Raw genomic sequence first — 57,671 nt, 5'->3', positions numbered from 1 at the left:
TCTGAAAGGTTCAAATTCTCCTTCCTTTCTTAGCTTCAGTAGATATTTATAAAATTCAAATAGTTTCTTTTTCCTTTCGTCATCTTTAAAATTCCAGTTTAATTTGGAGTTATTAAAGGTCTCTTTTGACTGCGGGTCTGGGAAATCGCCTTCATGGGTAAGAAAATATTCGAACTCTCTTTTCCTTCCTTGCTGAACGGCTTTTACCAGCTCTGGATCACCGTGACTTACAAAATATTGGAAAGGATTCTCCTCTCCAAATTCCTCTCCCATAAACAACATTGGCACAAAGGCAGAAGTAAGCATTATGCCTGCGGCAAGCTTTTGTCCTTCGAAGGAAAGAAGATGAGTTAACCGGTCGCCAAGCATCCGGTTTCCCACCTGGTCATGATTTTGAATTGAAACAACAAAATGGTGCGGGGCTAAGCCCTTTGGACTGTTTCCCACTGTTCTTTTCCTGTGAGAAGAATAAACGCCATCATAAATAAACCCTTGTTTAAATGCTTTGGCAAGCTGAGAAAGTTTACCATAATCGCTGTAATATCCTTCTTTTTCCCCGGTAAGCAGTGTATGTACAGCGTGATGAAAATCATCTACCCACTGCCCTTCCAGTCCAAATCCCCCTTTTTCATAGGAATTAACCACCTTTGTATCATTGAGGTCGCTCTCTGCAATAAGGACAAAACGACGACTTGTTTTTTCTTCCATTTCATCTACCTTTTGACTCATTTCTTTTAATAAATGCCTCGCTCCACGATCAATTATTTCGTGAATAGCATCAAGCCTTAATCCATCAAAATGAAAATCCTCCAGCCACATTATGGCATTCTGCAAGAAAAAATTTCGAACCTCGTCACTGTGCTCATCATCAAAATTAAGTGCTGCTCCCCAGGGTGTCTGGTATTTTTCAGTAAAGTAAGGGCCGTACTGGGACAGGTAATTTCCCTCGGGGCCCATATGGTTGTAAACAGCATCAAGAATAACTGCAATCCCCTTCTTATGGCAGGCATCAATCATTTTTTTTAATCCATTTACTCCGCCATAGCTATATTGAGCAGCATAAGGATACACTCCATCATATCCCCAATTCCTTTCTCCGGGAAATTGGGAAATGGGCATTATTTCTATAGTATTGGCTCCCAATTCCAACAGGTGGTCCAGTTTATCAATAATCGCCTCATAAGTTCCCTGCGGGGTAAAAGTCCCAACGTGAAGCTCATAAATTACCATTTGTGATAAGGGAATTCCTTTCCAGTCATTATCCTGCCAGGAAAATTCATTTTGATCTATAACCTGCGACCAGGAATGAACACCCTCCGGCTGGGAGCGAGAAGCAGGATCTGGAAATTGATCCTTATTATTAAGTATATATTTATATAAGTCCCCGGGTTTTGTTCCTTCAACTATACCCTCCCAATAACCATTCTTATCCCTGGTAAGGGATATTGGCTTTTTTTCCTTAAGCTTTACTGCAACCTTTTCCTTAAAAGGTGCCCAAACGCAAAATCGGGTTTTATTATTCTGAAGATATTCTGCTCCTGTCTTTCTATTCATTATTTTAATTATATGCTTGGAATTATCAAATCTAAGAAGGATAATCCCTAAGAATTAAGGTTTAGTAATATTTTAACGGAGAAGTTTACCCCACTTATCTAACTTTAAGTACTTTAAAAATAGCCGGCACCTTAGGTATCCAATAATCAGGCTTTTGATAAAGATTTCAAATATGAGCAAAATCTCAATACAAGATAAATATTAAAAAATTAAAAGAGTTGCTCCCTTTATTAAAATGGGACTATTATAAACAATAATCTACAAATGAAATTAATGAATATAGAAGGACATTTAAGAGTAAGTATAGATAATGTGAAACCGCAAATAGATTGCGGTAAGTATCCCATAAAGAGAACTGTAAATGAAAGGGTAGATGTAACTGCCGATATATCCTAAAATCCGTAAGTCTTATAATAAAAAAGCTGCAAAACCTTATTTAATGGGGCTTTGCAGCTACGTAATATTCACTTAAATTAGTGTTGCACAATACTACAGCCGTGAAGATAATAAAATCCAATCCGATCTCCGCTTTCGGAGGAGCAAATTTTGTTTTTGACTATTTGAACAAGATGAACATCGATCAAATTTGTAATGACAGGCTTCCTCCAATGGTCAATCAAAGTAAATATTCCTGGAAAGACATTTTCTATTCTTTGAAATCAGTCTACCTCTGTGGAGGAGATTATATCGAAGATTTACAAGCACATTTGAAACCCCATTTCACTAATAATCCTTTTGTAAAACTAGCAAGTCCTGACACTGTTTTAAGAAGACTATCTCAACTTTCCGAGCAAACTCAATCTTGTAAAACCAAGCGAGGTGTTGTAACTCATCAATATTGTACAAACTCAAAATTAGAAAGTCTGAATATAGATATTCTTAAAAAGCTTGGAGTTTTTAAGTCTGACAAGCTTACTATTGATTACGACAACACGATTATTTTCAATGAAAAGGAAGATAGTAAGATGACGTATAAAAGGAATTATGGATATCAGCCCGGAGTATGTACCATAAATGAAGAGAACATCCTATATATTGAAAACCGGAACGGAAACTCGGATGCAAAATCTTTTCAGCTAGACACCCTTAAAAGAGTATTTGATTTATTGGATTCCCAAAAGATCAAAAAAGTCCATAATTTCAGAGCCGATGCGGCATCATACCAATATGATGTCATTTCCTTCTTACAAAGTAAGGTTGATAATTTTTACATAGGATGCAGGAACAGCTATGTTGAAAAATATTTTTCCCAAGTTGGCCAGTGGGAAGAAATGAAGTGTGAAGATGGGACCATGGAAGTAGGATCTATTGAGATAACCCCCTTTAAACGACAGTCCCCATCAAATAAGGCACAAACATATAGACTCGTTGTAAAAAGAAAACCAAAAAAAGATAGGCAGATAGACTTGATTACTCAAGATATTTATGATTATAGAGCCATAATAACAAATGATTTTGATCTGGATACCAAAGGTGTTGCAGCGTTTTACAACCAAAGAGGAAATATGGAGCGCCAGTTTGATATACTTAAAAATGATTTTGGTTGGAACAATATGCCTTTCTCATCCTTGAACAAAAATCTTGTCTTCTTATACTTTACGGCAATATGCCGGAATCTCTACAATAAGATAATCCAGCATTTTTCTAAAACGAACAGGTATCTAAAACCCACTTACAGGATGAAAAAATTCATTTTCAGATTTATCATATTACCTGCTAAATGGATCAAACAAAGCCGCCAACTCAAATTAAGGATTTATTCATACAACCATTATCAAACATAGTAACAACAACAGAAAGAGTAGAAAGGAAATCTAATATCTGCAAAAATAATCCTACACCAGGGATGAGCTATTATTGTCTTAATTCAAAAAAATTAGCTTTTCAAACCTCAAATAGTAAACATCTCAATAATAAAAAATAAAATGTGCCTGGATAATTCCTCGGAAACAAAATAATGGAAAACATTTTTATTATGAACCTATAAAAAAGATCAATTTTAAAGAGAGATGCGGATTTTAGGATATACGGGGATGGTCACGATAAAGTGGATGCCGTACTTCTTTTTCGTGAAAAGAAAAAAGGAAAGGGTAAAGAGAGGAAGTGGCAGGAAAAACCAATGGAATTCCTGGGAAATGATAAATGGACAATGCATTTCCAGGCACCCGAAACCGGGTTTTTTGAATACACAATTGAGGCCTGGATAGATCATTTTAAAACCTGGCAGGACGGTCTCCAAAAAAAATATGAGGCCAATCAACCTATACAAACCGAACTTCTTATTGGGGCTCAAATGATGGAGGAGGCAATTGCACGCGCTACTTCGCCAGATAAAAAGAAACTTCAAAAATGGATAGAGGTCTTAAGGGACGATAATAACGACGAAGCCTCGGTAAATCTGGCCTTAAGTGAAGAGGTATCCTCTATCATGTATCATTCAAGAGATAGAAATCATTCGAGCCGGTACGATAAAACACTCGAAGTACTGGTAGAAAGGGAAAGGGCCTTATTTAGCTCCTGGTATGAATTTTTCCCAAGGTCCACTTCTCCCAATGAAGGGGAGCATGGGACATTTCAAACCAGCGAAAGGATCCTTGAAGGAATAAGTAAAATGGGATTTGATGTAATCTACTTGCCTCCTATTCATCCTATAGGACGCAGCCACCGCAAAGGTGTGAACAATGCCACCACTGCCAATGCCGGTGATCCCGGCTCCCCATGGGCCATAGGTGCAAAGGAAGGCGGCCACAAGGCTATTCATCCTGAACTTGGTACTATCGATGATTTTGTGAATTTCGTTGGTAAAGCTAATGACCTGGGGATAGAGGTGGCTTTGGATTTTGCAATTCAATGTTCTCCAGACCATCCCTATGTAAAAGAGCATCCCCAATGGTTCAAATGGCGCCCGGATGGCACTGTACAATATGCTGAAAATCCGCCAAAAAAATACCAGGACGTCTTGCCAGTGAATTTTGAAACAGCCGACTGGGAAAATCTCTGGAAGGAACTTAAAAGCATTGTGGAATATTGGATAGATAAAGGGGTTAAGATCTTTAGGGTTGATAATCCACATACCAAATCCTTTATTTTCTGGGAATGGCTCATTAACGATATAAATCAAAAGTATGATGGCATTATTTTTCTTGCTGAAGCTTTTACCAGGCCAAGGGTCATGGAAAAACTGGGGAAGATAGGTTTCACCCAGTCCTATACCTATTTCACCTGGAGAAACAGTAAGGCGGAATTTATAGAATACATTACAGAACTTACCAAAACAGAAATGAGGGAATATTTCCGGCCCAACTTCTGGCCAAATACTCCCGATATACTTCCAATTTCATTGGAGCATAAAGAAGAACCTTCATTTCTAATAAGGCTCATCCTTGCAGGGACGCTTTCCTCCAACTACGGGATGTATGGCCCCCTTTTCGAATATAATCTAAATGAACCTTATCCAGGGAAGGAGGAATATATAAGATCTGAGAAATATGAGGTCAAGCATTGGGACTGGAATAAACAAACCAAAACAAAAGAGACTATCACCCTCCTTAACAGAATAAGAAAAGAAAACAAGGCACTCCAAAGCACCTGGAATATTGAATTTTGCGATACAGATAATGACCAGATTTTATGTTATTCCAAAATAAGCCAGGACGGCGAGAATAAGTTATTGATCGTGGTGAGCCTGGATCCCCACCACAGCCAGACTGGCTGGGTTAAAGTGCCGCTACACCTTTTTGGGTTCGAACAAAATGAATCCTTTGCTGTACATGACCTGCTTACAGATTCCAAATATTTCTGGGAAAACGAGTGGAATTATGTCGCTCTGCATCCCAACAGCATGCCGGCACATATTTTCAAAGTTCAGAAAAGATAAAGAAAAAGACTAATTATGACAGACCAATCACATAAAGACGAGCAATTATACTGGTACAAAGATGCCATTATTTATGAACTGCATATCAAAGCCTTCTATGACAGCAACGGTGATGGAATAGGCGATTTTGCAGGCCTTATGGAAAAACTTGATTATCTGGAGGACCTGGGAGTAACCGCTATTTGGCTGCTGCCCTTCTACCCTTCCCCTTTGAGAGATGATGGCTACGATATTGCCGATTATTATACCATTAATCCCTCTTATGGTGACATAAAAATATTTAAAAAACTTATTAAAGAAGCACATAAGAGAGGCCTTAAGATCATAACCGAGCTGGTCATCAATCATACATCAGACCAGCACCCGTGGTTCCAGCGGGCTAGAAAAGCACCAATAGGTTCCAACCATAGAGATTATTATGTATGGAGCGATGATCCAAATAAATATAAGGATGCAAGGATAATCTTTACAGATACTGAACCCTCTAACTGGACCTGGGACCCTGAAGCTAAAGCCTATTTTTGGCACAGGTTCTTCTCACACCAGCCCGATCTTAATTTTGACAATCCCAACGTGCAGGAGGAGATCTTTAAGATCATGGACTTTTGGTGCAAAATGGGGGTAGACGGCTTTAGGCTGGATGCGGTTCCATATCTCTTTGAAAGAGAAAACACCAATTGTGAAAACCTGCCGCCTACGCACGAATTCCTTAAGAAATTAAGAGCCCACGTAGATAAACACTGGGACAATAAACTATTACTGGCAGAGGCCAACATGTGGCCCGAGGATAGTGCGGCCTATTTTGGTGACGGCGATGAATGTCATATGAACTACCACTTCCCTATCATGCCACGTATGTTCATGGCGGTGAAAATGGAAGACCGCTACCCTATAATTGATATCATTGATCAAACCCCAGAAATACCTGAATCCTGTCAATGGGGAATATTCCTTAGGAATCATGATGAACTTACCCTTGAAATGGTTACCGATGAGGAAAGGGATTATATGTATAAAGTATATACCAAAGATCCCCAGGCTAAGATCAACGTGGGTATTCGTCACAGGCTGGCACCGCTTCTGGAGAATAATCGTAGTAAGATTGAACTAATGAACGTCCTGTTATTCTCTTTACCGGGAACACCAATCATCTATTACGGGGATGAAATAGGAATGGGTGACAACTTTTACCTGGGGGACCGCGATGGAGTGAGGACTCCAATGCAATGGAGTGCAGACAGGAATGCAGGCTTTTCAGCAGCAAACCCCCATAAGCTCTATTTACCGGTGGTTATTGACCCCGAGTATAAATATGAAAGTGTAAATGTAGAAGCGCAACAAATGAATTCCTCATCGCTCCTATGGTGGATGAAAAGAGTCATAAGCATGCGCAAAAAGTTCAAAGCTTTTGGAAGAGGAGATATCAACTTCCTCTCCCCTGCCAATGCAAAGATCATAGCTTATACCAGGACATTTGAGGATGAGGATATTTTGGTACTGGCAAACCTTTCCAGGTTTTCACAGGCAGCAGAACTGGATCTTGAAGCTTATGAAGGTTATACCCCTGTGGAGGTATTTAGCCACAATAAATTCCCTAAGATCACAGAAGAACCATATCTCTTTACAATGGCCCCACACGGATATTACTGGTTCCTTCTTGAAAAAGAAAAGGACCATTTACCAGATAATGCAGTTACACCTGAACTTGCAGTACAGGAATGGGGTGATCTTTTCAAGAATAAGGCCAAGACCAAACTGGAGAATAAGGTGCTGCCGGGATATCTTAATTCCTGCAGGTGGTTTGGCGGTAAATCCAGGGTGATTCAAAATATTTTGATAGTAAGTAATATCAAAATACCCGTGAAGGACCTGCCGGCGACACTTATTACCATAGAAGTAAACTATAATGATGGTTTACCTGAAATTTATCAACTTCCCCTGGCCTTCACTACAGATAAAAAAGAGGATATCCTTAGAGAGATCCCGAAAAAAGGACTTATTGCAAATCTTAAGTTGGGTGAAGATGAGGGAATCCTGTTCGATGCGGTTTATAATGAAGATTTCAGGAACGTACTGTTCAGCAATATTAGGAAGGGGCGTAAACTACAGAATGGTTCAGGTAATATTGTATTCTACCATAGCGAAGGTAATACCTCTATGGGGAAAGGAGAGGTACACTCCAAAGTATTGAATGCGGAGCAAAGCAATACTTCTCTTATTTTTAATAATAAGTATTTCCTCAAGCTTTACAGGAAACTGGACAATACAATTAATCCAGATCTGGAGATCACCAAATATCTCACAGAAAAAACAGATTATCAAAACTCCCCAAAATTTGTGGGAGCCATAGAATATAATCCAGATGCTAAGAATATTACAGTACTCGGGATGATGCAGGACCTTATACCAAACCAGGGAGATGCCTGGGATTATACCAAGGATTCCCTGGAGAGGTTCTTTGAAAATGTCCTAACTTCTGAAAGGGAAAAAAAGATCAAGCTACCGGAGGCAGAACTTACCAAACCTCTTACTTATGAAGAACTTCCAGACGACCTTAAGGAATATTTGGGTGTGATCTTCCCGGAGCGGGTGACATTACTGGGTCAAAGAACAGCAGAGATGCACAACGCCCTTGCTGCCAACCCTGAAGAAAAGGATTTTGAACCTGAACCATTTTCATTGCATTACCAGCGTTCCCTTTTCTCATCCCTGCAATCCTTAACAAGGAATTCTTTCCAGAATCTTCAAAAGAACCTGAAGAATTTGCCGGAAGAGATTAAAAAGGAAGCAAAGGAAGTGCTTGACATGAAAGCAGATGTTCTCAAGTGCTTTAAAAGAGTCTACAAACACAAAATACCTATTATGAAAATAAGGACCCATGGTGATTATCACCTTGGCCAGGTCTTATGGACAGGAAAGGATTTTGTGATCATAGATTTTGAAGGAGAACCTGCAAGAGCATTTAGTGAAAGAAGGCTTAAGAGGTCTCCCCTAAGGGATGTGGCAGGTATGGTGAGGTCTTTCCATTATGCAGCTTACAGCAGTATTATGGAAGAGGAATTCCACCAACAAAGAAAAGAAGGAAACCTTGAAGAGTGGGCAGAGTCCTGGTATTATTATGTCACCAGGCTATACCTGCAGGGCTATTTTGAAAAAGTAGGTGAAAGCAATTTCATCCCGCAGGACCCAGAGGATTTCAAGGTTCTTATGGAAACATTCTTACTGGAAAAAGCAGTATACGAACTTAATTATGAACTTAATAATCGTCCCGATTGGGTATTAATACCATTGCGGGGCATAAAAACTATCATTGGGAGGTATAGAAATGGCTAAAAGAGAAAAGAAAACAACCAACGAGAATAAGGAAAAAGTAACCGGAAAAGGAACAAAAAAGAAGATAGAAGAGAAGGATCTAAAGATCCCAACAGCTACAGGGGATAAAAAAGGACCTGCAGCAAAAAGCAGGGTAAAGGGTTCTTCAAAATCTGCGAAACCTAAGGATACGTCAAAGGACGCCCAAAGAGAGGAAGCAGCATTTTCACAACAAAACGAGTCTTCTTTTTCAGGCAAAAAGACCGGGGAGGAATTTAATGGTCCTACAGATGATACTGCAGGAGCAGCCAAAAAACCTACCGGAAAAAATACGAGGGGTGGTGATAAAAATACCTCCACGGGTGCCGGGGATCCTAATAAGGTTAGTGCTTCAGATAAAAAGGCCACAGGGAGCAGCCGAAAAACTGGAAATTTAAAGGAAAAGGAACCTTCAAAAGGCACTGCAGCTAGAAAAGGTGGCACAGCAAAAGAAAAGAAGCCGACTAAAGGCACCGCTGGAGCAACAGGCTCAAAATCTAAAGCCGGTAGTGTAAAAACAGAAGGTAAGCTTCAGGAAAAGGATCCAAAATTACCTAAACCAAAAAAAGCTTTGCCAAAGAAAACCACAGCAGAGACATCAGGTAATAAAACCGTGGGAAATTCAGAGAAAGCCAGGACATCCACGGCTAAAAGTACAGGTGCGGCAAAAGTTTCAAAAGATGCATCTTCTTCAGCAAAAACATCTTCAGCAAAAAAGAAACAAGAACGAACTACCAAGACCTCTCCCGGGCCTGAAGTGAAGGGAGACGAGGGAAGGACTTCAAAAAAGACCACCGGTAAACAACAGGCGAAGGAAACAGACACCTCCCCTCTTGATGACCTTAAAAATCTGGCTTCAAAAACTGCAAAGGACCTGGCTGATAAAATTTTGCCAGATGAGGAGACCCGCCGGGAAATTTCCAAAACTGCAAAGGATATCCTTCCAGACCAGGAAGAGGTGATGAAGAAAGCCCAGGAACTAAAAAAACAACTTTCACCTGAAATTGAACTGGCTAAGAAAGCTGTAGACAAAGTTGTTCCCGGTGACGAGATCAAAGAGAAGGCAGAAAAGGTGAGGAAAACTGCAAAATCTGTAAAGAACCGCAATGAGCAGAAAGCTGCTGAAAACAAATTCAATGAGATCTCCCTGCTTACAGAATTTGACATTCACCTTTTTAAAGAAGGAAAACATTTTCATCTATACAAAAAACTGGGCTCTCATTTAATGGAGTTCAATGGTAAGAAGGGTGTTTACTTTGCACTTTGGGCTCCTAATGCCAGCCAGGTTTCAGTCATTGGAGACTTTAATGACTGGTACAGGCAGGCTCACCCAATGAAAGCCCGGCCAGACAGTTCGGGGATTTGGGAAGTATTTATTCCTGAAGCTAAAAAAGGCAGCCTTTATAAATATTTTATAAAATCCAATAATGGTTATGAGGTGGAAAAAGGAGATCCCTATGCTTTTTATTGGGAAACCCCTCCAAATACAGCTTCTGTGGTTTGGGACCTTGAGAACACCTGGAATGATAAAAAATGGCTTACCAAACGAAAAAAAGAAGCAGGAAAGGCAAAACCGGTATCGGTTTATGAGCTGCATATAGGTTCCTGGAAAAGGGTGCCTGAAGATGGAATGCGGTCATTAAGCTACAGGGAACTGGCAGAGCAATTACCGGGTTATCTCAAAGAAACAGGCTTTACTCATGTTGAATTCATGCCGGTTATGGAACATCCTTTCTTTGGTTCGTGGGGCTACCAGGTAACTGGATATTTTGCTCCTTCCAGCAGGTTTGGAACCCCGCAGGATTTTATGCACCTGGTAGATGCCCTTCACCAGGCAGAGATAGGGGTCATCCTTGATTGGGTTCCCTCCCACTTCCCAAATGACTTGCATGGCTTACATTATTTTGATGGTACCTTCCTGTATGAACACGAAGATCCCAATAAAGGCTTTCACCCAGACTGGCAAAGCTATATCTTTAATTATGGCCGTAATGAGGTAAGGTCTTTCCTTATCTCCAATGCGCTCTACTGGCTGGATGTCTTCCATGCAGATGGGTTGCGTGTAGACGCCGTGGCATCAATGCTATACCTGGATTATTCCAGAAAAGAGGGAGAATGGGAGCCTAATGAATTTGGGGGGAATGAAGACCTGGAAGCCATTAGCTTCTTAAAGGAATTCAATGAAGTTGTATATGCCCAGTTCCCAGACACTATGACTATTGCTGAGGAGTCTACTGCCTGGCCAATGGTTTCCAAACCAACCTATATTGGAGGGCTTGGCTTTGGTATGAAATGGATGATGGGCTGGATGCACGATACCCTTGAATATTTTCAAAAGGATCCTGTTCACAGGAAACATCATCAAAATACCATCACCTTTAGTACCACCTATGCCTTTACAGAGAATTTTATGCTACCACTATCTCACGATGAGGTAGTATATGGCAAACAGGCAATCCTTAATAAGATGCCTGGAGATGCCTGGAATAAATTCGCTAACCTAAGAGCATTGTATTCCTATATGTTTGCACACCCGGGAACAAAACTATTATTTATGGGAGCCGAATTTGGACAACCATCTGAATGGAACCATGACTCCAGCCTGGAATGGCACCTTATGGAAGAGGCACCTCATCATAACATTAAAAACACTATTGCCCAACTAAATAAATTATACAGAAGCGAACCCGCTCTTTATGAAAAGAGTTTTGAGGCTGAAGGTTTTGAATGGGTAGATTTCCAGGATGCGGAATCAAGTGTTATCAGTTTCCTTAGAAAAGGGATCGAGCCTAAGGATAATATCCTCGTGGTTTGTAACCTTACCCCGGTACCACGTGAGAATTATCGCATAGGTGTTCCACAACAGGGAACCTGGAAAGAGATCTTTAACAGTGACAGTAATACCTTAGGTGGGAGTGGCGTTAAGAATGCCGAGGAAGTTAGATCGGAAGCTGTTCCTACTCATCAAAAGGAACATTCTGTTTCCCTCACCCTGCCGCCAATGGGAGTGATATATCTAAAAAGGGGATAATTATTCAAAAATCCTTATAAAAAAAAATCCTGCTTCAAGAGCAGGATTTTTTCTTTCAGAACTTTTCTTATCCCAAATCAAATTCCTCAATAAAAATTCTTCCTCCTACCCTTACCTTTATAGTGTAGGTTCCTGAAGGCACCTGTGAAAAATCAAGCCTTTTTTGTATCACAGCTTCCCGTCTCGTTAGTGTACTCACCTTTATCCCTTGAGCATCATAAACATCAAAATAAATTGTCTTCTTTCCTGGATTGGTAAGAAAAACGGTAACCTGCTTTTCCTTCACTTCAAAACAGGGTTTGAACAGGATCCCTGCAGGAGCATTTGTCAATTCTAGCCCGGCGTGGGTTTTAACAACCTGCTTGCTCATCACGCTTCTTTCCCCTTCAAGACTTATTGAATAAACTCCATTAGGGATCACTTCCAGGTCCAGGGTCTTCTTATAATGCCCGTTGAGCTCGAGGCTATCTCGAAAAAGAATGTTTCCATCCTTATCCTGAAACAGCAGTACAGAGGAGGATGATAAATTATTCAGTTCAATTGTGATGGCTTTTTTTTGACTTACCTTCACATCCAATTCATCTGCAGCTTTCACACTTCCACTTACCAACATTAAAGCAAGTAAGGAGATTTTAATCACATTTTTCATAATCTTCAGCTTTTAGGTTAATACTATAATAATTACAATACAAACTTAAACCTGAAAGCCGGCAATTTTAAACTCTAAATAACCCTATAAATGCTCAATTTTAACCTTATATACAATAGAATTATATGTATATGATAAAATAGTATATTTTTAGGATAAGAAGTGAAACAAGGAACACCCATGACTTCATTACATTTTCCTAAGCTAAACAAAATGAACATGAAGAATTCTATAAAACCAACATTTGAAAAGGTGGAACCCGCTTTTGGAAGTTCCTTTTCTTATCGCACATATACCAGAACACATCAAAATAAAAATCACACTTTCTGGCATTATCATCCCGAGATCGAACTCGTGTATGTGAATGGCGGCTCGGGGAAAAGACAAATTGGAAGCCATGTGTCTTATTTTCGTAAGGGAGATCTTATTCTTATAGGATCAAATTTACCTCACTGTGGTTTTACTGATGGTTTAAGCCGGAATGAATGTGAAACTGTTATTCAAATGAAACCAGATTTCCTTGGCTCTTCCTTCTTTGAAATTCCAGAGATGCGCAATGTGCAATCTTTACTGGAAAGTGCAAAAATGGGAATAGTTTATCACGGCAGTGAAAAGCGGATTATTGGTGGTGCTATAGAGGAATTAAAAGATAAGGACCACTATGACCGCCTTCTTGGGTTACTTAATATCCTAAAAATGCTGGAAGAAGCTGAGAATTATACTATACTCAATGCCCGCGGCTATATCCTCGAAGCCGAACTGCAGGATAATAACCGCATCAATATCATTTTTAATTTTGTCAAGGAGGAATTTCACCGGCAAATATCCCTGGAGGAAGTAGCAAACATGGTAAGTATGACCGAGCAATCATTTTGCAGGTATTTCAAAAAAATAACCGGAAAGACCTTTATACAATTTGTCAACGAGTACCGGCTGGCACACGCAGCTAAATTACTTCATGAAAAACAAATTAGTATTCTTGATGTTTGCTTTGACAGCGGCTTTAATAACTTTAGTCATTTTAACAGGCAGTTTAAAAAGTATACCGGTAAGACTCCTTCTACTTACAGGAATGAGTTAAAATACCTTATCAGCTAAAAAATAAAATCCCGCCGGTATGGCGGGATTCCTTATTTGATGTAGGTTATGTTATTCCAATGAAATTAATCATTGTGCATAAACCGTTGCTTTGCGAGTAACTCTTCCTCTGTTTCTACATTATCCTCATCTGGCACACAGCAGTCCACAGGGCACACAGCTGCACATTGAGGCTCTTCATGAAATCCTTTACATTCGGTACACTTGTCTGGTACTATATAATAGATCTCATCGCTAATAGGCTCCTGTGCCTCATTGGCATTTGCCTTACGTCCATTGGGAAGTACAACATTTCCCTCAAGGTCTGTCCCATCTGCATACCGCCAGTCATCTGCTCCTTCATAGATCGCAGTGTTGGGGCACTCGGGTTCACAGGCCCCGCAGTTTATACATTCATCTGTTATAATAATTGCCATAGCTCTTTTATTAGTAAATTTAACCTGAAATTCAAAGGCTTCCCAATTCTGTAAGGGATTTATTTTGAATTATAGTCGAAAGTTTGATCAATAACTTTTAATTTCGCCCACAAATTTAAAGCCAAATCAATTCATAACCAAATTAGCCCGATGACAATACAGCAGCGAAAATCACATTTCACCGAACTTGGAAAGTTTTTGGGCCGGTTTACAAATCAAGGTTTGAAGCTTGACAATCAAAACCCTGCTTATACTGCTTTAGAGCAGGATTTTGAGGAGCAAATAAATATGGCTGTTCATTACAACGGCTGGTTCACCCGGGAAAATGTACTTTTTTCGCTTGAGCAATGGAGCAGTGCTCTTACTAAGGAAAATCTTGACACCTGGATTTCCTCCTATAATTTTGAAAATGAAAGCGATAAGACTGTTGCAATAATAATGGCAGGGAATATTCCCATGGTAGGTTTTCACGATTTTCTTTCGGTTTTGATATCCGGTCATAAATTGATCGTAAAGCAATCTTCCAATGATAAAAAATTCCTGCCGTTAATAGCGAGATTTCTGAGTTTAGTGGAACCTGCATATAAAGACAAGATAAATTTTACAGAGGATCGTTTACCCCATTTTGATGCTGTGATCGCAACGGGCAGCAATAATACTGCGAGATATTTTGAATATTATTTCAAAGGAAAACCTTCAATAATAAGGAAGAACCGCAATTCTGTCGCTGTTCTTACCGGCAACGAGAGCAGGGAAGAACTGGAGGCGCTTGGAGAGGATATTTTCAGATACTTTGGTTTGGGGTGCAGGAATGTTTCAAAATTATATGTTCCGCAGGGATATGACTTTGATTCTTTCTATAAAGCTTTATCAACCTGGGAGCGGTTACTGGACCACGCCAAATATGCCAATAATTATGATTATAACAAGGCTGTTTATCTCATGAGCAAATTTAAGTTTCTTGATAATGGCTTTTTGATCCTGAAAGAAGATCCGGGTTTTGGGTCGCCAATTGGCAGTGTATTCTATGAGACCTATTCCGGCAGGGAGCAATTGGAGAAAAACCTGGGCCTCAATAAGGAAAATTTACAATGCGTGGTTACCGGAGGTTATGAACCCAAAAATGTGAATTTTGGGCAAACTCAACTACCTGCTTTATGGGATTATGCAGACAATGTAGATACCCTGGCATTTTTAAGAAGCCTATAAGTACTTACTTACGTTTGTTTGTGGCAACCGCCTACACATCCATAAATCTATTTTTATTTGACTTCCCACTTTTGTAACTTGTGGGGGACTATTTAATCATTTACTAACATAAAATTCTGGCTAGTTTTAGCATCTTTGTTCAAATACAAGCTTTATGAAAAAACACAATTATAGCGCAGGGCCGTGTATCCTGCCGCAGGAAGTCTTTAAAGAGGCCTCACAAGCCATCTTAGATTACAATAACTCTGGTTTATCAATTCTGGAAATATCTCATCGAAGTAAAGATTTCGTTGATGTTATGGAAGAAGCAAGAAGTCTCTCCCTGGAGTTACTGGGATTGGAGAACAAAGGCTACAAAGCCTTATTCCTGCAGGGAGGTGCCAGTATGCAATTTCTTATGGTGGCTTACAACCTTTTGGAAAAGAAAGCAGCTTATCTCAATTCCGGGACGTGGGCTTCAAAAGCTATAAAAGAGGCCAAATTATTTGGCGAGGTACAGGTAGTAGGCTCATCTGAAGATAAGAACTTTAGCTATATCCCAAAGAAATATGATGTGCCAGGTGATGTTGATTATTTTCACTGTACCAGTAACAATACCATCTTTGGAACTCAAATGAAGAAATTTCCCAAAACAGCAGTTCCTGTTGTTTGTGATATGAGCAGTGATATATTTTCACGCCAACTGGACTTTAGCAAATTTGACCTTATTTATGCAGGAGCACAAAAGAATATGGGGCCTGCAGGAACCACACTTGTTATTATCAAGGAGGATATTTTGGGGGAAGTAAGCAGGAAGATCCCTTCTATGATGGATTACAAAGTGCATATAGGTAAAGATAGTATGTTCAATACTCCTGCAGTTTATGCGGTATATGTATCATTACTTACAATGAGATGGTTAAAAGAGCAGGGAGGTATTAAGGCTATAGAAGAACAAAATGAGAAAAAAGCGCAGCTGCTTTATTCTGAAATAGATATAAACCCTTTATTTAAAGGTTTTACAGCAAAGGAAGACAGGTCTATAATGAATGCCACATTTAATTTGACAAAAGACTCTTTAAAAGACGAATTTGATAAAATGTGGAAAGATGCGGGAATAAATGGTTTGAATGGCCATCGCAGCGTTGGAGGTTACAGGGCTTCTATGTATAATGCACTGCCTTTGGAAAGTGTACAGATCCTGGTAGATGTTATGAGTGACCTGGAACGTAAAGCTTAAAACGAATCCTGAAAGATATGAAAATGAAAATATTGGCTAATGATGGCATTTCCCAAAGCGGAGAGGAAACTCTTAAGAATGCCGGTTTTGAAGTAATAAACACAAAAGTAGCCCAGGAACAGCTGGCATCATTCATTAAAGAGGAAAAAATTGATGTGCTCCTGGTACGTAGTGCCACCACGGTAAGAAAAGATCTAATTGACTCCTGCCCTACTCTAAAGATCATAGGGCGTGCAGGAGTAGGAATGGACAATATAGACCTAAAATATGCCAGGGAAAAAGGCCTTCAAGTTATAAATACTCCTGCTGCAAGTTCAGCTTCTGTTGCAGAACTTGTTTTTGCACATCTTTTTGGAGGGGTAAGATATCTTTATGATGCAAACCGTAATATGCCTTTGAGTGGGGATTCACAATTCAAGGCCCTTAAAAAAAATTATTCGGGAGGTACAGAGCTTAGGAACAAGACCCTTGGTATAATAGGCATGGGCCGCATTGGGAAAGAAGTGGCAAAGCTGGCCTTAGGAATTGGAATGAAAGTAATTGCAAGTGATAGTGAAGAGGGAGAAAGGGAGATTACCCTCTCCTTTTACAATGATCAAGTTGTGAAAATACCGGTGAAGACAGAGCCTGTAGAGGAGCTCATTAAACATTCAGACTTTATATCCCTTCACGTTCCCGCTCAAAAAAAACCTATTATAGGCAAAGAAGAAATTTCTCAAATGAAAGATGGGGTGGGTATCATCAATACTTCCCGGGGTGGGGTAATTGATGAGCCGGCACTTTTGGAAGCACTGGCTACCGGTAAAGTTTCCTTTGCTGGTTTAGATGTTTTCGAGAATGAACCAACTCCTGCTTTAAAAGTTTTAATGGACCAGAGGATCTCCCTCTCCCCGCATATTGGGGCAGCAACCCTTGAGGCACAGGATCGCATTGGGATGGAACTGGCAGATCAAATTATAGCTATCCTTAAGAAGGAAAAAGTTTAAAACTTCAATTTTAATTCATAATGCTCCGGATCCCCCGGGGCATTTTTTTTATCATTAATTTTAGAATACCCCTTTTCTTAATGTCGTAACTTGAAAACAAAAAGTTATGGCATCTATACTTGACCTGTTAAATACACAAAAGGGGAAAGAACTCATCACCAAAGCAAGCGAAAGAACGGGAGAAAGCAAAGAGAAAGTGACAGGGGTCATTGGGATTGCCTTACCCTTGCTGCTGGGGGCTATGAAGCGCAATATAAGTTCTGCTGAAGGAAAAAATAGTCTTAACAGGGCTCTCAATGAAGAAAAACATGGGGAAGAGTATCTTGAAAATTTGGAAAACATAGATCCGCAGGAAATGACCAGTGAGGGCGGTAAGATCTTAAACCATATCCTTGGAGAGAACCAAAATAATATAATCTCCACCGTTGCCACAACAATGGGAATGAAAAATTCCAATGCGGCAGAAATTACCAAAATGCTGGCTCCTTTACTTCTTAGTGTTTTGGCCAGCCAGAAGAGAAAAGAAAAAGTTGAGGAACCTGGTCTTGAAAATCTAATATCCTCTGTCCTTGGCTCTTCCGGTAAATTTGATGATTCGCTTATTGAAACCCTTCTTGATAATAAAGGTGATATTAATATCATAAATGATGTAAAAGGTATGATCCTTGGAGGTGGCAAAACAGGAAAAAAGGATGGTGGGATCCTTGGCGGAATGCTGGGAGGTAAATAATCTTATATTTCCTTATTTTTGATAATATTACTAGAACCTATGAAAAAGTTCCTCTATCTACTATTCCTGGGAGTTATGATCTATAGTTGCGGTACCAGCCGTGACCGCGATTTTAATAAAAAAGAAATAGCTGCGACCGCCAATGACACCGTGAGGATCGCTAATGACAGCCTTGAATATGAGATCATTATAATTGAACCCGGTTTTAATTTGTTCATAAACAGTATAGCACGGCCAAGGGGATACTATTCTCAAACTTATTTTGAAAATAAGAACAGGTTCCTTGTGCAGGATTACAACATGAGGGTTCGTAACCCGCAGCAGTTCAATCCCAATCTCTATGTACAGGAGATCAATTATGAACCCGATATCGATTACGGGTATGAAGTGAATTACCTGCTATACAATTATTTCGTATTTTTTTCGAGAGAATACAATCAGCGGTTTTCTGTACCAACAAGAATTTAGAAGATATTTTTTTGTTGCAGGCATATATTAATATATTTGCAGTATGAATAGATTGAAACAGCGTTGGGGTATTGATTCGAATTTTCAAATAATCCTTATCCTTATTGTTTTCGCCATAACCGGTTCAACCTCTGCCAAGCTTGCAGGCCCGCTATGTGACTTTTTAGGTATTTACCAGGAGAGTTCACACTGGGCTCTTTACTGGTTTGCGCGTTTAGTACTCATATTTCCTATCTACCAGGTCCTTTTAGTATCTTTTGGATGGTTGTTTGGGCAATTCAACTTCTTCTGGCAATTTGAAAAGAAAATGCTGAGCCGCATGGGTTTTGCCCGTTTTCTGAATTAAATTCCTGGAAACTTTTTCTTTAGATTTAATGCCCTCGAAGATATTCCTGCTGAAAAAATATGCCATACAGCTTTCCCATTCCTAAGAATATTCTGAGGATTAGGTCTTACCGCATTGTTGGAGAATGCTAAATTTGCACTTGGGATCCACCTTATTTTCAAAACTTTTCAGAAAAAAAGGAGGTGACAAAAATTGCCCCTCCCTTTCATTTCAAATTGTATATTTTTCTAAATAACCTCAGCCTCCACAATGATTTCCTTTGCGGGCTCCTTCTTCCATACGAACGTATAAAGCCACATTAAAGTAAAGGTTGGTATAATATCTGTCCCTGGAAGGATCTCTTCAATAAATACAATTACAGAAGCCAGTTTTCCTTTTTTACCGGGATACATTTCAGTCATTACCCTGGCAGCATAGGGCGCCCATAAAAGATCGAGAAAAGGACCAACAACAGGAACAGCGTAAGTCGCCATACCTATAGCATCATAAACCAACCCTTTGATCAACAATTTATTTTTCAGGTTTTTCATATTTTTCGATTTACGGTATAGGTATAGCAAAAAAAATGCCAGTATATGGTGGGAAAGTTCTTATAATCAATCTTATAAAGTTGATTTAAGCCTGTTGGCGAACTTCTCCTTTAACTTTTTGATCTTGGGGTCGATTATTGCCTGGCAATAACGCTGCTCTCTGTTGCGATTATAATAATCCAGGTGCTCCTGCTCTGCTTTGTAAAATGGACCGGCCTGGGTTACTTCTGTAACAATACGGTCATCAAATATCTTCTCCTGCTCGATCTTTTCAATTACCCTGGTGGCTACCTCCTTTTGCTCATCATTTTGGTAAAAAATTGCGCTTCTGTATTGAGTACCCACATCATACTGCTGCCGGTTAAGGGTAGTGGGATCATGAGTGCTGAAGAAGATATAAAGTAACTCTTCGAAAGTAATGACCGTGGGATCAAAACGTATCTCAATAGCTTCAGCGTGGCCGGTTCTTCCTGTAATTATCTCGCGGTAGGCGGGGTTCTTTATTTGCCCCCCGGTGAACCCCGGCACTACTTCTTCTACTCCTTCTACTCTTTGAAAAACTGCTTCAGTACACCAAAAACAACCACCTGCGAGGATAGCAATTTCTAAATTTTCTTTCTCCATATCTTTTTGTTTAGCAATTTACAAAAACGAATAAACAAACACTACGTCTTTTAAAATAAATCTCATCACAAAATTCAATTTAAGACATTTCTTTTGTAACCTTGCAAACCTAAGTTTTATTTACAATTTCATTAGCTTTTCATGAGTTCAAAGAGCTTACTTGCCCTACTTTTATTATTAGTAAGTTTTAATATACAATCCCAGGAGGAAAATTTAAGCAGGACCACTTCCCCTAAAAAATACGAGGCTACCCGCATTAAAGGTGCGCCCCAAATAGATGGCCGGCTTGATGACCAAATTTGGCAGGATATACCGGTCACCGGGAATTTTGTTCAAATTGAACCGGGAGATGGCAATCCGGAAAGGGAAACCCACAAAACTTTCGTAAAGATTGCTTATGATGATGAAGCTATTTACATAGCAGCTTCAATGAGGGATGTTGCTCCACAAACTATCTTTCGCCAGTTTACACAAAGGGACAATTTGGGGCAGTCAGACTTTTTTTTGATAGATATAAATACTTATAACGACGGCGAAAATCAAACGCGTTTCATTGTAACCTCTGCCGGGGCAATTGCAGATGCCCGAATGACAGGAGAAAACGAGGATTACAATTATAACGTGGTTTGGGATGCCGCGGCTACTATAGATGAGGATGGATGGAATGCCGAAATAAAAATACCATATGCTGCACTTAGGTTTCCAAAAAAAGAGGAGCAATTATGGGGGATTCAAATGGGTAGGCAAATCTCCTACCTCAATGAAAACTACGTATGGAACTATGTTAATAAAGCGGTGGGAAAGGCCAGCCAGTATACAGGTCACCTTACCGGTATAAAGAACATTACACCTCCTGTACGCTTAAGTTTTTATCCATATACCTCTGCAGAAGTTGACCATTTTAACGCTAATACCCTTACCAATTTCAATGCAGGAATGGATTTTAAATATGGTATAAGTGACGCATTTACTCTTGATGCTACCCTTATCCCCGATTTTGGTCAAACTGCTTTTGATAATGTTGAATTAAACCTCACCCCTTTCGAACAGGAGTTTGGAGAAAACAGGGCTTTTTTTACTGAAGGAACTGAATTATTTACCAAAGGTAACCTGTTCTACTCCAGGAGGATTGGAGATTCTCCAATTGGTTTTAATGCTGCACAAAGAGAGCGGCTCAATAATGAAGTTATCCTTGAAAATCCTGAAGAAGCAGCACTTATAAATGCGCTCAAGATTTCAGGTCGAACAAATAATGACCTTGGAATCGGGTTTTTTAATGCGATTACCAGGGAGGAAAAAGCCGTATATCTCGATACTGTTACTAGAGAAACCAGGCAAAGGGTCACAGAGCCCTTCGCCAATTATAATATTGTTGTGCTGGACCAGCAGTTCAACCAAAATTCTTCTCTTACCCTTATTAATACAAATGTTACAAGGGAAGGGCATTTTAGGGATGGGAATGTGTCTGCGTTCTTATTTGATGTTTTTAACCGCAGTAACTCTTTTAATTTTACCGGGGAAGCCAAAATGAGTAACGTGAACCACCCCCATCAAAATATAACCGGCTTTGCTTCCAGCCTGGGAGTGAACAGGACCAAAGGAAAAATACGTTATGGGGTAAGTCATGATTTTGCAAATGAAACCTATGATATAAATGACCTGGGCTTAAATTTTACAAACAATTACAATGACTTCTACTGGAATACCTCTTATCAAATCTTTGAACCTTCCGGCATCTTTAACCGCTATAGTATAAGGCTGTATGGTAATCATTTACGACGTTATAAACCAGATATTACAACAGGCACCGGGGTTGGAGGCAGCTTTTTTGCCATAACAAGGAACAGGTTTGCCTTCGGTGGGTTCACAGAGGTCAATTCTGAATTTAAAGATTTCTTTGAACCCAGAAGGGAAGGCACCTTTGTGAGATATCAACCAAATATTAGCGGGGATGTCTGGATATCATCAGACTATCGCAAGAGATTTGCGCTCGATATGAGAGTTGGATTCCAGGATTTTATAGATTCTCCCCGGGACCAATTTAATTTAAGGATTAGCCCCAGGTTTAGAATTAGTGACAGATTCAACATGGTTTACGGTTTTAGATATAATAATTCCATTAACCGTCCCAGCTTCGTGAGTCTCTTACCGCGACAAATAATCTTTGGAAACAGGAATATGGAGAGCATTGAAAATTCCATAGAAGCCAGTTATAACTTTAATACAAAACAGGGAATAAATTTAAGGTTTAGGAATTTTTGGTCGGCAGCTGTTTTTGAGGAAGATACATATACATTGTTGCAGGAAGACGGGAATTTATCCCCTACGTCTATACTTCCACGGCAGGATCCCAATGCCAACTTCAACATCTGGAATTTTGATCTTAGCTACCGTTGGCAGTTTGCCCCCGGTAGCGAGGCCATTCTTCTTTATCGAAACTCCTTGTTTAACCTGGATGATCAAAGCCGACTTGGGTTTACTGAGAGCCTTGAAAATTTGCTTGGAGAACCCTTGCGGCAAAACCTCTCATTAAGGATCGTTTATTATCTCGATTACAATAATGTGAGGAATATTTTCAAAAGTTAAGGACTGTTTTAAAAGATATAATTAATTTCACCACCCTAACTCAATTTAAATGATCGAGGCAAAAAATATTCATAAGTATTACGGTGACCTGCACGTATTAAAAGGAGTAAATCTACATATAAGGAAAAGTGAAATTGTTTCTATTGTAGGCGCCTCTGGAGCAGGAAAAACAACTTTGTTGCAAATCCTTGGTACCCTGGATTTACCAGAGCAGAATAAAGATAGCATACTGCGAATTAACGGGATAGATATTTATTCTCAAAGCCCCAAGAAATTATCGAAATTCAGAAATGAGCAAATAGGCTTTATTTTCCAGTTTCACCAGCTACTGCCCGAATTTACAGCCCTGGAAAATATCTGTATTCCCGCATTTATAAAAAACACGCCCAAAGCACAGGCTGAAAAAAGAGCGATGGAATTACTGGAGTTCCTGGGACTACAGCAAAGAGCACAGCACAAACCTGCCGAATTAAGTGGTGGGGAGCAACAAAGGATCGCGGTAGCGCGTTCCCTTATTAATAATCCCGCCGTTATTTTTGCCGATGAACCTTCGGGTAATCTGGATAGTGAGTCGGCAGAAAATCTTCACAAACTTTTCTTCAGGTTACGGGAAGAATTTCAGCAAACATTTGTAATAGTAACCCATAATGAAGAGCTGGCAAACATGGCAGACAGGAAACTCACCATGGTAGACGGGGAGATCATTTAGAAGTTTAAAATTTGGAGAAGGCAGAAATTAAATCTTTCCTCGATTATAAGGTTGAACAATACAACACCCCTCAATTCATTGAGACAGACCCTATTTGTATTCCCCACCGATATACAAAGAAAGAAGATATTGAAATTGCAGGGTTTTTAACTGCTACCATCGCCTGGGGGAACAGGAAAAGTATTTTGAATAATTCCCGCCGTCTTATGGAATTGCTGTGGGATTCTCCATATGATTTTATAATTAATCACGAAGAAAAGGATCTAATTGCCCTTGAGGGGTTTGTTCACAGGACTTTCAACGCAGCCGATCTACAATATTTTATCACATCTTTAAGGAATATCTATCTCCACCATAATGGGCTTGAAGGGATCTTCACAAAATATGCTATGAAAGATTCCTTACAGCCTGCGATTCATGAATTCAAGAAGGTATTTTTTGAACTGCCTCATTTGAGCAGGACGCAGAAGCATGTTAGCGACCCTGCACGAAACTCAGCTGCAAAGCGTATAAATATGTTCTTAAGATGGATGATAAGAAATGATGCAACCGGTGTGGATTTTGGCCTATGGCAGCGTTTAAACCCTTCACAACTCTCCTGCCCCCTGGATGTTCATTCGGGAAATACAGCCCGCAAACTGGGCTTGCTAAAAAGGAAACAAAATGATGCCCGGGCACTAAAGGAGCTTGATGTATCCCTTAGAAAACTGGATCCCTTGGATCCGGTCAAATATGATTTTGCTCTTTTTGGTCTTGGGGTTTTTGAAAAATATTGATTATTGATGCTTTCTATCTTTCACAATAACTCCTCCCCGAGATAAAAATCTTTTAAAAATAGGAGTTCCAAATATTGCTGAATAAACCTATTTCAAGTTCGAGCCATAAAAAGAAACCAAGAAATACTAAAAGGACTAGCAGTAGAAATACAGTAGGAAGGTTTTCTTGTAAAATTGTCCTTACACTGCGAAATGGGAGGTTCATCATTATTTTTGAAGTAATTGATTTCAATTGGTTTGTAAAGCCAAATGTACTCCTAGCCTGGTCGAAAGATTAACAAATAAAAATTTAGTTTTACTTCATATACTTTATCTAGAGAAATTAAGATTTCTTTTACAAAAATATACTGCAGTCTCCTGTCACATTCCACACAATCCCCTTATAAATTGAAGTTTAGAGCCCACTCTTCATTATCTCCTTAACAAATTCTTAACTTTATTAAAGGAATTTGCGTAACTTTGAGTGGAACACAATACTTTTTATGACAATTAAAACCAGCTCTACTCCCAAGATCAAAATAGATATCCCTGAAAATGAGAGTTTGCGATTACAAACCCTTGATGAGTTACAACTGTATCCTGTAACTCCAGAGGATAATTTTGATAATATAACAAAACTTGCCTCTTTCATTTGTAAAACCCCGGTTTCGCTTATTACCATCATTGGGCAGGATAAACAATGGATGAAATCGGCAACCGGGACAAACGTTAGTGAAATAGACAGGGATATTTCCCACTGCACCCATGCTATTCTTGAACCTGGTAATTTAATGGAGGTGCGCGACACAAGGAAAGATATGAGGTTTGCTGAAAATCCCTTTACTACGGGCCAACCTCCCATCCTTTTTTATGCAGGAATGCCTTTAAAAGCTCCGAATGGTGCTGCAATGGGAACTCTCTGTGTCCTGGATACAGAACCAAGGACCCTTGATGATGGCCAAAAAGAAGCTTTAAAAGCATTGGCAAAGCAGGTAGAAAACCTTTTTGAGCTTAGACGCCAAAACCTGCATCTCCAGCAGGTAAGGGAACAGTTGAATGTTCGTAATACCCAGCTTAAGGATTTTGCGGGAACAGTTGCCCATGATATGAAAATGCCCCTTGCCAACATCATAATAACTTCAGATCTTTTAAGGGCCAAATATGGCGACCAACTGGACCTGCAGGGAAAGGAATATCTCCATTACTTAAAGCAATCTTCCTTCAAGTTAAGTAATTATATACAGGGGATCCTGGAACATTATGAGAGTGATACCCTCACTGCCCGTAATTGTGAAGAATTTGATATACATGACCTGCTCGAAGGGATCATTGATCTTTTAAATATAGACTATGATTGTGTGATAAACCTGCCTGAAGATAACAAGATCATTCATGGAAACAGGACTGCACTTGAGCAAATTTTCCTTAATCTTATTGGGAATAGCCTAAAATATACTTCTACAGAAAAAATAGTAATAAACATTCATTTTAGGGAAGATAAGGATTTTTATTATTTCGCTGTTGAAGACAATGGAATAGGAATCCCGCAGGACAAACAGGAAGAGATCTTTGAACTGTTTACGGTTCTGGCAGAATCTGACAGGAGTGGCAACAGGGGAAATGGTATAGGTTTATCAACGGTGAAGAAGTTGATCCTTTCTCTTGATGGAGCAATTAATGTAAAATCAAAGGTTAAAAAAGGAACAACCATAGAATTTTCAGTGAAGCGCGTATTATAACATTAACAATTGTGGTTATTATTTTAATTTCCTATAGCTTAATTTGTTAAATTAGCATTAGAAGTTAACACTACATGGAAAAAAATTATGCTTCAAATGAGAAGATCAGGGCGACTATTATTAAAGATTACAATATAGACACCACCTCTTCTCAACCAGATCAAGGCCTTGATCAAATTGTCTTTCTAACTTCCTTAATATGTAAAGTTCCTGTAGCCTATATAAGTATTCTTGAACCTACAGAGATTTGCTTAAAAGCAAAGCTAGGAGTAGAACTTACAAAGCTGCCAAGAAATAAAAGTTTTACTGAAACTGCATACCTGGCGGGAAAAGATTATTTTGAAATTTGTTACGGTGAAAATAAAGAGATCTTTGAGGAGGCTAAAAAATGGTTTAAAAAGGATTTCAGGTTTTATGCTGCCGTGCTTCTTCAGGATCAACAGGGATACACCCTTGGGGCATTAAATATTCTTGATACAGAGGAGCGTCGCCTGGAAAATGTCCAGGTGAAGGGTCTTAAAGCCCTTTCGGCTCAGGCGATGAAATTACTCGAATTTGGAAAACAAAATCAGCAATTTCAACTTATCCAGGATCAATTAAGACAGAAATATCAGGAACTTGAGAAATTTGCCAGCCTGGTCTCTCATGACCTGAAATCCCCCCTGGCCAATATTATTTCCCTTACCGAGCTTTTGAAGGAGGAGAATAAGGATAATTTTAATGAAGAGACAGTGCAATACCTGGATTATCTTTCAGAATCTTCTTACTCCCTGCGTAATTATGTTGACGGGATCTTAAGTTTTTATCGCAGTGAACACATTCTTGAGAAAGATTATGAAAATGTGGACCTGCATCAATTACTGCAGGGAATAGCCAAGCTATATGATGTAACAGATGATGTAATTATCGAATATCCAGAGGAGGCTACTCTACACCACGTGAACAAAGCTGCACTTACCCAAATCTTCCTTAATCTCATAAGCAACGGTCTAAAATACAATAAGAAACCTGTAAGGAGAATCTCCATCGACTTTAAGGAGGAGGAACATTTCTACCGCTTTTGGATAAAGGATAATGGGGAAGGTTTTCCAGAAGAAGAAACCTCTCGCATTTTTGAATTATTCACCACCCTTGACACAAACGACAGGCAGGGCAATCCAGGCAGTGGAATTGGCCTTGCTACAGTAAAAAAGCTGGTTACAAGTTTAGGAGGAAGGATTGAGGTTTCGTCTACACCCGGGGAAGGAAGCACCTTTAGTTTTAGCATACAGCGTATTTAAAAAAGAATCGCGCTTTTCTTGCTGCTTTTTTTATCTTTGGTTATAACAATTACCATATGCAGTTTAATCATCCCGAAGTACTCTATGCCCTCTTCTTATTGATTATCCCTGTAATTGTTCACCTTTTCCAACTACGAAAATTTAAAAAGGAAAGTTTTACCAACGTAAAATTCCTAAAACGCCTTACCCGCCAAACCCGCAAAAGTTCACGGTTGAAGAAATGGCTGGTCCTGGCTTCCAGACTTTTACTTTTGGCCTGTATTATTTTCGCATTTTCCAGGCCCTATTTCCCGGCTGAAGCAGACCTTTCGGGAGAAGTGGAAACCTTTATCTACCTTGATAATTCTTATAGCATGCAGGCACCAGGCCCACGCGGAAAGCTGCTGGATAGAAGTAAACAGGAACTTTTGGAAAACCTGCCAGAAGATAGGGAAGTTTCCCTGCTCACAAACAATGAAGAATTTCCAATCGCTTCAAAAAATGATATTCAGAATATAAACTACACTGCCAATGATCTTACTATAGACGATATCATTCTAAGAGCCCGCAACCGCTTCAGTCAAAGATCTCAAGCCAATAAAAAGCTTCTTATAATCTCCGACTTCCAAAAAAATCTCGAGATCCCCGCCAATAGTATTCCGGGCGATATCACGCTGTATACTTATAAAACAACACCGCAAAACAACAATAATATCAGCATAGATTCTCTTTACCTCGAAACCGGTCCAACCTCCTCTGTGCTCAGGGTACTTTTAAGTTTCCAGGGTCAAAATCCCGGGAATATTCCTGTTTCCCTTTATACAGATGAAAAACTGCTGGGTAAGAATAATGCCGATTTTAATGAAGGTGAAAATCCTGAAATAGAATTCCCACTGGAAAACATAGCTGCCCTTGACGGAAGAATTGAAATAGCCGATAACGGGCTGCAATTTGATAATATTAAATATTTTAGCATTAACCCTCCCCGGCCAATCAAAATTGCCTCTATAAACCAGGCACAGGACGACTTTCTCCAAAGGATCTTTAATCCAAATGAATTTATTCTAACCGCTATGCCTGCAACCGCAATAAATTATGGGGACATAACGGGAGCAGACGTTATTATACTGAATGAACTTAAAGACCTCCCTCCTTCTCTGCTTTCTACCCTGGAGGAGCTGGCAGGAAGAGATATAGTTTTTATCGTAATTCCTCCAGAGGAAGAATTGCCAACAGGTCTTCAAAATTTTCTTAGACAAATTGGCTTTAACGTTAACAGCGCATTACGCAAGGATGAAAAGCTTGTTTCTCAAATCACATTTCAGCACCCGGTTTTTACTGATGTTTTTGAAGAGGAAATTTCAAATTTCGAATATCCGAGGGTGCAGTCATATTATGATCCCGGCAGCAGGCAGGGAGCATTGTTAAGCTATGAGAATAGTGTTCCTTTTCTACTGGAGGCTTCTGGAAATTTTCTTTTTACTGCTGCACTTAATTCCCAAAATTCCAACTTTAAACAATCCCCGCTTATAGTTCCTACCTTCTATAATATGGCTGTAACAGCACTTAAGACGCCGCAACTGTATTATCTTTTATCAAAAACTTCCAGGATAGAAGTCCCTGTGCAATTACAAGGTGACAGGATCCTTAGTATTGCCGGGCCAAATTCCAGTTTCATACCCCAGCAACAAAGTTTTTCCAGTAAGGTAGAGATTGTTACAAATGAACTCCCTGCTCAACCCGGTAATTATAAAGCCTTGAACGGGGAAGAAGAAGTAATGAGCATAAGCTATAATGTTCCAGGAGAACAGGCGATAATAGACTATTCTTCCATACCAACTGCTAATAATATAGAGCAGGTTGATGGGTTACAAGAATTCTTTTCTTCGCCTGGCTTTAGCAGGGAAATTGATTCTCTTTGGAAATGGTTTGTTACTTTTGCATTGTTGTTCTTACTAATAGAAACGATACTTCTAAAATATCTTAAATGAAGGTACTTCTTAAATCGGTTAAAATTATTGATCCCACTTCTTCTTATCATCTTAAGAAAGTCGACATTTTTATTAATAATGGCAAAATTGAGGATATAGGTGGTTCCCTGGAAGTAACCAAGGCCGATAAGGAAATAAACATTAAAGATCTTCACGTTTCCCGGGGATGGTTTGACAGTAGTGTAAGCTTTGGAGAACCGGGATATGAAGAAAGGGAAACTATTTTAAACGGGTTGGAAACGGCTGCAAGAAGTGGCTTTACAACCATCCTTCTTAACCCTGCCACCAATCCTGTGATAGATGATAATAGTAGTGTCACCTCTGTATTATCAAAAGCAAATGGACATCCTGTGAAATTGTACCCAACAGGGGCGCTTACGGTAAAAGCGCAGGGAAAAGACCTGGCAGAATTGTATGATATGAAACAGGCAGGTGCAGTAGCTTTTGGAGATTATAAGAGGCCAATAAGCAATCCCAACCTACTTAAATTAGCCCTACAGTATGCACAAAATTTTGGAGGCCTTGTACAATCCTATCCTCAGGACAGGGAGATAGCTGGAAAAGGTTTGGTGAATGAGGACAGGAACAGCACCCAACTTGGTTTAAAAGGCATTGCCTCCCTTGCAGAAGAGCTGCATATAACGCGGGACCTTGCGATACTGGAATATACCGGGGGTAAATTGCATATACCTACTATTTCCACTGCAAAATCGGTTAAATTGATCAAAGAGGCCAAAAAGAAAGGATTGGATGTTTCCTGTAGCGTTGCTATACATAACCTGATCTTTACCGATGATCTTTTACACGAATTCGACACCCATGCCAAGGTACTGCCACCTTTACGAAACAAAAAGGATGTTGCAGCCCTTCAAAAAGGTGTTAAAGATGGTACCATAGATATGGTTACCGGAGACCACAACCCTATAGATGTGGAGCACAAGAAAGTGGAATTTGAACATGCGCTATTTGGCACCACCGGGCTGGAAACTGCATTTGGGGCACTGTTAAATTTAACGGGAAATCTAGAAAACACTATTGAAATTCTTACCCGGGGCAGAAAACGTTTTGGGTTAGAGGAGCCTGAAATATCTAAGGGAAAGACCGCGAACCTTTCGCTGTTTACTCCCGGGGGTAACAGGATCTTCACAAAAGAAGATATTTTTTCAACCTCAAAAAATAGTATCTTTCTTGATAAAGAAATTTCAGGCAGGACCTACGGAATTATCTGCGGGAAGACTTTCAAAATTTGGGAATAAGTAACTTTTGCAACTTTTAATATGGAAAAGATGAACACAACAGCTGAAGAAGGAAAGACTGCTGCTATAGTAGCCTATCTTACGATCATTGGTACTATTATCGCTTATTTTATAAATAACGATACAAAGAATAGTTTTGCAAGTTTTCACATTAGACAGGCATTGGGAATTCATATAACCTATTTCCTCCTGGGGGCATTGGTAAGTATTTTTGACAGCTGGTTGATCACCTGGCCATTCTGGATCTTTATTTTTGTCCTGTGGGGTTACGGCCTTGTTACTGCTTTACAGGGGGAACAAAAGGAAGTACCGTTATTAGGTAACAATTTTCAAAAATGGTTTAGTACAATAAGTTAATTTATGACAACAAAAGAATTATCTCTCTACCACCTGGTTAGAGAACCAAAAATAAAGAAAGAAAAATCCCCGGTAATAATAATGCTGCACGGTTATGGGAGTGATGCTAATGATCTCTTCTCTTTCAGCAGTGAATTACCCGGTGAGTATTATGTAATTTCTGCCCAGGCACCTTACCCCCTCCCTCCTTATGGAAATGCATGGTATGCCATAAATTTTGATAATTCAGGCGGAAAATTTAGCGATGACGCCCAGGCGATAGACTCGCGCAAAAAGATCATTGGGTTTATAGATGAGATCATAGATAATTATCCTGTAGACCCTGATAATATTACCCTTTTAGGTTTTAGCCAGGGATCTATTTTAAGTTATGCAGTTGCATTGAGCCATCCCGAGAAAATAAAGAATGTCATCGCTCTTAGTGGTTACATTAATGAGGATATCCTGGAAGAAGGTTATCACAATAATGATTTTTCAGGCCTGTCCATTTATGCTTCACATGGCTCTCAGGACCAGGTGATCCCTGTTTCGTGGGCAAGAAGAAATCCTGAAATTCTTGAACGGTTAGGAATAGACCACAAATATTCTGAATTCCCTGTAGGACACGGGGTAGCACCTCAGAATTTTATGGAAGTCCTGCAATGGTTAAAAGATAGGCCTTAGCTGCCGGGATATAGAAATGCTTTTTCAGTATTGAGAATAAGGTTGTTGTTTTCATCAATATCATAAAGGATGAATAACTCCCCCCAGTAAGTGCCATCGGTAAAATCGGCAATGATCCACTTATGGTTTAACAACTTCACTTTATTTATACGCATACTGCCATCCATACCTGCATATGGCACCAGATCATTATCCTCATTGGCTTTATTACGGGCAATGATCTCATTTTCCACAAGCCGGCTTAGCTCCTCTGGATTAATTCCCCTGTCTTCAAAATAGGAAATTGCCTCCTCATTGTTTAGCAATGAAAAATATGACAGGTCCTTATTTTCTCCAAGAAGGGTACGGTTTTTTTCCTGCTCCTCCTCCAGTTTGTTTTCCAGCCTGGTTATATCGGAATCCCTAGAATCAAGGATCTTCTTGTCGTTCACATAAATAAAAACTGTGAACATAAGGGTAAAGATAAATAGGTATAAGAATATTCTACTCCGCATTAAATTTGAATTTTTAAATTATCATAAGCCAGGTAAACATTTGGTGGAAGGCTGGCCTGTACCTCTTTATGGAAACCCATTCTATGACTTATATGAGTAATATAGGCTCTCTCTGGTTTGATCTCTTCAAATAGATCCAGGGCTTCCTGGAGACTAAGATGGGAATGGTGTGCCTCCTGTCTTAGAGCATTAAGAACAAGCACTTTTACTCCTTTTAATTTTTCCTTTTCTTCCTCCTCGATAGTCTTAACATCTGTGAGGTAACAAAAATCCCCGAAACGATATCCAAAAACCTGTACCCGGTTATGCATTACCTCTACAGGAACTATATGGAGATCCTTAAATGAAAAAACAGTATTAGTGATTTCTCTAACATCTACACTCGGTGCTCCGGGATATTTATTTTCGGTCTCAAAAATGTAACTAAATCTCTTTTTAAGGGATTCCAGTACCCTTTTATGAGCAAAGACAGGAATATCCCCCTGCCTGAAGAAAAAAGGCCGTATGTCATCAAGTCCTGCCGTATGATCATTATGCTCATGGGTATAGAGTATCGCATCTATACGAGAGATATTATTGGAAAGCATTTGTGCCCTGAAATCGGGGCCACAATCAACCAGGAGATTATAACCTTCCCATTCCACAAGTACTGAAACCCTAAGACGTTTATCCTTTGGATCTTCGCTTAAACAAACGGGGTGATCACTGCCAATGACGGGGATTCCCTGTGAAGTTCCGGTACCTAAAAATGTTACTTCCAAGCCTGTTATTTTTTATACAAAAGTAAGTATATTTTTTTCTATGGACCGCCATTTTAGTACCTTTGTCCTACTTAACTGTGACTTAAAAGAGACAATTATGCCCATCACCATTATGGGGGACAGAGAGTTTGAAAATGTTCCCTCAATTAAGAGTAAAGCATTAAGGATCAATTTAAATGAGAATATATACGGGACCTTTTCAGAAATTGGAGCTGGACAGGAAACCGTAAGGAACTTCTTTAGATCTGGCGGCGCTTCAGGAACTATAGCCAAGGCTATGAGTGCCTATGACAAGGACTTTAGTGATGCTATATATGGTATTGAGGAGGATAAGCGATATGTGACAGAGGCCCGGCTCAAGAAAATGTTATCCCACGAGATAAAACTTATTGAAGAACGTATAACCCGTGACAAACATCCAAATAAACTTTTCTTTAGCTACGCCAATACTGTAGCAACTATAGATTTTGCTAAACAATACAAAGGCCATGGCTGGGTAGGAATAAGATACCAGGTAGATCCAAATGAGGATTATAATGAAATAAGCCTGCACATTAGGTTTCATGAAAATGATGCCCGCCTGCAACAAAATACGCTTGGAATTCTTGGGGTAAATCTTATATATGGGGCTTATTATAAATATGACAATCCAAAGAAATTGCTTCGTTATCTATACGACCATATCGATAAGGATCAAATAGAGATAGATACTATTAATTTTTCCGGGCCGCGTTTTGAGCAGGTAGACAACCGCTTGATGAGTCTACAGCTGGTTAAGAACGGGATGACAGATGCCGTAATGTTCGCTCCAGATGGTAACAATGTCCTGCCGGCCAAGATCCTCTACAAAAAGAATATACTTGCCCTGCGAGGAAGCTTCAGGCCCGTGACCAAGGTGAATATGGATATGTATAAACGTTCCCTTGAATTATTTGTGAAGGAGAAAAAAGTTTCCGAAGAGAACACAGAAGTCATATTCGAAATTACCTTATCTAATCTAAGAGCCGAAGGGGAAATTGACGAAAGAGATTTTATGGACAGGGCAGAATTGCTTTGTTCCTTAGGCCAAACCGTAATGATCTCCAATTTCCAGGAGTATTACAAAGTAGTAGAGTATTTCTCAAGATATTCTAAGGAGAGAATGGGACTTGCTATGGGAGTAAATAACCTGGTCGACATCTTTGATGAAAAATATTACAGGCACCTAAGCGGAGGTATTTTGGAGGCTTTTGGTAAGTTGTTCTTTAAGGATTTAAAAGTGTATCTATACCCTTTCAAAGATCCAAACACCGGCGAACTTATTACCAGCGACAATCTTAAGGTTCATCCAAGGATGAAGGAACTGTATAAATTCTTTAAATACAATGGTAAGGTTGTGGATATTGAAGAATATGATCCTAATATCCTTAGCATTTTCTCACGCGAGGTCCTGCAAATGATAAGTGATGGAAGAAGTGGCTGGGAAGAGATGTTACCAGAGCGTACCGCATCTATGATCAAGGGACAAAACCTCTTTGGCTACAAGGAACGTGTAGAGCAAAAGGCCTGATGGAGTTAGGAGTTAGGAGTTAGGAGTTATTGGTGTCCGATTAAATATAGGTGAAAGTACGTTAAGCCCTGCTATATATAATCAGATATTATATCAATCTCAACCTGGGGGTGGTTTTGAATCCAAAATAGGTAAGGAAAATTCATGCTTTTGAGAATTGTGTAAAGTGCTGTTTTCCATATGCCTAGATTTTAGTCTAGGTTCTATATTCTAGCAGCGGTAGCGGTCCAGACTCTTTTACCGTATAATAATGAGTTAGGAGTTAATAATTAGGTTCCTAAGACGATTTTTATTGCTATCTCGAAAACGAATGAGGATCGCGGTGCAGCTGGAAGCTGGAGCCTGAAAATTCTTTGTACTATTTTGGCAATTTAACCTCCCTCCCCTATTCGAAACTAACATTTAAAATAAAAAAGAGGCTGCCTTTACTGGACAGCCTCTTTTTTGTTTATCTACTGTGGTTTTCTAACCTATACGCTCAATTCTGGCTCCAATATTTCGTAGCCTCTCATCTATATTTTCGTAACCCCTGTCTATTTGTTCTATATTGTGTATCGTAGAAGTCCCCTGGGCAGACATGGCAGCTATTAACAAGGAAACCCCGGCCCTAATATCTGGCGAAGTCATAGTCGTAGCTCTAAGGCTGGATTTAAAATCGTGACCAATAACCGTTGCCCTGTGTGGATCACAAAGAATGATCTTTGCCCCCATATCTATTAATTTATCCACGAAGAATAATCTGCTTTCGAACATTTTTTGATGGATAAGCACGCTACCCCTTGCCTGTGTGGCAACCACAAGCATTATACTCAATAAATCTGGTGTGAAACCCGGCCAGGGGGCATCACTAATGTTCATAATGGATCCATCGATAAAATTCTGGACTTCATAACCATCTGTATGGGCGGGAATGAAAATATCATCATTTCTTTTTTCAATGGTAATTCCCAGTTTTCTAAAAGTAGTTGGAATAAGCCCCAAATGTTCCCATCCAACATTCTTAATGGTGATCTCGCTTTTAGTCATTGCCGCAAGGCCAATCCAGGAACCAATCTCGATCATATCTGGCAGGATGGTGTGCTCACAGCCTGTGAAGCTCTCTACTCCTTCTATGGTAAGCAGGTTAGATCCAATTCCTTTGATCTCTGCTCCCATTGAATTAAGCATTTTACAAAGCTGTTGTAGGTAAGGTTCACAGGCCGCATTATAAATGGTTGTAGTACCTTTTGCCCACACAGCCGCCATAACAATATTAGCTGTTCCTGTAACCGATGCTTCTTCAAGGAGCATATAACTCCCTGTAAGACCCTGAGGGGCTTCTACTCCATAGAATCGCTCTTCCCTGTTGTAGCGAAATTTTGCTCCCAATTTCACAAAACCCTCAAAATGCGTATCCAGCCTTCTTCGTCCTATTTTATCTCCACCCGGGCGGGGAATATATCCTTTCCCAAACCTTCCCAGTAAAGGGCCCACGATCATAATAGATCCCCGAAGGCCACTGCCATCTTTTTTAAAAGCTTCGCTTTCCAGGTAATCAAGATTCAGCTCATCTGCCTGGAAACTATAACTGCCTTTACTTAATTTTTTAATTTTTACCCCCAGGTTGCCTAGTAAGGCAATAAGCTTATTTACATCTACTATATCTGGAATGTTGTTGATTACAACCTTCTCCGGGGTTAGCAATACTGCACAGAGTATTTGAAGGGCTTCGTTTTTTGCTCCCTGTGGCTGTATTTCACCACTTAAAGCATGCCCTCCTTCAATTTGGAAAATTCCCATCTAAAAAAAGTTTTTAATGACGTTTGCGACCGCGGGGATTGCGGTTGGTTTTCTTGGCAGGTGTACTGCTCTTGAATTTTTTATTGCCTCTAAGGAGATTTGCTGCCTCGCTAAGATCTTCTTCTTTATTCTTAAGATTTATGGTACCACCGCTCAATTCCCTTAAATGTTCAAAGATAATCTCGTCTTCCACCGTTTCCCTGTTCCAGTTAAGGTAGGATTTTTTCATATGGTTGGCAATGGAATATACAAGCGCTTCTTTAAGATCACCATCTTCCATTTTCACAGCCTCATCTATCATCCTCTTAATATTATTGCCATAGAACCTGTACTTTGGGAAATTTTGAGGATATCCCATAGGATCTGGACGTTCTTCGAGTAATTCTTTGGACGGCTTTGGAAAAGGGGATTCAACATCCAGTTTGAAATCACTTATAATAAATAATTGATCCCATAATTTATGCTGAAAGTCTGGCACATCTCTAAGATGCGGATTCATATTTCCCATTACGGCTATAATAGATCTAGCAACCTTATTGCGCTCTGCATCATCCTCGATAGAAATGGCGTGTTCCACCATCTTTTGCAAATGCCTCCCGTATTCGGGTATGATTAACTTACTCCTCTCAGAGTTGTATTCTAATTCGTATGTCAAAATTGAAATTTAAGGTGATATAAAATTTTGGAGATAATAATTGTTGCAAAATACTAAATAATATCCAACTTAAGGAAATTTATTTAACACCTCTTCTTATAAAGATAAGCCTGATCTATAGAGAGATAACCCCTTCTACCTCTTCTCCAACTTTTTTATATTTCGCAATAACGGCATCTGGATTCTTCATGCGAACATTCACAGATACACTGGTGTAGTTGCCATTTTTGGACTTCCTGGTATTAATTACGGCCCCCATGTTATCAAAAATATCCTGGATCTGTTCTATTTTTTCCTTTCTGGTAGGAACTATGAACTTATATAAATATTCTGATGGCCACATGGCCGTATCCAGTAACTGCGATTTTAATTTTTTGTAAAACTCTTCCGGATTTTTGGATGCTTCCATATTAATTCTCTTTCATCATTTTAAATGCAAATATACAATTAGTGAACCATTTTTTTTATCTGCCACAAATTCCGAAATTTGCGGAGTGCAAAATAAAAAAATAGTCATCACCGGGGGACCCGGTACAGGTAAATCTTCGGTTATTAAACACCTCGAACGTGAGGGATATATATGCTACCATGAAGTATCACGGGAAATAACTGCAGCTGCTCAAAAACAGGGAATTTCCCAACTTTTTCTTGAAAAGCCCATACTCTTTAGTGAAAAACTTCTTGAAGCAAGGGTTAAGCAGCATATTGAGGCATCCTTGAATGAGGTTTCTACGGTTTTCCTTGATCGCGGGATCCCAGATGTTGTTGCCTATATGGAGTATTTTGGCACTACGTACCCTCAAAAATTTCAGCAAGCCTGTGAGGATCATAGCTATTACCGCGTCTTCCTTTTGCCGCCATGGGAGGATATCTATCAAACAGATAATGAAAGGTATGAAAGCTTTGAACAAGCCCTTCTCATTCACGACCATTTAAAAAAGACCTATCTTTCCTATGGTTACGAGCCTATTGAAGTTCCTAAGAACACAATAGAGAACCGCAGTGATTTCATATTAAATAACATCCCCATGTAAACTTGCAGGAGGCCGGGAACATACTAAAAAAATACTGGGGCCATGAGTCTTTCAGGCCTATGCAGGAAGAGATTATCCTTGCTGCGGGAAAACGCCGGGATATCCTTGCACTCCTGCCAACCGGGGGAGGCAAATCCCTTTGTTTTCAAATACCTGTACTTTTACAGGAAGGAATTGGTATAGTTATCTCTCCCCTGGTTGCACTTATGGAGGACCAGGTGAAAGCCCTTCAGAAAAAAGGGATAAAAGCCCTGGCCATTGCCGGGGGATACCTTTCCAGGAGCTGGACGCATTACTGGATAACTGTATCTATGGGAATTATAAATTCCTTTACCTGTCACCCGAACGCTTGCAGCAGGATATCGTCCAGCAGCGTATAAAACAAATGAATGTGAACCTTATTGCTGTAGATGAGGCTCATTGCATCTCACAGTGGGGGCATGATTTTAGGCCGGCTTATCTTAATATTTCGCTTTTAAGGGATTTGAAACCTGAAGTGCCTTTTATGGCCCTTACAGCATCGGCCACTGCAGAAGTAGTAAGGGACATACAAAAGCAATTGGAGCTAAGGGATGCCCTGGTATATAAAACATCCCTCGAGCGCACAAATATAGCTTACCGGGTGATCCAGGCTGAGGATAAGATGTACAGGTTGCAACAAACCCTTAGAAACAAGGATGAAAGTGCCATAGTATATGTGCGTACCCGCAACGCGACTATCGAAGTTGCACGGGAACTTTTGCAATATGGCTATACTGCCGCAGCTTTTCATGGCGGATTGGCTAAAAAGGAAAAATCTGGAAGGCTGGATTCCTGGCTAAAGGAGGAAGTAAAGGTAATGGTTGCTACCAGTGCTTTTGGTATGGGAATAGACAAACCCAATGTACGCCACGTTATCCACCTTAATCTTCCTGAAAGTATAGAAAGCTATTTCCAGGAAGCAGGCAGGGCTGGCAGGGATGAACAACCTGCAACTGCGACTATTATCACAAATAAAAGTGACCTCCCGCAGTTAAAGAACCAGTTTCTCAAGACGCTCCCAGACCTGGAATTCACGATCCACGTATATAAAAAACTGGCATCTTATTTTCGTATTGCCTATGGGGAAGGCCAGGATGAAGAATATGATTTCAATTTTTCAGACTTTTGCACCCAATATCAGCTACATTCAGAAAAGACATATAATACTTTACAAATGCTCGATAGAATGAGCATTCTAAAAATGTCACAGCAATTCAGGAAAACCGCCAGCGTTCAGTTTATAATTTCAAACAGGCAGTTGTTGAATTATCTGGAAGAGAATAAAAGATATGATGCGGTCGCAAAAGCAATCCTAAGGACTTATGGAGGGATCTTTGAGAATAAAATGCCAATTAACTTAAGTTCTATTGCCAAAAAGGCTGAAACAAAAGAAAAGGAGGTGATTGCAATTCTTCAGCATCTGGAAAAGGACCATATTATAGATTTTGATTACCACCAAAACGATGCATCCATAGTATTTTTGGTACCGCGGGAAGATGAGGCGGCTATTTATCCTTTTTCAGGTTATATAAAATCACAGAATAAAAATAAAACCGATAAAATTGAATCCCTGCTGGATTATATCTCTACAGATTCGGAATGCCGTAGCAGGCAGTTGTTAAGGTATTTTGGAGAACCCTCCCCTCCTGCCTGCGGGATTTGCTCTGTTTGCCTTCCACCGGAAAGGGAGGTAGCAAGAGAAACCATAAAAAAGATCTACGAGGAGATAATGAAAGCACTGCTGGATGGAGAAAAGAACTCCAGGGAGCTGGTTGCCATTGTGCCTTTTCCTGAAAATGGAGTACTAAAGGTCCTTACGCTTATGCTGGAAAAAGGAATTATTGGGCTAACAGCTACAAATGCATACAAACTAAATAAGAAATGAGAGAGCTACGAATAGTATTTATGGGTACGCCGGAGTTTGCCGTTAACGTACTAGATGGAATTATAAAGGAAGGATATAAGGTAGTGGGGGTGATTACAGCGCCAGATAAACCTGCAGGCCGAGGAAGAAAGCTACAGGAAAGTGCAGTTAAAAAATATGCGGTAGAAGCAGGATTAAAATTACTGCAACCTACAAATCTTAAATCACCAGATTTCCTTAAAGAGCTGGAAGAAATTAATCCTAATGTACAGGTGGTGGTAGCCTTTCGAATGCTGCCAAAAGCAGTTTGGAACCTGCCTGAATTTGGCACATTCAATTTACACGCTTCCCTTCTTCCACAATACCGGGGTGCAGCTCCTATTAACTGGGCAATAATGAATGGAGAGACGGCTACCGGTGTCACTACATTTTTTCTGGATGAAAAGATAGATACTGGAGAGGTAATTTTACAATTAGGGGTTCCCATTGAAGAAAATGATACTGCAGGGAGTTTACATGATAAATTGATGACGACAGGCACCAAGCTTGTGTTGGCCACTTTGGACCAAATAAAGGAAAATACCGTAAAACCGTTGGCTCAGGAGGAATTCGCCCTCTTAAATGAAGCTCCAAAATTAACTAAAGAAAATACCAGGATTAATTGGGAACTGCCAAGGAAAACGATTTATAATTTTATAAGGGGGCTGGATCCTTATCCCGGGGCGTGGAGTGAATTGGAGGAAGATGGAAAAAGATCCCCGGTTAAAATTTACAGCACCGCGATATTAGATGAGGATTCTTCTTTGCCAGCGGGCACCTTGCTAGTGGACAACAAAAAATTAAAAGTTGCGTCAAAGGATGGAATGCTGGAGATCCTGGAAATTCAAATTCCCGGAAAGAAAAAAATGAGAAGCAGGGACCTACTTAATGGTTATAAGTTCAAGGCCGGGGCCAAACTTCTGTGAACCCTTATCACTACTGAAACGGAAGAAAATTGCAAAAAATCAAGTAGAGTTATTAACAATTTGCCGTAGTTATTAACAAATACCTGCATTTCCCTTGATATTACTTGCACGGCTGAGAAATCCATATAAATTTGTAAAGCAAATTAACGCAATGTTTAACCAACAATTAATTTAAAATTCAAATTATGAACAAAACGGATTTAATCGATGCAATGGCTGAAAATGCTGGAATCTCAAAAGCAGCAGCAAAAAAAGCACTGGAATCATTCCTGGAGAATGTAGAAAAATCTCTTAAAAAAGGAGATCGCGTTTCTTTAGTAGGTTTTGGATCATGGTCTGTGTCTAAGAGAGCAGCACGTGAAGGAAGAAACCCTCAAACCGGAAAAACTATTAAAATAGCTGCTAAAAATGTAGTTAAATTTAAGGCTGGAGCAGATTTACAAAAAGCTGTAAACTAGTTAATTCCCCCACTTAAAATCTTAAACCCTCCCCTCCAGGAGGGTTTTTTTATTATAAATTTATTATAAATTATTTGCAGTGGTAAATTTAATCTTTAGATTTATTTAAAAGAACATCAATTATGATAGCTTTAAAACCAGCCAAAGGCCTCCTGTTGGTGGCCGAACCTTCTATTATTGGAGATGCTTCTTTTAACCGCTCGGTAGTTCTCATTGCAGAACATTCCGAAAATGGTTCTATTGGGTTCATACTCAACAAAGTTTTGGATTTCACTTTAAGAGAGCTAATCCCCGAGCTCGACAAGAACTTTAAAGTGTACAATGGAGGACCTGTAGAGCAGGATAACCTTTATTTTATCCATAAGGTTCCGGACCTCATTCCGGAGAGTGTAGAAATTGCGAATGGGATCTTTTGGGGAGGTAACTTCGATGCGGTAAAGGAGCTAATAATGAAAGGTTTGATCACTGAGAAGGAAATTAGATTTTTCCTTGGTTATTCGGGTTGGGATGCACCCCAGCTAAAAGAGGAACTGGATTCCAATTCCTGGATTATCACAACGCACCAGGATGCCCGGGACATTATTGAAAGGCCTTACCGGTCCTTTTGGAAAGATAAGATGATTGAGTTAGGTGGTAATTATATGCTTTGGTCCAATGCGCCAGAGAATCCCAGTTATAATTAACCCAACCTTGCTTTTACATTCAATTTAGCCAGGAGTTCCCTGGCCACATCTGTAACGTACCTTTTTTTGCGGTACTTCGTTACAGGCTGTATTCCTGCGATAACATTGGTTAAAAATATCTCATCTGCCTTTTGAAGCTCAAAGGGTGAAATAGAGGCTTCTTCTATTTCAAAATCCTTTATTGTACCTACTATTGATAAAAGCTGTTTCCTCACAATTCCATTTAATGCTCCGTCTTTAAGTGGTGGTGTCTTGATCTTCCTGCCATTCACCACAAACACATTTGCATTCAAGGCCTCTACGATAGATTTATTCTCATTTAGCAGGAAACAATTCTTGAAATCATTTTCTGTTGCAAAAATACTTCCCAGCACGTTTACGGCTTTATTATTAGTCTTTATCGTAGACAACAAACCGCTGTTGATGTAATGATCTTTAAATAGCTCCACTTCATAATCCCCCTCTGGCAAGGTATAGAAGGCGTTGTCCAACGCCGTGGCGGTTATTATATAATCAACGTCCAGGCTGGCAGGAGTATAATAACCTCCCTCTTTTCTGTAAACCGTCATTCTCACTCTGGCCGGGGAATTTTCAAGGCCATTCTCATTTACTATCTGCAAGATCTCTTCTTCAAGAAATTCTGGTGAAAAGCTGGAAGGGATCTCCATTCTCATAATTCGCATTGAAGCCATCAACCGAAAATAATGATCCTCCCAAAAGATGATCTTACCGTGGATGACCCTTATGGTTTCAAAGACTGCATCACCATAATAAAGTCCCCTGTTTTTAATTGAAATACCGGCCTTGTCATCTTTGATAAGACTTCCATTAACATTGATCATAAAAAAACCCCGTTTTAATTAAGAAACGGGGCAAAGGTACTATATTTAAAAGGATTTTTTAAACCGACCCAAGAACCTGTTTAAGGTCTGATATCATATTTTCCCACAGCATTTTACCTTCATTTACTTCATCTTCTTCAGCAAAATCTGTAATCATTATTGACACATCTTTAGTGATCTCGTCTACCTGTATCCTTATTTCGAAGTAATAAGAAGTGTCTTCATCTGCCACCCAACGAAATTTAACTCGTTCCCCGTTCTTCTTGCTTACCAGTTTAGCTTTTTCTTCAGATCCATCCCAGATAAAGGTAAAAAGCTCCCCACGGGAGTTAACATTATCTGCATACCATTCACTAAGGCCAGAAGGGGTAGAAATATAATTATATAATAAGGAGGGAGAGGCTTGTATAGGAAACTCCATTTCGTACTTAACTTTATCTTCCATACTTTATTCGTTAGATTTTGGGCAATATAAATATTAATTGCTAACATAAAAAGAAAAGGAAACAAAATATGTAATTCAAAGAGAGTCTGGACCGCTCCGCTTCTGTAATCCCGGGTCTTGACTATTTCTATGATACCTGGAAAGGCTAATTACTCCCCCGCCGGTTTGGTCTCATTGCACCCCTGCTAAATTGAGTATAAGTTCGATCCCGGAAGCATTCTTACTTTTGTGCCTCGGAAAACCTGAATTTGGTACCTGGAATTTGATACTTGAAATTATTGGTGACCTATAATAATATGGGAATTTACGTTAAGCCTTGCCATAAATAGCCAGAGGTCATATGAATCTCAAAATGGATGGGTGTTTTGAATCTAAAATATTTCAGGAAAATCGAAGGCTTTGAGAATTAGATATAGCTCTGTTTTCCTTTGATTTGAATCTAGTATAGGTTCGATAATCCAGCAGCATAGCGGTCCGGGTTCTTTCACCGGACAGCTATGACTTGACAATTAGAATTTTTTTAGTCTGATTATAATTCGTGGAAGTCATAGAAGTTGTTGTAAGAGGTCAATTCAAACTCAACCCGGGGGTGGATTAAGAGTTAAATTAGCTGAGTAAGTTTCCTGGTTTGCAGCGAAACCTAAGTTACTCCTTTTCAGATGCTAAGATTTTAGTCTAAGATCTAGATTCCAGGAGCGGCAGCGATCTTGATTCTTTTCTCCTGCAACAATGAAATAATTACTAAAATAATGTTTGCCTCAAAACAAATAGTTTTTATATTTGCACCCGCTAACAGAGAAGTATGATACTTTTCCCGAAGCATTAGGAATGGCGAGGTAGCTCAGTTGGTTAGAGCGTCGGATTCATAACCCGGAGGTCACGAGTTCAAATCTCGTTCTCGCTACATCATATTAATATAAAATGCCGGAATTTTTCCGGCATTTTTTGTTTTCCTGAATATTGAGAAAGGAAGTTTTTTATTGCAAATGTTACTTCCCTTTTCAAGCCAAATCTTCTTTAATTAATAGAAGCCTTTTCACACTCGAAATCTTTTATCTCCAGAGGATTAATATATCAAAGTGAGTATGTTTTGATGTCCTTAAGTTCCCTGCTTAATTCGATTTCAGTTTAATTATAGTTGTCTACTGCTTAAACCTTCCTCATAACGTGCCGGTCTGCTTCATCATCAAGACACTCCTTGATATCTCTTAAGATTTCCCGGGAGCTGTTCTTATCGAGTAAGCCTTTTCCTTTCAATTCTTCCAACAAAGCGAGGGCAGAGACTTTTTTTAACATTGGTCTATTTTATCAAGTTTCGCCATATAATCCCGTACATATTCTTTTCGGTTTTCTTCTGTGATATATTTTCTTTTAATATCTACAACAATAAATCGAATGAGAACCTGTATCCCCTCAATAAGGTCAAGATCCAGCGCACGCTCCAGTTGACCAATAGTTCTTTGTCTTTTGTCACTGGCTTTATGAAAGAACCAGTTAATTACCACTACAAGCGCTATAAACCCAAGGACAGCTCCAATAGCATAAGTTTGCAGGAGAATATCATCAAATCTTATAGCAGGGTTAAAAACCCAGTATAATTGCACAAAGTACATATATACCGGTATCGTAATAGCGATCTTATAAGGTTTAAAAACTAGTCCTATTATTAATAACAACGGGGAAATTGACTGGGTGAAGACCCATAAAAAAGTCTGAGAATCGGCAAATCCATAAGTCTCAGCAAAATTTACCTCCAGGATCTTATCTGCAAATAGCATAAAGCCCGCTACTGCTACCAGAGCGCTTGCAAAAGTTCTAATTGTTACCTTGAGAACCTGGTCGTTGTATTTTGTCTTTGTCAACTTCTTCCATATAGATTCCCTGGGAACCCGGGCGCTGAATTTTTGTTTTGTCGACACTGTAGTTTTCATATTCTTCAAGTGATTCTGCAGTACAACCGGCCAATAGTCCTATCGCAAACAGGGCAAAAAATAATTTTCTCATAATAAGTAGGTTAAAAGTTACCTAACTAAAATATTTTAAGAAAATCAAATGAGCACCCCTTTTACGAATATATTAACAAGGTGTATGGAGGTTAAGGAGTAAATTTAATAATTTATTTGGTTTTCGCACTAATACTTCTTTTTTATTGTGAATTGGGCAATTCCGAACAACAATATTCTCTCCCTTTCGCGCTTCCAGATTATATTGCCTCCAGTCAATTTGCGAATTATTTGTATTTTCAGTTTTCATTTAAACTCTTTCGAAATGACAAAGATTGTTGTTCTTACCGGCGCAGGAATTAGTGCCGAAAGCGGTATTAAGACATTCAGGGATGCCGATGGATTATGGGAAGGACATGATGTAATGGAAGTTGCTTCGCCACAGGGATGGGATAACGATCCTGAAAATGTCCTGGAATTCTATAATCAACGAAGGAAACAATTACTAACTGTAGAGCCCAATCCCGCTCATTATGCCCTGGCTCAACTTGAAGAAGAATATGATGTACAAATAATCACTCAGAATGTAGATGATCTTCACGAACGTGCAGGAAGCTCCAATGTACTGCATTTACACGGGGAACTTTTAAAGGTGAGGAGTACCTTTGATGAAGATTTGATAATGGACTGGAGAAATGATCTCAAGCTAGGCGACTTTTGTGAACATAATCATCAACTAAGGCCACATATAGTATGGTTTGGCGAAGCTGTACCTATGTTTCCCATTGCCTGTGATATCACCCGGGAGGCAGATATCGTACTAATCATAGGAACTTCTCTACAGGTCTATCCGGCCGCTGCTCTTATTGATTTTGCCCGGGAGGACGCGGGTATATATTTTATTGATCCCGCCCCTTCCCTATATCACAGGCCAGATGTTACAATTATTTCAGAAAAAGCTGCGGTAGGGGTTCCATCCCTGGTACAGCAATTGCTAACAGGTAAAAAAAATACTGAATGAAATCTGAGATCCTTCAGCAATTAACCTTCAAAGAACCTCTTTAAAATACGTTAAAGGCTTATATTAGCGGCTCAATTTAAATAAGTAATAATGACACCGCTTACAGCAATTTCACCTATTGATGGGAGATATCACCAAAAGACAAAATCCCTAATAAAATATTTTAGTGAAGAAGCCCTTATAAAATACCGGGTGAGAGTTGAAATAGAATATTTCATTGCACTTTGCAAATTGCCTCTACCCCAGCTTAAAGATGTAAAACAGGACAGTTTTGAGAAGCTTCGTGATATTTACAGGAATTTTTCCTCTAATGATGCTGCTGCCGTAAAGGAAATTGAACGTACGACCAACCACGATGTCAAGGCTGTAGAATATTTTATCAAGAAAAGATTTGATGAGCTGGGTTTGACTAAAAGCAAGGAATTCATCCACTTTGGCCTCACCTCCCAGGATATCAATAATACGGCAGTCCCACTTAGCCTTAAGGAAGCTGTTGATGAAGTTTATCTTCCCCTTCTTAATGAAATTATTGGCAAGCTTAAAGACCTTGGTAAGGAGTGGGAAGATATCCCCCTTCTTGCTCGTACACATGGCCAACCGGCTTCACCAACAAGGCTGGGAAAAGAAATGGAAGTCTTTGTTACACGCCTAAGGATACAGCAGGACCAGTTAAAGCAGGTTCCACATTCAGCCAAATTTGGAGGGGCCACCGGGAATTATAATGCCCATAAAGTAGCATACCCCAATACCGACTGGAGGAAATTTGGCTCTAATTTCGTTGAGGGGGATCTTGGACTGGATCATTCCTTTCCTACTACCCAAATCGAACATTACGACAACATGGCCGCCTTATTTGATAACTTAAAGCGTATTAATACCATACTTATTGATTTGGACAGGGATTTCTGGACTTATATTTCAATGGATTACTTTAAGCAGAAGATCAAAAAAGGAGAAGTAGGTTCCTCGGCTATGCCTCATAAAGTAAACCCAATAGATTTTGAGAATAGTGAAGGAAACCTGGGGATCGCCAATGCGATCTTTGAACATTTGGCTGCAAAGCTTCCTGTAAGCCGATTACAGCGAGATCTTACCGATAGTACTGTGTTAAGGAATATAGGAGTGCCGCTGGGTCATACCCTCATCGCATTCCACTCTACTTTAAAAGGGCTGGAAAAATTACTTCTTAATGAGTCAAAGATACAGCAGGATCTGGAAAATAACTGGGCTGTGGTTGCAGAGGCTATACAAACTATACTAAGGCGGGAAGGCTATGAGAATCCATATGAAGCCCTTAAAGGTTTAACCAGGACCAACGAAGGTATCAACAGGGAGAGTATTGCCGGTTTTATAGAGACCTTAAGAGTTTCTGAAGAAATAAAAATAGAACTAAAATCTATCACTCCGCAAAATTATACGGGTATATAAATTGATTTTGCACAAAAAGGAAAATCCGCGAAACAAGATTGTTCCGCGGATTTTTTTATATTAAATTTTTATGGTTTACTCTGCCTCCTGTGGAGTAGAACCTCCATCTGTAAACATTTGCGCTATTCCTGAAAGTCCGTTTAGGTCCAGATCACCTTTTTCCAATGATTTCATTAAATTAATAATGTCACCTGGATTCATATTGTCTCCCAGTACGCGGGCTATTCCCATACCGCGGTTTTCATCGAAACCGTATAGTATAAGCTCATCTATAGCTTCTTCCTCCCCGGTGAAATAGATCTCTATACGAGATTCCCCTCCTCCAAGCCTCATAAGCAACTGGTACTTCTCATCTTTAAGGATATTATTCACGTTTGCCTTTTCTTCTTCGATCCTCAGCTTGTTTTCAGTTTTTTGAGGAATGGCTAATACATTTATCTTCTTTATTGTCTCGAGTGTCCTTTTTTGATCGGCATTAAGAGATTCAGAATTAGTAAATAAACTGGTTGGAACATCTATAGCTACAAAATCCTTGTTAGATTGATTCTCTACATAATATTGTTGCAGGCTCTGTTCGTTATTGCAAGCGGTCATCATGATCCCCAGACATACCACGCTTAAGGTTTTTATCCATTTCATATTATGAACGATTATTGGTTTTTACATTTTTCAATTCTTCACTTCCCGGCACTTTAAGTTCAGAGGTTAACTGGGATATCTTGGTAAGATCAAGATCTCCTGTGATACTCATGATTACAGAAACAGGTTTGCCATCCTTCTGCCCTTCCATAAACATAAAGAGCTCGCTTACGAAATTATCATTTCGCCCTGGTTTAGAATAGAATTTTATATTATTCCCGCTCTCACTTACCCTCATCAACTCATCCAGAGTACCTTTTTTAAGGTATGCACTTACATCTGTAGCCATTTGTGTCCTTATATCGGGCTTATGGGAGCTATACACTCTTATCTCCTTAAGGTTATCAATTAGATTGAGGTATTGTTGTGCTTCTGGATCATTGGCACTTAGATCTACTTTTGAAAGAAGTTTAAACATCTTGCTGGTCATCACAACCGCATCTACTTCTTTCATAGAATCATATTTATCAAAGGTCTGGGCATATCCTGCTACCGTTAATAGACCTGCTACTGCAAAAATTACTAGCTTTTTCATTGTGTTCTGGGTTTAATTATTATTCTTTTATATACTTGTTTTTAGCTCTGTCAAATTCTTCCACATAAATCAACTCCTCTTTCCCGGTATTAAGCGCCGCTGCAACCATTTGCAGCGCTTCCTTGGTTTTATAATATGCCTCTTCAGGATCTTCAATAGAACCCAGGTCCTGTCCAGATAATTCCTCCTGCCCGGTATTTAGGCTGGCAAAAAGTCCAATGGCCAGGATAATACTTGCAGCAATTCCCACAAAGGCGAACTTTTTCTTTTTGGACTTCACCTCTACCTTCCCGGGATAGGTGGAAGTTCGCTCCTTGCTGGTATATGCAAATAATAGCCGGTATGGTTCTAGATGAGGGGCAACCTTTGCACCTGTAAAATATTCCCGTAGAAAACTTTCCTCTGCAAGGGTGGTTTCCCCTTCCTCGTATTTTTTGAGTAAAGCTTCAATTTTTTCCAATTCCATAGTTGTGTTTTTTTATCAATTCTTCTCTTATTTTTTTTCGTGCCCTGGATAATGCTACCCTTATGGCTGTTTCATTCATGTTGGTGATCTCTGCTATCTCTGCGAAATCATATTGTTCTACATCCCTTAGTTGAAATATGAGTTTTTGCTGCTCTGGCAACATATTAAGGATGCTTGTAACCTGGTCAAGTTCATCTTCAATTTCCAGTTGGCGGTGCTGGTTGTTCTCATTACTGTCATAATTACTATGAACTATTCTTAAATTATTATTTTGCTTTAATTTTAATTGGTCCAGGCAGTGATTTTTTGTAACCGTCATCGCAAAAGCTTCCAAATTGGCATACTCCTTGAGTTTATCATTACGGCTCCACAATTTCAGGATCACATCCTGGGTAGCGTCCTCTGCTGCCTCCCGTGATGTTAGCAAGCGTAATGCCAAACGGTATATTTTATCCTTAACAGGATCAATTAAATTGATAAAGGTGTGTTGGTTCATTTAAAACTGGTTGTTAGTACCTTTTCATAATTACGACGAATCACTTGAGAATTTGTTACAGGATTTTTTAATTTACGATATTGTAGTTACTTTTAGAGACTTTTTAATAACCCTCAATTTAGAATATTTGAAATGGGCACCAGTATCTCACAAGTTAAGGCAGGATATGCACATTCTATTTTATAATTGAAAAACAATAATTTATCTAAATATGAAAATGTATAAACTTTTTTTTCTTGCTCTATTGATTAATGTAGGGTTCGTTTCCTGTAGTGAAGATGCCGATGACGTTGGGCCTACACCTCCTACAACAGGTGGTGAGGGAGAGACAAGAGACCTCACAGTTGAAAATTTCGCCTGGAGGGGAATGAATAATATCTATTTGTATAAGGCCGATATCCCACAACTGGCCAATGATTATTTTGCTTCTCAAGCTGAAAGGAATGATTTTCTTGATAATTTTGAAACTCCCGAGGATCTTTTTTATGACGGACTTATGTCTTCCCAGGACAGGTTTAGCTGGATAGTAGATGACTATGTAGAACTGGAAAACCTTTTTAGCGGGATAAGTACCACTACCGGAATGAATTATTCCCTGGGTACATATGGGGAAAATGCAAATTTGGTTTTTGGAGTAGTACGTTATGTTTTGCCGGGAACTTCAGCTGAAGCAAAAGGCATTAAACGAGGAGATCTCTTCACCAGGATCAATGGGGAACAAATGACAATAACCAATTACAGTGCCCTGTTGGCTCCCGAAGTGCTTGACGTAACGTTGGCCACGATAGAGGGGAATACCATTACTGAAACGGGAGAAGTTACCTTAACAAAAGCAGAATACAGTTCCAATCCTGTTTATATTACTAAAACAATTGACCTTGATGGTATGAAGATAGGTTACCTCATGTATAATAGCTTTACAGATGATTATGATGAGGACCTTAATGATGCCTTTAATTATTTTAAAGGGGAGAATATCACCGAACTTATCCTGGACCTGCGCTATAATGGCGGAGGATCTGTAAGGACAGCTACAGATCTTGCTGCAATGATCACAGGTCAATTTCCAGGAGAAATATTTTTAAAGGAAGAATGGAATGCCGAATATCAGGACTACTTCCTAAGAAATAATCCTAACAGACTTGTGAATAAATTCAACACCCAACTCACAACAGGTACAGCTATTAACAGCCTAAACCTGGACAGGGTATATGTTTTGACCACAACAAGGTCTGCCTCTGCAAGTGAATTGATCATAAATGGCCTGGAACCATACATCGATGTTATTCACATTGGAGATAAAACTACCGGGAAATTTACTGCAAGTACTACTTTATATGATTCTCCCAACTTTGGAAGACAAAATGCCAGTACTCGCCACACCTATGCCTTACAACCACTTATTTTCAAATCACTGAATGCCAATGGAGTTTCAGATTATGTGGATGGATTGTATCCCGATTTTGAATTTAAAGAAGATATTAGGAACTATGGTGTACTTGGAGACGAAAACGAACCTTTATTGAATGCAGCACTTAATTATATTCAGGGTAACAGGATCTCTATGCCTGAAGGTTTTAAGCCTTTTAACGTAGTAGGAGAAAGTGGAATGGAATTACCTACTTATCAAAAAATGTACGTTAAGGAAATTCCAGGTTTTTTGGAAAGGGAATAATAAAATAGCAAATAGTTTAAAAAATCGGGTTTGTATTTAATGCAACCCCGATTTTTTTATTTAAATACCGCCACGCTATTCGTATTTTGCAGTGGAATGCTTGGCATAGTTTATGAAACTAATTACACAACAGGCTTTTACGGGAACAATCCTATCCTTTATACAGGTTGGATCACACCGGTCCTTTTAGAACTAATAAAATCATTACTATGAAAAATATAAAGATCTTTTTTCTTACCCTATTAGCAGGAAGTTTTTTTGCCTCCTGCTCCAGTGATAATGAGGAATTTGAAGAAAAACCAGACGTAACTGCAACTACAGAGGAGTCTTCGAAGGAACTGGAAGTAGAGAATTTTATCTACAGGGGAATGAGCGATATTTATTTATATAAGGATGATCTTGATGTATTGGCAGAAAATTATTTCGCCTCCCAGGGCGAAAAAGATGCTTATCTAAAAACATTTTCAAGTCCTGAAAAATTATTTAACAGCCTTAAATCATCCCGCGACCGTTTCAGTTACTTGATCGATAATTATGAGACAATGAAAACCGGTACAATAGCGTCTACTGGAGAGACTGGAATGTCTTTTGGTTTGGTTAGCTATTGTCAAAGTTGTACAGAGGTCTTTGGCTATATAAAACTTGTCCAACCAAATACTCCTGCTGCAGCGGAAGGAGCAGAAAGAGGGATGATCTTTAACCGGGTTAACGGGCAACAACTTACCAAATCTAATTATACAAGCTTGCTTACCTCATCATCCTACACATTAGGACTAGCAAAAATTGAAGGTAACACGATAACAGAACTGGACAGGACTATAAATATCTCCACTCGTGATATTAATACAAATCCCGTAGTGATATCCAAAGTACTCGAGGTTAATGGGATTAAAACAGGATATCTGTTTTATAACAGTTTTGATGAGGACTTTGATGAGGAGCTTAATAGCGCTTTTAATGAGTTGAAGGGTGCCGGAATACAGGAACTTGTACTTGACTTGCGTTACAATGGAGGAGGATCTGTACGAACAGCTACAGATTTGGCAGCTATGATCACCGGGCAATTTGTTGGAGAGGTTTTTATGAAGGAAAGATGGAATGAGAAATACCAGTCATATTACGAGCAACGTAGCCCTGAAAGCCTACTGAATAAATTTAATACAAGCATTCGAACAGGAACTACAATTAATAGTTTAAATTTAAACAGGTTATTTGTTTTGACTACAAAAAGTTCTGCCTCGGCCAGTGAATTGATAATCAATGGACTTGACCCCTATATTGATGTTGTACAAATAGGAGATGTTACTACCGGGAAGTTTGAAGCCTCTGTTACACTTTATGATTCCCCCAATTTTTCTGAAGATCATTCCTCTCTAAATGACTCCCATACCTACGCAATCCAACCCCTGGTATTAAAGTCAATGAACAGGGATGGAGTGACAGATTATAAAGATGGAATTAACCCGGAGATTAAATTGCCCGAAGATGTTCTTAACCTGGGAATATTAGGTGATAAAGACGAGCCTTTATTAAAAGTTGCACTAGACGTTATTGCAGGAAACAGAGTATCGATCCCTGAAGTAAAGACCTATGATGGTATTGGTGAAAGCGGAATGTTTGATCCCGGCTTCCAAACCATGTATATCGATAAAGTTCCTGTTGAAATGCAGGAATAAAAAGCAAAAAGCCCTGAGAGATCAGGGCTTTTTTAATAGGTGATTTTTTACTGGTTAAAATAAATGCCATTGGGGTTAATACCCACTTTGAAATCATTAATAAGTGAGCCATTTGTAGCATCGTAAATATAAAGATCCCCGTCCCCTGTGAAATCGGCATTTGCACTTGCTGCATAAATATATCCTTCCTCCACTTCAAAACCATATAAGCTCGCCACTTCAGCCATCTCAAGAAATGGAATTACGGGCAAATCTTCGGCTCCGGCAGTAAAGGAATAGACATCCCCATTCAGGGTATAATAAATAATATCATTGTCAATTCTTAAATTGGCCGGATGATCTGTTGGATTAGGAAAAAAAAGTTCTTCTTCAATCTCACCCGTTGCGAGGTCAATTCTTACTATCTTCCCTGCAGTTTCCTGCTCTGCATAAGATGGTAATCCTCCTGTTGCTACCCATAGGGAATTATTAGTTATTTCAAGAGAATTCGGCCTGTCCCCTACAATGATCGTTTCTTCAACTGTATTATTTGCAGTGTTGATCACTGAAATTTTATCGTTGAATGAAAAGCCTCCTAAATGTGCCACATATAAAATGCCATTGGCCTCAACTATCGCTTCTGGACCTTCCTCAACTGCTATATTTTCAAGGATGGTGAAAGAATCTATATCAATTACAGCTACGAAATCATCCTCTGGATTGGAGCCGTCTCCCCAATTGGTGACATAAGCAAATCCATTTGAAAATGTCAGGAAGCGTGGATTTTCCAACCCCTCATCAATGGTAGCTACATGTTCAAAGGTATTACGGTTGACTATCTCTATTTTATTGGAAACATTCACTACTATAAAAGCATAGTCTTCATAAAAACCCATACTTTGTGCAACATCTCCCAGGGCCATACCGGCATTTGCTTCAGAAAATACGTTTAGGGACACCTCTGAATGCTCTTCATCTACAAAGGCTACCGAGGAATTTCCCCCACCAAAATTCCCTTCATTTAAAATAAAGATCCCATTGGAAAATTCCTCCTCTGCTACAGGTTCAGGCATGTTATTTATAGCATCATCGCTTTGACAGGAGGTGAAGAGTGCTACAGCTGCAATGGCCAGACTTAAAAAATTATTGATTTTCATAAGTAAATATTTATTGGTTTTTAATGGTTTGGTGTTAATGACTTTATTTTGAGAGGTTTTCAAAACCTTCCTTTTTACCTTTTTTTAGAGATTGAGTGTTAGTGAACTATTAAATGATCGTCCCGGCATTGGCCTGGATGGTAAACTTTGGTATTCCTTGTCAAAAAGATTCCTTACTTCAAGACCAAATGTTATAAAATCCAGTCTGGAGGGGAATAGGCTATTCCTGCGTTGGAAAGGGAATATCCTTTCAACTCATATACATTATCAGATGAGGTATATATGCTTCCGTTATGAAGGAATTGATACGAAAATGAAAAGTCCTTGAAAGTGTAAGCCAGGGACCCTGTAACTTTATGGTTGGGGACATAAATAAGCTCCCTGCCAAGCGCCTTATCTTCAGTTTTAGTATAGGCGTATATGGCATTTAAACTAAACTGATGGTTGCCAATTGTGGTTTGGTAGGCGCTTCTTGCCTCCAGCCCATAATTTCTTACTTCGCCGGTATTGACCGGTTGCCATAGGCCAGATCTATTGGGGATCCATCGCAGGAGGTTTGTTATTTCCATAATGTAACCCACCAACCCAAATTCAAATGTGCCAAATTTTAGAGTATGCCCCAGCTCGGCCTGGTAAGAACTTTCAGGATCCAGATCTATATTTCCCCCGGGGCTCCAATAAAGATCGTTATAGGTGGGTATCCTGAAATTCCTGGAGAGGTTGAGATTGATTCCGTAATAAGAAGTTACAGCGTATCCTGCTCCCAGTGAGTATAGGATGGGTGATTCATAATTATTTGTAATCTCCTTGCGGGTGCTTAGCTCATAGAAGAACCTGCCAAGATCGTGATTGAAAAGAAAGGCGAAGGCGGTGATGTTCCTGGTGTTTTCTCCAACACTGGAACCCCTTCCCTTTGTATGCCGGTGATCCACAATTCCATTTAAGCTTATCGCCTCTGTAATTCTATAGGAAAGATCGTAATTGGCAATGTAATTCTTTGCATTTCCAAAAGAATGGTCTTCCCTGCTCCTGTTTTCAAAATATTTATAATTCTCTTCCAGGTAAGCTACCTTGAGAGAAGAGGTATAGTCACCATAAAAACCTTTCCATTCCAATAGATTTTTATGGTTCACATCTTCAAATTTGCTACGGGAAGGAGCGGTTAAAGTACCCGAGAAGCCTCTTTCCCCGGTATAGCTTTCGCTGTAAAATTTAAGTATATTATTCTCATCGAGCCAGTGGGCGATTCCCGCGCTAACATTCATATTCTGGAAATCACCGTTCTCATTAAAGCTACCGGTAACAGGATAAGGAAAGTCATTATTGGAGGCTGTACCTGCTGCATTGATGTACACGCTGGTTTTTTCTGAAGAAGCTTCACCCGAGTAGCGTATTAAACGGGTATTAAAACTGCCGTAATCCAGCCTGAAGGTATTGCTGAAATTCTTACTGAACCTGAATTTGTTATTAAGATGTACACTGCCGCCAATTGCACCGCTGCCATAGAGCACACTCCCCCCTCCTGCCCTTACTGCAACATCTTCGTAGCCGGTGGTGTTAATCGTATTAAAATCTGTTTGGCCGGTGAATTGAGAATTTATATTGATCCCATTCCATACCACTGCTGTTTGGGATGCCGTGGTCCCGCGAAAAGATGCTGAAGACACCATCCCATACCCATTTTCCCGAAAGAAGATGAGAGAATTAAATTTAAGGACATTGGTAAGTAATGGATCGTTTTCCCGCAGGACAGAATCCTTTAAGACGGTTACTACCTGGCTGCGGGAATTCTTATATAACCTGCTGTCGCTAAGCCTAACCTCATCCAAACGGGTAACAGGAGCCTGCTGCGCAAAGGTTCCGAACACATTGAACAGGATGGTAAATAGAAAAAAAGAGTATATGTTCTTCATTAGCCACAGACCTTTATCCCGAAAGTCACGATATTAAAGTTTCTTTTGGCAGGTCTCCTGGCTTGCGTCCTTTTGTTCACCTTCCCATCCCGCCCAAGAGCGGTACAGTGGTATTTGAAGTAATAACAAAAAGCATCCGCCTGCGGCGGACAAAGCTTACAGTTGCGGGAACAGCTCAGGATTATTGAAGAATGTAAACAGAGTTTAAAACTCAGGGATCGCAAGATCCTTCTCCAGTTTCACCTGATTCCCTTTTAATCGACAGGGTATCATTTACAATACCGGGTCAAACCAAAATTCTATGCGAAAATAAACATTTATGTTTCTTGAGTGCTAAAAATTTTAAATAATCTTACTTTTGGAACCAAAATAGATAATACTTGAAAACTTTCCTGCTCCTCATATTTTCGCTATTGTTATTTTCCTGTAAGGTTGACAAGGATAAAAAAGATCCCCAATCACCAAAGGGGCAACTGTGGAAATAAAATATGCCAAAGGTTTTTCTATTGAAAAATATGACGGGTATGACTTCCTAATAATTAAAGACCCCTGGCCTGATGCAGATAAAACTTATCGTTATTTATTGCTAAAGGAAGGCACTACAGCTCCTGCCAATCTCGCGTATGACCAGATCATTCAGGTTCCTGTGAAAAAGCTGGTTGTGACCTCTACAACTCACATCCCCTCCCTGGAAGCATTGGGAGTGGAAAAAACCCTTATAGGTTTCCCAGGACTGGATTATGTATCATCAGATAGTATTAGAAAACTCATAAATAAGGGTGAAATTACAGAGCTTGGCCAAAATGAGGCAATAAATACTGAATTATTGATTTCCCTGGAACCGGAGCTGGTGGTTGGTTTTGCCGTGAACGGAAATAACAAAACCTATAGCACTATAGAGCGAACCGGGATACCTGTGATCTATAATGGGGATTGGACAGAAAATTCTCCATTAGGCAAGGCAGAATGGGTGAAATTCTTTGGTGCTTTATATAACAAAAATGAGGAGGCCTCCAGGTATTTCAAAAAAGTAGAGACCAATTACAAGATGGCCAAAAACCTCGCTGCCACGGCAGAGAAAAAACCCACTGTTCTAAGCGGCTCCATGTATAAGGATCAATGGTATGTGCCTTATGGCAATTCCTGGCTTGCCAGGTTTATTGAGGAGGCAAATGCATCTTATATTTATAAAGAAACAACCGGGAGCGGCAGTATGGCCCTTGCTTTTGAAACCGTACTTAGCGATGCCCAAAATGTGGATTACTGGGTGGCACCGGGACAATTTGGGTCCTATGTACAGTTAATGGAAGCTTCTCCCCACTATGATCAATTTAAGGCGGTAAAGGAACAAAAGGTATATACTTATAGCAGCACAAAAGGGGAAACCGGAGGAGCTCTATTCTTTGAGTTAGCGCCCAACCGGCCAGACCTTGTACTACGGGACCTCATTGCAATATTTCACCCCCAGTTGTTGCCGCAGCACCAATTTACATTCTTTAAACCCCTGCAATAATGCCCCGTCCAAAAAATTATAACCTTGTCCTGTTGCTACTTTTCCTGGCGGTTATACTTTTTTCACTTCTCAACCTTGGACTGGGATCTGTCAATATTCCTTTGGAAGATATCCTGGCCACCTTTTTTGGCGGAGAAGTGAAAAGGGAGAGTTGGAGGTATATATTACTGGAATTCAGGCTGCCAAAGGTTTTTACAGCTATTCTCACAGGCTCCGGCCTGGCAGTAAGTGGGCTGCTTATGCAAACCCTTTTCAGGAATCCCCTGGCCGGACCCTA

Annotated in this window: 54 protein-coding genes, 1 tRNA gene and 1 riboswitch (2 of these 56 only partly in view); of the genes, 35 read left to right on the top strand and 20 right to left on the bottom strand. The window is 39.6% G+C overall.

Annotated elements, in window-relative coordinates:
- A protein-coding gene (treZ, locus tag FHG64_RS18940) for a malto-oligosyltrehalose trehalohydrolase (RefSeq protein ID WP_139067846.1) crosses the window boundary here: on the bottom strand, positions 1–1,554 show its 5' portion. It extends 240 nt beyond the left edge of the window; 1,554 of the gene's 1,794 nt are visible here — the first part of the coding sequence; its start codon is at positions 1,552–1,554; its stop codon lies off the left edge, out of view.
- 264 nt (positions 1,555–1,818) lie between these two features.
- Between treZ and FHG64_RS20040 the strand changes: the two genes are divergently transcribed.
- The 5 genes from FHG64_RS20040 to glgB all read left to right on the top strand — a co-directional run bounded on the left by FHG64_RS20040 (position 1,819) and on the right by glgB (position 11,813).
- Positions 1,819–1,950, top strand: a complete 132-nt coding sequence (locus FHG64_RS20040; protein ID WP_139067845.1) for a maltotransferase domain-containing protein — start codon at positions 1,819–1,821, stop codon at positions 1,948–1,950.
- Between the two features lie 80 nt (positions 1,951–2,030).
- The gene (locus FHG64_RS18930; RefSeq protein ID WP_139066296.1) at positions 2,031–3,338 is read left to right on the top strand and encodes an IS1380 family transposase; all 1,308 of its coding nucleotides are present in this window, start codon (positions 2,031–2,033) and stop codon (positions 3,336–3,338) included.
- Between the two features lie 212 nt (positions 3,339–3,550).
- Positions 3,551–5,431, top strand: a complete 1,881-nt coding sequence (locus FHG64_RS18925; RefSeq protein ID WP_139067844.1) for an alpha-1,4-glucan--maltose-1-phosphate maltosyltransferase — start codon at positions 3,551–3,553, stop codon at positions 5,429–5,431.
- 15 nt (positions 5,432–5,446) lie between these two features.
- Positions 5,447–8,764 carry a maltose alpha-D-glucosyltransferase gene (treS, locus tag FHG64_RS18920; protein ID WP_139067843.1) on the top strand — a complete coding sequence of 1,106 codons (3,318 nt, stop codon included), beginning with the start codon at positions 5,447–5,449 and terminating at the stop codon, positions 8,762–8,764.
- Positions 8,765–9,923: 1,159 nt separating this feature from the next.
- Complete coding sequence (glgB, locus tag FHG64_RS18915) at positions 9,924–11,813, top strand: 1,4-alpha-glucan branching protein GlgB (RefSeq protein WP_394344228.1); 1,890 nt, start codon at positions 9,924–9,926, stop codon at positions 11,811–11,813.
- A 67-nt stretch (positions 11,814–11,880) separates the two neighbouring features.
- On the opposite strand, the gene FHG64_RS18910 is transcribed toward glgB, so the two are convergent.
- Positions 11,881–12,462, bottom strand: coding sequence for a T9SS type A sorting domain-containing protein (locus FHG64_RS18910; protein ID WP_139067842.1), 582 nt, complete (start codon positions 12,460–12,462; stop codon positions 11,881–11,883).
- A 219-nt stretch (positions 12,463–12,681) separates the two neighbouring features.
- On the opposite strand from FHG64_RS18910, the gene FHG64_RS18905 reads away from it, so the two are divergent.
- Positions 12,682–13,560, top strand: coding sequence for an AraC family transcriptional regulator (locus tag FHG64_RS18905; RefSeq protein ID WP_139067841.1), 879 nt, complete (start codon positions 12,682–12,684; stop codon positions 13,558–13,560).
- Between the two features lie 65 nt (positions 13,561–13,625).
- Here the strand turns inward: FHG64_RS18905 and FHG64_RS18900 are convergent, their stop codons facing one another.
- Positions 13,626–13,976, bottom strand: a complete 351-nt coding sequence (locus FHG64_RS18900; protein WP_139067840.1) for a 4Fe-4S dicluster domain-containing protein — start codon at positions 13,974–13,976, stop codon at positions 13,626–13,628.
- A gap of 150 nt (positions 13,977–14,126) precedes the next feature.
- Between FHG64_RS18900 and FHG64_RS18895 the strand changes: the two genes are divergently transcribed.
- From FHG64_RS18895 to FHG64_RS18870, 6 genes are all read left to right on the top strand, one after another.
- On the top strand, positions 14,127–15,185 hold the full coding sequence (locus FHG64_RS18895; RefSeq protein WP_139067839.1) for an acyl-CoA reductase: 1,059 nt from the start codon (positions 14,127–14,129) through the stop codon (positions 15,183–15,185).
- Positions 15,186–15,339: 154 nt separating this feature from the next.
- Positions 15,340–16,404: a 3-phosphoserine/phosphohydroxythreonine transaminase gene (gene serC / locus FHG64_RS18890; RefSeq protein ID WP_139067838.1), complete on the top strand. Its 1,065-nt coding sequence runs from the start codon at positions 15,340–15,342 to the stop codon at positions 16,402–16,404.
- A gap of 23 nt (positions 16,405–16,427) precedes the next feature.
- Positions 16,428–17,390, top strand: a complete 963-nt coding sequence (locus FHG64_RS18885; RefSeq protein WP_139068023.1) for a D-2-hydroxyacid dehydrogenase — start codon at positions 16,428–16,430, stop codon at positions 17,388–17,390.
- Between the two features lie 106 nt (positions 17,391–17,496).
- Positions 17,497–18,120, top strand: coding sequence for a DUF937 domain-containing protein (locus FHG64_RS18880; RefSeq protein ID WP_139067837.1), 624 nt, complete (start codon positions 17,497–17,499; stop codon positions 18,118–18,120).
- A 39-nt stretch (positions 18,121–18,159) separates the two neighbouring features.
- On the top strand, positions 18,160–18,588 hold the full coding sequence (locus tag FHG64_RS18875; protein ID WP_139067836.1) for a DUF6146 family protein: 429 nt from the start codon (positions 18,160–18,162) through the stop codon (positions 18,586–18,588).
- A gap of 43 nt (positions 18,589–18,631) precedes the next feature.
- Positions 18,632–18,934 carry a DUF6787 family protein gene (locus FHG64_RS18870; protein ID WP_139067835.1) on the top strand — a complete coding sequence of 101 codons (303 nt, stop codon included), beginning with the start codon at positions 18,632–18,634 and terminating at the stop codon, positions 18,932–18,934.
- A gap of 227 nt (positions 18,935–19,161) precedes the next feature.
- Here FHG64_RS18870 and FHG64_RS18865 read toward each other — a convergent pair whose 3' ends face one another.
- Both FHG64_RS18865 and msrA read right to left on the bottom strand, forming a co-directional pair.
- Complete coding sequence (locus FHG64_RS18865) at positions 19,162–19,464, bottom strand: hypothetical protein (protein WP_139067834.1); 303 nt, start codon at positions 19,462–19,464, stop codon at positions 19,162–19,164.
- A 72-nt stretch (positions 19,465–19,536) separates the two neighbouring features.
- Positions 19,537–20,088 carry a peptide-methionine (S)-S-oxide reductase MsrA gene (gene msrA / locus FHG64_RS18860; protein WP_139067833.1) on the bottom strand — a complete coding sequence of 184 codons (552 nt, stop codon included), beginning with the start codon at positions 20,086–20,088 and terminating at the stop codon, positions 19,537–19,539.
- 141 nt (positions 20,089–20,229) lie between these two features.
- Between msrA and FHG64_RS18855 the strand changes: the two genes are divergently transcribed.
- The 9 genes from FHG64_RS18855 to FHG64_RS18815 all read left to right on the top strand — a co-directional run bounded on the left by FHG64_RS18855 (position 20,230) and on the right by FHG64_RS18815 (position 31,403).
- Entirely contained in the window at positions 20,230–22,674 is a 2,445-nt protein-coding gene (locus FHG64_RS18855; protein WP_139067832.1) for a DUF5916 domain-containing protein, read from the top strand.
- A 49-nt stretch (positions 22,675–22,723) separates the two neighbouring features.
- Positions 22,724–23,383 (top strand): ABC transporter ATP-binding protein, encoded by a 660-nt coding sequence (locus FHG64_RS18850; protein WP_139067831.1) that lies wholly within the window; start codon positions 22,724–22,726, stop codon positions 23,381–23,383.
- Positions 23,384–23,394: 11 nt separating this feature from the next.
- Complete coding sequence (locus FHG64_RS18845) at positions 23,395–24,159, top strand: TIGR02757 family protein (RefSeq protein WP_139067830.1); 765 nt, start codon at positions 23,395–23,397, stop codon at positions 24,157–24,159.
- 482 nt (positions 24,160–24,641) lie between these two features.
- On the top strand, positions 24,642–25,877 hold the full coding sequence (locus FHG64_RS18840; RefSeq protein WP_139067829.1) for a GAF domain-containing sensor histidine kinase: 1,236 nt from the start codon (positions 24,642–24,644) through the stop codon (positions 25,875–25,877).
- A gap of 74 nt (positions 25,878–25,951) precedes the next feature.
- The gene (locus FHG64_RS18835; RefSeq protein ID WP_139067828.1) at positions 25,952–27,157 is read left to right on the top strand and encodes a sensor histidine kinase; all 1,206 of its coding nucleotides are present in this window, start codon (positions 25,952–25,954) and stop codon (positions 27,155–27,157) included.
- A gap of 56 nt (positions 27,158–27,213) precedes the next feature.
- Positions 27,214–29,127, top strand: a complete 1,914-nt coding sequence (locus FHG64_RS18830) for a BatA domain-containing protein (protein WP_139067827.1) — start codon at positions 27,214–27,216, stop codon at positions 29,125–29,127.
- Positions 29,124–30,383: a dihydroorotase gene (locus FHG64_RS18825; RefSeq protein ID WP_139067826.1), complete on the top strand. Its 1,260-nt coding sequence runs from the start codon at positions 29,124–29,126 to the stop codon at positions 30,381–30,383. Before FHG64_RS18830 ends, FHG64_RS18825 begins: the two co-directional genes overlap by 4 nt.
- A gap of 30 nt (positions 30,384–30,413) precedes the next feature.
- Positions 30,414–30,740, top strand: a complete 327-nt coding sequence (locus FHG64_RS18820; protein WP_139067825.1) for a DUF4870 domain-containing protein — start codon at positions 30,414–30,416, stop codon at positions 30,738–30,740.
- 3 nt (positions 30,741–30,743) lie between these two features.
- A complete protein-coding gene (locus FHG64_RS18815; RefSeq protein WP_139067824.1) occupies positions 30,744–31,403 on the top strand; it encodes an alpha/beta hydrolase in 660 nt (219 codons plus the stop codon).
- Here the strand turns inward: FHG64_RS18815 and FHG64_RS18810 are convergent.
- Positions 31,400–31,855 carry a hypothetical protein gene (locus FHG64_RS18810; RefSeq protein ID WP_246054197.1) on the bottom strand — a complete coding sequence of 152 codons (456 nt, stop codon included), beginning with the start codon at positions 31,853–31,855 and terminating at the stop codon, positions 31,400–31,402. The genes FHG64_RS18815 and FHG64_RS18810 overlap by 4 nt on opposite strands.
- 41 nt (positions 31,856–31,896) lie before the next feature.
- Entirely contained in the window at positions 31,897–32,658 is a 762-nt protein-coding gene (locus FHG64_RS18805; RefSeq protein ID WP_139067822.1) for an MBL fold metallo-hydrolase, read from the bottom strand.
- A 97-nt stretch (positions 32,659–32,755) separates the two neighbouring features.
- Here FHG64_RS18805 and FHG64_RS18800 point away from each other — a divergent pair, with 97 nt between their 5' ends.
- Positions 32,756–34,207 carry a TonB-dependent receptor gene (locus tag FHG64_RS18800; protein ID WP_139067821.1) on the top strand — a complete coding sequence of 484 codons (1,452 nt, stop codon included), beginning with the start codon at positions 32,756–32,758 and terminating at the stop codon, positions 34,205–34,207.
- 465 nt (positions 34,208–34,672) lie between these two features.
- Here FHG64_RS18800 and murA read toward each other — a convergent pair whose 3' ends face one another.
- From murA to FHG64_RS18785, 3 genes are all read right to left on the bottom strand, one after another.
- Entirely contained in the window at positions 34,673–35,986 is a 1,314-nt protein-coding gene (gene murA / locus FHG64_RS18795) for a UDP-N-acetylglucosamine 1-carboxyvinyltransferase (protein WP_139067820.1), read from the bottom strand.
- 13 nt (positions 35,987–35,999) lie between these two features.
- The gene (locus FHG64_RS18790; protein WP_174760412.1) at positions 36,000–36,641 is read right to left on the bottom strand and encodes a DUF4290 domain-containing protein; all 642 of its coding nucleotides are present in this window, start codon (positions 36,639–36,641) and stop codon (positions 36,000–36,002) included.
- 115 nt (positions 36,642–36,756) lie between these two features.
- Positions 36,757–37,050: a DUF493 family protein gene (locus tag FHG64_RS18785; RefSeq protein ID WP_139067818.1), complete on the bottom strand. Its 294-nt coding sequence runs from the start codon at positions 37,048–37,050 to the stop codon at positions 36,757–36,759.
- Positions 37,051–37,135: 85 nt separating this feature from the next.
- Here FHG64_RS18785 and FHG64_RS18780 point away from each other — a divergent pair, with 85 nt between their 5' ends.
- The 6 genes from FHG64_RS18780 (at position 37,136) to FHG64_RS18760 (ending at position 41,666) form a co-directional block, all read left to right on the top strand.
- A complete protein-coding gene (locus FHG64_RS18780) occupies positions 37,136–37,675 on the top strand; it encodes an AAA family ATPase (protein ID WP_139067817.1) in 540 nt (179 codons plus the stop codon).
- Between the two features lie 59 nt (positions 37,676–37,734).
- Positions 37,735–38,055 carry a DEAD/DEAH box helicase gene (locus FHG64_RS19945; RefSeq protein ID WP_317133580.1) on the top strand — a complete coding sequence of 107 codons (321 nt, stop codon included), beginning with the start codon at positions 37,735–37,737 and terminating at the stop codon, positions 38,053–38,055.
- A complete protein-coding gene (locus FHG64_RS18775) occupies positions 38,025–39,581 on the top strand; it encodes a RecQ family ATP-dependent DNA helicase (RefSeq protein WP_317133579.1) in 1,557 nt (518 codons plus the stop codon). Before FHG64_RS19945 ends, FHG64_RS18775 begins: the two co-directional genes overlap by 31 nt.
- Entirely contained in the window at positions 39,578–40,525 is a 948-nt protein-coding gene (fmt, locus tag FHG64_RS18770; protein ID WP_139067816.1) for a methionyl-tRNA formyltransferase, read from the top strand. Before FHG64_RS18775 ends, fmt begins: the two co-directional genes overlap by 4 nt.
- A gap of 185 nt (positions 40,526–40,710) precedes the next feature.
- Positions 40,711–40,983, top strand: a complete 273-nt coding sequence (locus FHG64_RS18765; RefSeq protein WP_006990442.1) for an HU family DNA-binding protein — start codon at positions 40,711–40,713, stop codon at positions 40,981–40,983.
- A 122-nt stretch (positions 40,984–41,105) separates the two neighbouring features.
- On the top strand, positions 41,106–41,666 hold the full coding sequence (locus FHG64_RS18760; RefSeq protein ID WP_139067815.1) for a YqgE/AlgH family protein: 561 nt from the start codon (positions 41,106–41,108) through the stop codon (positions 41,664–41,666).
- Here FHG64_RS18760 and FHG64_RS18755 read toward each other — a convergent pair.
- Together FHG64_RS18755 and FHG64_RS18750 are read right to left on the bottom strand one after the other, a co-directional pair.
- Positions 41,663–42,508, bottom strand: coding sequence for an aminotransferase class IV (locus FHG64_RS18755; RefSeq protein ID WP_139067814.1), 846 nt, complete (start codon positions 42,506–42,508; stop codon positions 41,663–41,665). The two genes, FHG64_RS18760 and FHG64_RS18755, sit on opposite strands and share 4 nt — an antisense overlap.
- A gap of 58 nt (positions 42,509–42,566) precedes the next feature.
- Positions 42,567–42,953: an START-like domain-containing protein gene (locus FHG64_RS18750; RefSeq protein ID WP_139067813.1), complete on the bottom strand. Its 387-nt coding sequence runs from the start codon at positions 42,951–42,953 to the stop codon at positions 42,567–42,569.
- Between the two features lie 830 nt (positions 42,954–43,783).
- On the opposite strand from FHG64_RS18750, the gene FHG64_RS18745 reads away from it, so the two are divergent.
- Positions 43,784–43,857, top strand: a tRNA-Met gene (locus tag FHG64_RS18745).
- 245 nt (positions 43,858–44,102) lie between these two features.
- Here FHG64_RS18745 and FHG64_RS19285 read toward each other — a convergent pair.
- Positions 44,103–44,249 (bottom strand): hypothetical protein, encoded by a 147-nt coding sequence (locus FHG64_RS19285; protein ID WP_168191392.1) that lies wholly within the window; start codon positions 44,247–44,249, stop codon positions 44,103–44,105.
- On the bottom strand, positions 44,243–44,884 hold the full coding sequence (locus tag FHG64_RS18740) for a hypothetical protein (protein WP_139067812.1): 642 nt from the start codon (positions 44,882–44,884) through the stop codon (positions 44,243–44,245). Before FHG64_RS18740 ends, FHG64_RS19285 begins: the two co-directional genes overlap by 7 nt.
- Before the next feature lie 337 nt (positions 44,885–45,221).
- On the opposite strand from FHG64_RS18740, the gene FHG64_RS18735 reads away from it, so the two are divergent.
- On the top strand, positions 45,222–45,917 hold the full coding sequence (locus FHG64_RS18735) for an SIR2 family NAD-dependent protein deacylase (protein ID WP_139067811.1): 696 nt from the start codon (positions 45,222–45,224) through the stop codon (positions 45,915–45,917).
- Between the two features lie 90 nt (positions 45,918–46,007).
- Positions 46,008–47,345 carry an adenylosuccinate lyase gene (gene purB / locus FHG64_RS18730; protein ID WP_139067810.1) on the top strand — a complete coding sequence of 446 codons (1,338 nt, stop codon included), beginning with the start codon at positions 46,008–46,010 and terminating at the stop codon, positions 47,343–47,345.
- A gap of 75 nt (positions 47,346–47,420) precedes the next feature.
- On the opposite strand, the gene FHG64_RS18725 is transcribed toward purB, so the two are convergent.
- The 4 genes from FHG64_RS18725 to FHG64_RS18710 are packed head-to-tail and all read right to left on the bottom strand — an operon-like array spanning position 47,421 to position 49,481.
- On the bottom strand, positions 47,421–47,984 hold the full coding sequence (locus FHG64_RS18725) for a DUF4252 domain-containing protein (protein ID WP_139067809.1): 564 nt from the start codon (positions 47,982–47,984) through the stop codon (positions 47,421–47,423).
- A gap of 1 nt (position 47,985) precedes the next feature.
- Positions 47,986–48,519 carry a DUF4252 domain-containing protein gene (locus FHG64_RS18720; protein WP_139067808.1) on the bottom strand — a complete coding sequence of 178 codons (534 nt, stop codon included), beginning with the start codon at positions 48,517–48,519 and terminating at the stop codon, positions 47,986–47,988.
- Between the two features lie 19 nt (positions 48,520–48,538).
- Complete coding sequence (locus FHG64_RS18715; protein WP_139067807.1) at positions 48,539–48,985, bottom strand: hypothetical protein; 447 nt, start codon at positions 48,983–48,985, stop codon at positions 48,539–48,541.
- The gene (locus tag FHG64_RS18710; RefSeq protein WP_139067806.1) at positions 48,966–49,481 is read right to left on the bottom strand and encodes an RNA polymerase sigma factor; all 516 of its coding nucleotides are present in this window, start codon (positions 49,479–49,481) and stop codon (positions 48,966–48,968) included. The genes FHG64_RS18715 and FHG64_RS18710 overlap by 20 nt, the downstream gene beginning before the upstream one ends.
- Before the next feature lie 217 nt (positions 49,482–49,698).
- Here FHG64_RS18710 and FHG64_RS18705 point away from each other — a divergent pair, with 217 nt between their 5' ends.
- Positions 49,699–51,156, top strand: coding sequence for a S41 family peptidase (locus tag FHG64_RS18705; protein WP_246054195.1), 1,458 nt, complete (start codon positions 49,699–49,701; stop codon positions 51,154–51,156).
- A 209-nt stretch (positions 51,157–51,365) separates the two neighbouring features.
- Positions 51,366–52,832: a S41 family peptidase gene (locus FHG64_RS18700; RefSeq protein ID WP_139067804.1), complete on the top strand. Its 1,467-nt coding sequence runs from the start codon at positions 51,366–51,368 to the stop codon at positions 52,830–52,832.
- A 47-nt stretch (positions 52,833–52,879) separates the two neighbouring features.
- Here FHG64_RS18700 and FHG64_RS18695 read toward each other — a convergent pair whose 3' ends face one another.
- Together FHG64_RS18695 and FHG64_RS18690 are read right to left on the bottom strand one after the other, a co-directional pair.
- Positions 52,880–53,968 (bottom strand): YncE family protein, encoded by a 1,089-nt coding sequence (locus FHG64_RS18695; RefSeq protein WP_139067803.1) that lies wholly within the window; start codon positions 53,966–53,968, stop codon positions 52,880–52,882.
- 191 nt (positions 53,969–54,159) lie between these two features.
- Complete coding sequence (locus FHG64_RS18690) at positions 54,160–55,881, bottom strand: TonB-dependent receptor plug domain-containing protein (RefSeq protein ID WP_139067802.1); 1,722 nt, start codon at positions 55,879–55,881, stop codon at positions 54,160–54,162.
- 30 nt (positions 55,882–55,911) lie between these two features.
- A riboswitch (cobalamin riboswitch) is annotated at positions 55,912–56,192 on the bottom strand.
- Between the two features lie 164 nt (positions 56,193–56,356).
- Here FHG64_RS18690 and FHG64_RS18685 point away from each other — a divergent pair.
- A complete protein-coding gene (locus FHG64_RS18685; RefSeq protein ID WP_246054193.1) occupies positions 56,357–57,394 on the top strand; it encodes an ABC transporter substrate-binding protein in 1,038 nt (345 codons plus the stop codon).
- Positions 57,394–57,671 carry the 5' portion of an iron ABC transporter permease gene (locus FHG64_RS18680; protein ID WP_139067801.1) on the top strand. Its footprint extends 754 nt past the window's final position, so the window shows 278 of its 1,032 coding nt (coding positions 1–278); it begins with the start codon at positions 57,394–57,396; its stop codon lies off the right edge, out of view. Before FHG64_RS18685 ends, FHG64_RS18680 begins: the two co-directional genes overlap by 1 nt.

It is taken from the genome of Antarcticibacterium flavum, from assembly GCF_006159205.1.
Taxonomy (GTDB): Bacteria; Bacteroidota; Bacteroidia; order Flavobacteriales; family Flavobacteriaceae; genus Gillisia; species Gillisia flava.
This window is presented reverse-complemented; position numbering and strand designations above follow the sequence as displayed.

Coding starts and splice junctions, on each gene's coding strand:
- FHG64_RS20040 (WP_139067845.1), top strand. CDS start 1,819: ATGAAATTAATGAATATAGAAGGACATTTAAGAGTAAGTATAGATAAT.
- treS (WP_139067843.1), top strand. CDS start 5,447: ATGACAGACCAATCACATAAAGACGAGCAATTATACTGGTACAAAGAT.
- FHG64_RS18910 (WP_139067842.1), bottom strand. CDS start 12,462: ATGAAAAATGTGATTAAAATCTCCTTACTTGCTTTAATGTTGGTAAGT.
- FHG64_RS18905 (WP_139067841.1), top strand. CDS start 12,682: ATGAAGAATTCTATAAAACCAACATTTGAAAAGGTGGAACCCGCTTTT.
- FHG64_RS18900 (WP_139067840.1), bottom strand. CDS start 13,976: ATGGCAATTATTATAACAGATGAATGTATAAACTGCGGGGCCTGTGAA.
- FHG64_RS18895 (WP_139067839.1), top strand. CDS start 14,127: ATGACAATACAGCAGCGAAAATCACATTTCACCGAACTTGGAAAGTTT.
- serC (WP_139067838.1), top strand. CDS start 15,340: ATGAAAAAACACAATTATAGCGCAGGGCCGTGTATCCTGCCGCAGGAA.
- FHG64_RS18885 (WP_139068023.1), top strand. CDS start 16,428: ATGAAAATATTGGCTAATGATGGCATTTCCCAAAGCGGAGAGGAAACT.
- FHG64_RS18880 (WP_139067837.1), top strand. CDS start 17,497: ATGGCATCTATACTTGACCTGTTAAATACACAAAAGGGGAAAGAACTC.
- FHG64_RS18875 (WP_139067836.1), top strand. CDS start 18,160: ATGAAAAAGTTCCTCTATCTACTATTCCTGGGAGTTATGATCTATAGT.
- FHG64_RS18870 (WP_139067835.1), top strand. CDS start 18,632: ATGAATAGATTGAAACAGCGTTGGGGTATTGATTCGAATTTTCAAATA.
- FHG64_RS18865 (WP_139067834.1), bottom strand. CDS start 19,464: ATGAAAAACCTGAAAAATAAATTGTTGATCAAAGGGTTGGTTTATGAT.
- msrA (WP_139067833.1), bottom strand. CDS start 20,088: ATGGAGAAAGAAAATTTAGAAATTGCTATCCTCGCAGGTGGTTGTTTT.
- FHG64_RS18855 (WP_139067832.1), top strand. CDS start 20,230: ATGAGTTCAAAGAGCTTACTTGCCCTACTTTTATTATTAGTAAGTTTT.
- FHG64_RS18850 (WP_139067831.1), top strand. CDS start 22,724: ATGATCGAGGCAAAAAATATTCATAAGTATTACGGTGACCTGCACGTA.
- FHG64_RS18840 (WP_139067829.1), top strand. CDS start 24,642: ATGACAATTAAAACCAGCTCTACTCCCAAGATCAAAATAGATATCCCT.
- FHG64_RS18835 (WP_139067828.1), top strand. CDS start 25,952: ATGGAAAAAAATTATGCTTCAAATGAGAAGATCAGGGCGACTATTATT.
- FHG64_RS18830 (WP_139067827.1), top strand. CDS start 27,214: ATGCAGTTTAATCATCCCGAAGTACTCTATGCCCTCTTCTTATTGATT.
- FHG64_RS18825 (WP_139067826.1), top strand. CDS start 29,124: ATGAAGGTACTTCTTAAATCGGTTAAAATTATTGATCCCACTTCTTCT.
- FHG64_RS18820 (WP_139067825.1), top strand. CDS start 30,414: ATGAACACAACAGCTGAAGAAGGAAAGACTGCTGCTATAGTAGCCTAT.
- FHG64_RS18815 (WP_139067824.1), top strand. CDS start 30,744: ATGACAACAAAAGAATTATCTCTCTACCACCTGGTTAGAGAACCAAAA.
- FHG64_RS18810 (WP_246054197.1), bottom strand. CDS start 31,855: ATGTTCACAGTTTTTATTTATGTGAACGACAAGAAGATCCTTGATTCT.
- FHG64_RS18800 (WP_139067821.1), top strand. CDS start 32,756: ATGCCCATCACCATTATGGGGGACAGAGAGTTTGAAAATGTTCCCTCA.
- murA (WP_139067820.1), bottom strand. CDS start 35,986: ATGGGAATTTTCCAAATTGAAGGAGGGCATGCTTTAAGTGGTGAAATA.
- FHG64_RS18785 (WP_139067818.1), bottom strand. CDS start 37,050: ATGGAAGCATCCAAAAATCCGGAAGAGTTTTACAAAAAATTAAAATCG.
- FHG64_RS19945 (WP_317133580.1), top strand. CDS start 37,735: ATGCAGGAAGAGATTATCCTTGCTGCGGGAAAACGCCGGGATATCCTT.
- fmt (WP_139067816.1), top strand. CDS start 39,578: ATGAGAGAGCTACGAATAGTATTTATGGGTACGCCGGAGTTTGCCGTT.
- FHG64_RS18765 (WP_006990442.1), top strand. CDS start 40,711: ATGAACAAAACGGATTTAATCGATGCAATGGCTGAAAATGCTGGAATC.
- FHG64_RS18760 (WP_139067815.1), top strand. CDS start 41,106: ATGATAGCTTTAAAACCAGCCAAAGGCCTCCTGTTGGTGGCCGAACCT.
- FHG64_RS18755 (WP_139067814.1), bottom strand. CDS start 42,508: ATGATCAATGTTAATGGAAGTCTTATCAAAGATGACAAGGCCGGTATT.
- FHG64_RS18750 (WP_139067813.1), bottom strand. CDS start 42,953: ATGGAAGATAAAGTTAAGTACGAAATGGAGTTTCCTATACAAGCCTCT.
- FHG64_RS19285 (WP_168191392.1), bottom strand. CDS start 44,249: ATGTTAAAAAAAGTCTCTGCCCTCGCTTTGTTGGAAGAATTGAAAGGA.
- FHG64_RS18740 (WP_139067812.1), bottom strand. CDS start 44,884: ATGAAAACTACAGTGTCGACAAAACAAAAATTCAGCGCCCGGGTTCCC.
- FHG64_RS18735 (WP_139067811.1), top strand. CDS start 45,222: ATGACAAAGATTGTTGTTCTTACCGGCGCAGGAATTAGTGCCGAAAGC.
- purB (WP_139067810.1), top strand. CDS start 46,008: ATGACACCGCTTACAGCAATTTCACCTATTGATGGGAGATATCACCAA.
- FHG64_RS18725 (WP_139067809.1), bottom strand. CDS start 47,984: ATGAAATGGATAAAAACCTTAAGCGTGGTATGTCTGGGGATCATGATG.
- FHG64_RS18720 (WP_139067808.1), bottom strand. CDS start 48,519: ATGAAAAAGCTAGTAATTTTTGCAGTAGCAGGTCTATTAACGGTAGCA.
- FHG64_RS18715 (WP_139067807.1), bottom strand. CDS start 48,985: ATGGAATTGGAAAAAATTGAAGCTTTACTCAAAAAATACGAGGAAGGG.
- FHG64_RS18710 (WP_139067806.1), bottom strand. CDS start 49,481: ATGAACCAACACACCTTTATCAATTTAATTGATCCTGTTAAGGATAAA.
- FHG64_RS18705 (WP_246054195.1), top strand. CDS start 49,699: ATGTATAAACTTTTTTTTCTTGCTCTATTGATTAATGTAGGGTTCGTT.
- FHG64_RS18700 (WP_139067804.1), top strand. CDS start 51,366: ATGAAAAATATAAAGATCTTTTTTCTTACCCTATTAGCAGGAAGTTTT.
- FHG64_RS18695 (WP_139067803.1), bottom strand. CDS start 53,968: ATGAAAATCAATAATTTTTTAAGTCTGGCCATTGCAGCTGTAGCACTC.
- FHG64_RS18690 (WP_139067802.1), bottom strand. CDS start 55,881: ATGAAGAACATATACTCTTTTTTTCTATTTACCATCCTGTTCAATGTG.